43 protein-coding genes, 1 tRNA gene and 2 pseudogenes (2 of these 46 cut by a window edge) are annotated in these 57671 nt (G+C 38.7%); 21 read left to right on the top strand and 25 right to left on the bottom strand.

Annotated elements, in window-relative coordinates; all coding sequences use genetic code 11:
• The 4 genes from dnaJ to lepA form a co-directional block, all read left to right on the top strand.
• On the top strand, positions 1-541 hold the end of the coding sequence (gene dnaJ / locus PVV70_RS00420; RefSeq protein WP_273757598.1) for a molecular chaperone DnaJ. 602 nt of this gene lie to the left of the window's left edge; only the last 541 of its 1143 coding nucleotides appear in the window; the start codon falls outside the window, past its left edge; its stop codon occupies positions 539-541.
• Between the two features lie 1108 nt (positions 542-1649).
• Entirely contained in the window at positions 1650-2555 is a 906-nt protein-coding gene (gene argB, locus PVV70_RS00415) for an acetylglutamate kinase (protein WP_273757449.1), read from the top strand.
• A gap of 32 nt (positions 2556-2587) precedes the next feature.
• A complete protein-coding gene (locus PVV70_RS00410) occupies positions 2588-3502 on the top strand; it encodes a DMT family transporter (protein WP_273757448.1) in 915 nt (304 codons plus the stop codon).
• An 818-nt stretch (positions 3503-4320) separates the two neighbouring features.
• On the top strand, positions 4321-6126 hold the full coding sequence (gene lepA / locus PVV70_RS00405; protein ID WP_273757447.1) for a translation elongation factor 4: 1806 nt from the start codon (positions 4321-4323) through the stop codon (positions 6124-6126).
• Positions 6127-6279: 153 nt separating this feature from the next.
• Here the strand turns inward: lepA and PVV70_RS00400 are convergent, their stop codons facing one another.
• Together PVV70_RS00400 and dapD are read right to left on the bottom strand one after the other, a co-directional pair.
• Complete coding sequence (locus PVV70_RS00400) at positions 6280-6468, bottom strand: hypothetical protein (RefSeq protein ID WP_273757446.1); 189 nt, start codon at positions 6466-6468, stop codon at positions 6280-6282.
• Between the two features lie 237 nt (positions 6469-6705).
• Positions 6706-7554 carry a 2,3,4,5-tetrahydropyridine-2,6-dicarboxylate N-succinyltransferase gene (gene dapD / locus PVV70_RS00395; RefSeq protein WP_273757445.1) on the bottom strand — a complete coding sequence of 283 codons (849 nt, stop codon included), beginning with the start codon at positions 7552-7554 and terminating at the stop codon, positions 6706-6708.
• Positions 7555-7660: 106 nt separating this feature from the next.
• On the opposite strand from dapD, the gene PVV70_RS00390 reads away from it, so the two are divergent.
• The gene (locus PVV70_RS00390) at positions 7661-8524 is read left to right on the top strand and encodes an LOG family protein (RefSeq protein ID WP_273757444.1); all 864 of its coding nucleotides are present in this window, start codon (positions 7661-7663) and stop codon (positions 8522-8524) included.
• 32 nt (positions 8525-8556) lie between these two features.
• On the opposite strand, the gene truA is transcribed toward PVV70_RS00390, so the two are convergent.
• The 3 genes from truA to def are packed head-to-tail and all read right to left on the bottom strand — an operon-like array spanning position 8557 to position 10767.
• Positions 8557-9300, bottom strand: coding sequence for a tRNA pseudouridine(38-40) synthase TruA (gene truA, locus PVV70_RS00385; protein ID WP_273757443.1), 744 nt, complete (start codon positions 9298-9300; stop codon positions 8557-8559).
• 1 nt (position 9301) lies between these two features.
• Entirely contained in the window at positions 9302-10231 is a 930-nt protein-coding gene (fmt, locus tag PVV70_RS00380) for a methionyl-tRNA formyltransferase (protein ID WP_273757442.1), read from the bottom strand.
• Positions 10231-10767: a peptide deformylase gene (def, locus tag PVV70_RS00375; protein WP_273757441.1), complete on the bottom strand. Its 537-nt coding sequence runs from the start codon at positions 10765-10767 to the stop codon at positions 10231-10233. The genes fmt and def overlap by 1 nt, the downstream gene beginning before the upstream one ends.
• Positions 10768-10858: 91 nt before the next feature.
• Here def and PVV70_RS00370 point away from each other — a divergent pair, with 91 nt between their 5' ends.
• A complete protein-coding gene (locus PVV70_RS00370; protein WP_273717475.1) occupies positions 10859-12043 on the top strand; it encodes a DNA recombination protein RmuC in 1185 nt (394 codons plus the stop codon).
• 113 nt (positions 12044-12156) lie between these two features.
• A complete protein-coding gene (locus PVV70_RS00365; protein WP_273757440.1) occupies positions 12157-12744 on the top strand; it encodes a hypothetical protein in 588 nt (195 codons plus the stop codon).
• 465 nt (positions 12745-13209) lie between these two features.
• Here the strand turns inward: PVV70_RS00365 and PVV70_RS00360 are convergent.
• A tRNA-Ala gene (locus PVV70_RS00360) sits at positions 13210-13285 on the bottom strand.
• Between the two features lie 116 nt (positions 13286-13401).
• On the bottom strand, positions 13402-13782 hold the full coding sequence (locus PVV70_RS00355) for a TIGR02300 family protein (protein ID WP_273757439.1): 381 nt from the start codon (positions 13780-13782) through the stop codon (positions 13402-13404).
• A gap of 186 nt (positions 13783-13968) precedes the next feature.
• Between PVV70_RS00355 and aroA the strand changes: the two genes are divergently transcribed.
• From aroA to pncB, 5 genes and pseudogenes are all read left to right on the top strand, one after another.
• Positions 13969-15297 (top strand): 3-phosphoshikimate 1-carboxyvinyltransferase, encoded by a 1329-nt coding sequence (gene aroA / locus PVV70_RS00350; protein ID WP_273757438.1) that lies wholly within the window; start codon positions 13969-13971, stop codon positions 15295-15297.
• Positions 15294-15941, top strand: a complete 648-nt coding sequence (gene cmk, locus PVV70_RS00345; RefSeq protein ID WP_273757437.1) for a (d)CMP kinase — start codon at positions 15294-15296, stop codon at positions 15939-15941. The genes aroA and cmk overlap by 4 nt, the downstream gene beginning before the upstream one ends.
• Before the next feature lie 133 nt (positions 15942-16074).
• A complete protein-coding gene (gene rpsA, locus PVV70_RS00340; RefSeq protein WP_273757436.1) occupies positions 16075-17775 on the top strand; it encodes a 30S ribosomal protein S1 in 1701 nt (566 codons plus the stop codon).
• Positions 17776-18006: 231 nt separating this feature from the next.
• Positions 18007-26591: pseudogene (locus PVV70_RS00335) on the top strand (GH36-type glycosyl hydrolase domain-containing protein).
• A 116-nt stretch (positions 26592-26707) separates the two neighbouring features.
• A complete protein-coding gene (pncB, locus tag PVV70_RS00330; protein WP_273757435.1) occupies positions 26708-28012 on the top strand; it encodes a nicotinate phosphoribosyltransferase in 1305 nt (434 codons plus the stop codon).
• Between the two features lie 518 nt (positions 28013-28530).
• On the opposite strand, the gene PVV70_RS00325 is transcribed toward pncB, so the two are convergent.
• The 10 genes from PVV70_RS00325 to nth form a co-directional block, all read right to left on the bottom strand.
• Positions 28531-28917, bottom strand: a complete 387-nt coding sequence (locus tag PVV70_RS00325) for a YbaN family protein (RefSeq protein ID WP_273757434.1) — start codon at positions 28915-28917, stop codon at positions 28531-28533.
• A 422-nt stretch (positions 28918-29339) separates the two neighbouring features.
• Positions 29340-30245 carry a metal ABC transporter permease gene (locus tag PVV70_RS00320; RefSeq protein ID WP_273757433.1) on the bottom strand — a complete coding sequence of 302 codons (906 nt, stop codon included), beginning with the start codon at positions 30243-30245 and terminating at the stop codon, positions 29340-29342.
• Complete coding sequence (locus PVV70_RS00315; RefSeq protein ID WP_273757431.1) at positions 30242-31108, bottom strand: metal ABC transporter permease; 867 nt, start codon at positions 31106-31108, stop codon at positions 30242-30244. Before PVV70_RS00315 ends, PVV70_RS00320 begins: the two co-directional genes overlap by 4 nt.
• Positions 31105-31935 (bottom strand): manganese/iron ABC transporter ATP-binding protein, encoded by an 831-nt coding sequence (locus PVV70_RS00310; protein WP_273757430.1) that lies wholly within the window; start codon positions 31933-31935, stop codon positions 31105-31107. The genes PVV70_RS00315 and PVV70_RS00310 overlap by 4 nt, the downstream gene beginning before the upstream one ends.
• Positions 31932-32840: a metal ABC transporter substrate-binding protein gene (locus PVV70_RS00305; RefSeq protein ID WP_273757429.1), complete on the bottom strand. Its 909-nt coding sequence runs from the start codon at positions 32838-32840 to the stop codon at positions 31932-31934. The genes PVV70_RS00310 and PVV70_RS00305 overlap by 4 nt, the downstream gene beginning before the upstream one ends.
• A gap of 829 nt (positions 32841-33669) precedes the next feature.
• Positions 33670-36084 carry a phenylalanine--tRNA ligase subunit beta gene (pheT, locus tag PVV70_RS00300; RefSeq protein WP_273757428.1) on the bottom strand — a complete coding sequence of 805 codons (2415 nt, stop codon included), beginning with the start codon at positions 36082-36084 and terminating at the stop codon, positions 33670-33672.
• 31 nt (positions 36085-36115) lie between these two features.
• Positions 36116-37198 (bottom strand): phenylalanine--tRNA ligase subunit alpha, encoded by a 1083-nt coding sequence (gene pheS, locus PVV70_RS00295; protein WP_273757427.1) that lies wholly within the window; start codon positions 37196-37198, stop codon positions 36116-36118.
• Between the two features lie 94 nt (positions 37199-37292).
• A complete protein-coding gene (rplT, locus tag PVV70_RS00290) occupies positions 37293-37694 on the bottom strand; it encodes a 50S ribosomal protein L20 (RefSeq protein WP_005774428.1) in 402 nt (133 codons plus the stop codon).
• A gap of 33 nt (positions 37695-37727) precedes the next feature.
• Positions 37728-37931, bottom strand: coding sequence for a 50S ribosomal protein L35 (gene rpmI / locus PVV70_RS00285; protein ID WP_005774429.1), 204 nt, complete (start codon positions 37929-37931; stop codon positions 37728-37730).
• Between the two features lie 156 nt (positions 37932-38087).
• Positions 38088-38828, bottom strand: coding sequence for an endonuclease III (gene nth / locus PVV70_RS00280; protein ID WP_273757426.1), 741 nt, complete (start codon positions 38826-38828; stop codon positions 38088-38090).
• Positions 38829-38948: 120 nt separating this feature from the next.
• Between nth and PVV70_RS00275 the strand changes: the two genes are divergently transcribed.
• The 3 genes from PVV70_RS00275 (at position 38949) to ilvD (ending at position 41934) form a co-directional block, all read left to right on the top strand.
• Positions 38949-39377 carry an Hsp20 family protein gene (locus PVV70_RS00275; RefSeq protein WP_273757425.1) on the top strand — a complete coding sequence of 143 codons (429 nt, stop codon included), beginning with the start codon at positions 38949-38951 and terminating at the stop codon, positions 39375-39377.
• A gap of 29 nt (positions 39378-39406) precedes the next feature.
• Complete coding sequence (locus tag PVV70_RS00270; RefSeq protein ID WP_005774433.1) at positions 39407-39658, top strand: DUF1150 domain-containing protein; 252 nt, start codon at positions 39407-39409, stop codon at positions 39656-39658.
• 437 nt (positions 39659-40095) lie between these two features.
• The gene (gene ilvD, locus PVV70_RS00265; protein ID WP_273757424.1) at positions 40096-41934 is read left to right on the top strand and encodes a dihydroxy-acid dehydratase; all 1839 of its coding nucleotides are present in this window, start codon (positions 40096-40098) and stop codon (positions 41932-41934) included.
• Between the two features lie 340 nt (positions 41935-42274).
• On the opposite strand, the gene mutS is transcribed toward ilvD, so the two are convergent.
• The gene (mutS, locus tag PVV70_RS00260; RefSeq protein ID WP_273757423.1) at positions 42275-45019 is read right to left on the bottom strand and encodes a DNA mismatch repair protein MutS; all 2745 of its coding nucleotides are present in this window, start codon (positions 45017-45019) and stop codon (positions 42275-42277) included.
• 197 nt (positions 45020-45216) lie between these two features.
• Here mutS and PVV70_RS00255 point away from each other — a divergent pair, with 197 nt between their 5' ends.
• Positions 45217-47517 (top strand): NADP-dependent malic enzyme, encoded by a 2301-nt coding sequence (locus PVV70_RS00255; RefSeq protein WP_273757422.1) that lies wholly within the window; start codon positions 45217-45219, stop codon positions 47515-47517.
• A 68-nt stretch (positions 47518-47585) separates the two neighbouring features.
• Here PVV70_RS00255 and secB read toward each other — a convergent pair whose 3' ends face one another.
• Both secB and PVV70_RS00245 read right to left on the bottom strand, forming a co-directional pair.
• Positions 47586-48062, bottom strand: a complete 477-nt coding sequence (gene secB, locus PVV70_RS00250) for a protein-export chaperone SecB (protein ID WP_100129769.1) — start codon at positions 48060-48062, stop codon at positions 47586-47588.
• Positions 48063-48207: 145 nt separating this feature from the next.
• Positions 48208-48702 (bottom strand): FxsA family protein, encoded by a 495-nt coding sequence (locus tag PVV70_RS00245; RefSeq protein WP_273757421.1) that lies wholly within the window; start codon positions 48700-48702, stop codon positions 48208-48210.
• 168 nt (positions 48703-48870) lie between these two features.
• Between PVV70_RS00245 and PVV70_RS00240 the strand changes: the two genes are divergently transcribed.
• Together PVV70_RS00240 and PVV70_RS00235 are read left to right on the top strand one after the other, a co-directional pair.
• A complete protein-coding gene (locus tag PVV70_RS00240) occupies positions 48871-49563 on the top strand; it encodes a Tim44/TimA family putative adaptor protein (protein WP_273757420.1) in 693 nt (230 codons plus the stop codon).
• Between the two features lie 46 nt (positions 49564-49609).
• Entirely contained in the window at positions 49610-50200 is a 591-nt protein-coding gene (locus tag PVV70_RS00235) for a Smr/MutS family protein (protein ID WP_273757419.1), read from the top strand.
• 820 nt (positions 50201-51020) lie between these two features.
• Here PVV70_RS00235 and PVV70_RS00230 read toward each other — a convergent pair.
• Positions 51021-51551, bottom strand: a complete 531-nt coding sequence (locus tag PVV70_RS00230) for a GcrA family cell cycle regulator (RefSeq protein ID WP_273757418.1) — start codon at positions 51549-51551, stop codon at positions 51021-51023.
• 487 nt (positions 51552-52038) lie between these two features.
• On the opposite strand from PVV70_RS00230, the gene PVV70_RS00225 reads away from it, so the two are divergent.
• The 3 genes and pseudogenes from PVV70_RS00225 (at position 52039) to PVV70_RS00210 (ending at position 55138) form a co-directional block, all read left to right on the top strand.
• Positions 52039-53253: an aspartate aminotransferase family protein gene (locus PVV70_RS00225; protein ID WP_273757597.1), complete on the top strand. Its 1215-nt coding sequence runs from the start codon at positions 52039-52041 to the stop codon at positions 53251-53253.
• A 38-nt stretch (positions 53254-53291) separates the two neighbouring features.
• A pseudogene (locus PVV70_RS09770) lies at positions 53292-54089 on the top strand (ornithine carbamoyltransferase).
• Positions 54090-54124: 35 nt separating this feature from the next.
• On the top strand, positions 54125-55138 hold the full coding sequence (locus PVV70_RS00210) for an Hsp33 family molecular chaperone (protein WP_273757415.1): 1014 nt from the start codon (positions 54125-54127) through the stop codon (positions 55136-55138).
• A gap of 535 nt (positions 55139-55673) precedes the next feature.
• On the opposite strand, the gene PVV70_RS00205 is transcribed toward PVV70_RS00210, so the two are convergent.
• The 4 genes in view from PVV70_RS00205 to ccmB are tightly spaced (at most 46 nt apart) and all read right to left on the bottom strand, a layout consistent with a single transcriptional unit that may run on beyond the window.
• Entirely contained in the window at positions 55674-56291 is a 618-nt protein-coding gene (locus PVV70_RS00205; RefSeq protein ID WP_273757414.1) for a DsbE family thiol:disulfide interchange protein, read from the bottom strand.
• Complete coding sequence (locus PVV70_RS00200; RefSeq protein ID WP_273757413.1) at positions 56266-56517, bottom strand: hypothetical protein; 252 nt, start codon at positions 56515-56517, stop codon at positions 56266-56268. Before PVV70_RS00200 ends, PVV70_RS00205 begins: the two co-directional genes overlap by 26 nt.
• Positions 56505-57284 carry a heme ABC transporter permease gene (locus PVV70_RS00195; protein ID WP_273757412.1) on the bottom strand — a complete coding sequence of 260 codons (780 nt, stop codon included), beginning with the start codon at positions 57282-57284 and terminating at the stop codon, positions 56505-56507. Before PVV70_RS00195 ends, PVV70_RS00200 begins: the two co-directional genes overlap by 13 nt.
• Before the next feature lie 46 nt (positions 57285-57330).
• Positions 57331-57671: the 3' portion of a heme exporter protein CcmB gene (ccmB, locus tag PVV70_RS00190; RefSeq protein ID WP_273717503.1), read on the bottom strand. It continues 325 nt past the right edge of the window; only the last 341 of its 666 coding nucleotides appear in the window; its start codon lies off the right edge, out of view — the gene reads right to left on this strand; its stop codon occupies positions 57331-57333.

Raw genomic sequence — 57671 nt, 5'->3', positions numbered from 1 at the left:
TCCATGCCCCAAATGTCAGGGGACACGACGCGTAGAGAAAAAACGTTCATTAAGCGTGAATGTTCCAGCTGGTATTGAAGATGGAACACGTATTCGTCTTTCTGGTGAGGGTGATGCTGGTATTCGTGGCGGTCCCAATGGTGATCTTTATATTTTTCTTTCCGTTAAACCGCATGAATTTTTTCAGAGAGAAGGAGCAGATCTTCACTGTCGCGTTCCTATTTCGATGGTAACAGCGGCTTTAGGAGGAGAGTTTGAAGTTTCTGACCTTGATGGTGTTAAAGCACGTGTTAAGATCCCAGAAGGGACACAAAATGGACGTCAATTCCGCCTTAAAGGCAAAGGCATGCCCATGTTGCGTCGTCAGCAAGCAAGGGGTGACCTTTATATCCATATCACGATTGAGACACCGCAGAAACTTACGCAAGAACAACGTGAACTATTGCAAAAATTTGAAAAGCTTTCCAATCATGAGAATTCACCACAATCACATGGTTTTTTTTCACGGATGAAAGAATTTTTTGAAAATATTTCTGGTTAAAATAGGTGAATGTTTTCAGAGTAAATGAGAAAACATTTTAGGAAGGTTATTTTCATTAAACTTTCGATTGTCTTATCATCTTTGAGAAGCATTCTTTTGGTTTGAAAAGAAAAAAGAGAAACAATTAATTTAAGTGTAAGCTCCTGCTGCGCAGAGTTTTTTACATTTTATGGATAAGTCTTTCTTTTGAATGTCTATAACATTTTAAAAAGGGCTTATCCATAGAAGGATGCATTGAATGACTGAAATATTTCCAGTGTTAACGGCATTTATCTTTTTGTGCCATAAAAAATCATCATTTCAGGGGGTAATACAAGCTATGTAAGCCTCTTGTGCACATGAAGTGTTTTTTTAGAAGTGGGAGGTTATGAGGCTTGTTCGTAGAGTCTTATGTGAATAAATCACATGAGCGACTATCAGGTGGAACCAATCCAGTAAGAATCCAGATTTTTTTACAGGCAAAACCTCTTAAGAACCTTTTTCTTTAAAGGAAAGGTCCCAAATTTTGTGTTTATCTTTCTTGTCTGTGATTTTTTACTCAAAACTCTTTTTAAAAGCTCCATAATAAGAAATTTTAAAATGGCAAAATCTTATCAAGTAAGGCTAAAAAAGCTGTTAGGCAATCTATCTTATTTCGAATAATGTAATTTCTCATGATTGATTTTATAGGTTCTATTTTAGATAAGATATAAATAAAGCAATTGAGCGATTTCTATGTCGGTAATTTATTGATTTTATTATTATAAGAAAATTTTAATTTTATCTTATAAAATCAATGCTTGTATATACTTCTATTCATTGTTAATTACCGATAAGGGTAAACTCGTGAGTTGAATGTACAGCGTAGCTTAAAAGTTTTGCTTTTCAACTTTATACATAAGATCATAAAATAGTGGCGTTTTTTTTGCGCTTATTTTGTTTAATTTTTTGCTATTAATTTTATTTGAGGAAGTTGTTTTCTTGTTTCATCTCGTTATTACTTTTTCGTAATTTACAGGGAAATTGATGATTTTCAGGGGGAAAGATAGAATAAAGCTTTGTTTTATTGTTTTCATTTTTCCTAAATTCTACTTAAGAGAGGGTAAAAAATGATGAGGAGGCTCTATTAATGGATGATGCTAAAAACGGGGCTGTAGATGTTTTGGAAAAACAAGCAGCATTTTTATCGTCTGCTTTACCTTATATGCAAAAATACGAAAATGAAACGGTTGTAGTAAAATATGGCGGTCATGCTATGGGTGATCCTGCTTTGGGACGAGCATTTGCGCGTGATATTGCTCTATTAAAGCAATCGGGGATTAATCCTGTTGTAGTTCATGGTGGAGGGCCTCAGATTGCTGAAATTTTAATGAAAATGGGGATTGAATCACGATTTGAAAACGGTTTACGGGTAACCGATGAGCGGATCGTTGAAGTGGTTGAAATGGTTTTAGCGGGTTCCATCAATAAGGAAATTGTTGCTCTCATCAATGCTGAGGGTGAATGGGCAATAGGGCTGTGCGGTAAGGATGGCAATATGGTTTTTGCCGAAAAGGCTTATAGAACTGTCATTGATCCTGATTCGCATATTGAACGTGTTTTAGATTTGGGTTTTGTTGGTGAGCCTGTTGAAGTGGATCGTACATTGCTGGATCTTTTAGCATGTTCTGAAATGATACCAGTTCTTGCTCCTGTGGCTCCAGGTCGGGATGGTAAAACCTATAATATTAATGCTGATATTTTTGCTGGAGCTATTGCTGGTGCATTAGAGGCAAAACGTCTTTTATTCCTCACGGATGTTCCTGGTGTTTTGGATAAACAGGGCAAACTTTTAAAAGAATTGACGGTTTCTGAAGCTGAGAAACTTATCAAAAATGGAACAATTTCAGGAGGCATGATTCCAAAAGTAGAAACTTGTGTGAAAGCCCTTCAAAATGGTGTGGAAGGTGTTGTCATTTTAAATGGAAAAACCCCTCATTCTGTTTTACTAGAGCTGTTTACCGAACAGGGAGTTGGAACGCTTATTGTTTCATAAATTGTGCGGAAAATTGGAGAAGAAGGCCTTTCATGACGAATATAAAACAGTTTAAATATCCTTTATTAAGTAAACCAGAATTGGCAATATTTGCTGCAACAATATTGTGGGGGATTACATTTTTAGTCATTCACATTGCGGTACGCTATAGCGGTCCTCTGTTTTTTGTTGGATTTCGTTTTATTGTTGCATCTCTCATATGTGGAGCAATTTTTTGGCGCTCTATAAAAGGTATAACTGTTTATGAAGTTTTCGCTGGGATGGCAATTGGTTTATCCATGTTTTTTGGTTATGCTTTTCAAGCAGCTGGACTTCAAACGATTATTAGTAGTCAGTCGGCTTTTATCACAGCGCTTTATGTTCCGATGGTTCCAATCTTGCAATGGATTGTTTTTAAAAAACCTCCCCGTTTTGCCTGTTGGGTTGGTATTATTTTCGCTTTTATTGGGCTTGTCCTTGTTTCAGGACAAAAGCCGGGAAGTTTTGATTTTTCAAAAGGTGAAATTTTGACTTTGTTGGGCGCTTTAGCGATTGCTGGAGAAGTCATACTCATCGGAATTTTTGCCAACAAGGTTGATAGTCGGCGTGTGACCATTATTCAGTTATTCTTTAGTGGTTTTTTTTCATTTGCTTGTATGCCTTTGATGGGTGAAAGCATTCCTGCATTTTCGTGGGTATGGTTTAGTGTTGGTATGGGATTGGCATTAATGAGTGCTATTATTCAATTGGCTATGAATTGGGCACAAAAGTCTATTTCCCCTACGCGTGCGACACTCATTTATGCAGGTGAACCGGTATGGGCTGGTATTGTTGGGCGTTTGGCTGGAGAGCATTTATCTCCTTTAGCTTTATTAGGCGGCTTACTGATTTTGATTGGGATCATTGTGGCTGAATTACAACCTTCACAATGGCGTAAAAAAAATAAAGCAATTGAAAAAATTGATTAGCGATGCACCTTTTCTATCATGATTTTATTGCATGCGTTTTTTGCTTGCAGCGTTTTCATTTAAATTGCAAAACAATAATTAATTCATTATAAATCAATGTATTATCCAATTGATCGAAGAGAGTTGATGTTTTTATCTTTAATGGAGGAAGAAAGGAGTTGTACAAAAAATACATAAAAACTCTATACAATAGAGCTTATTTCTACAGTTTTAAACGTTAAAAAGAAGACGATCCCTTTCAACACACACTTATTTTATATAAGATTGCTAAAAAGGCAAATTATTGCATACAAATAAAAAGCATTTCTCGCAAATTTTATCGAAAGTTTAAGTGATATACGCGTTCACCCGATGTTCATGCAACATATTGATTTATAATGATAATATAACATTATTCATATTGAGTTAGAACTCTGAAGACTGTTAAAATTTTCTCATTTCAAATGTTTTTCATATTAAATTAATCCAAATCATTTGCTTACATGTCATAAACGGGAACCATGTGGTTAAAATTGCATAAAAACGGCATGCCTTCTATAAATTCTTTCAAATATTAAGGACTATCGCAACATTGGAGGTTGGCAAAGTGTGTGATGGAACACATACCGGCTTATCCAGCCGATGAGTCATCAAACAAGGTGCAAAAAGATCATTTTAGGTCCCTTTGGTATTTAATTTAGTAGATAAAAGCCTTATTTTTTAGGTTATGAGAAGTTCATGTTTTGAGAAGCTCTTTTGGTTAATATTCTTTTGAAAGGTTCTAGATAAGACATAATTGGTCTTTGCGTTTTGTATTATTCTTTGCTAAATCGCCTTATATGACAATAGATCGTAATTATATTCGTAATTTTTCCATCGTGGCGCATATTGATCACGGCAAGTCCACTTTAGCGGATCGTTTGATTCAAATAACAGGGGGGCTTGACACACGTGAGATGAAAGAACAAGTGCTTGATTCCATGGATATTGAGCGTGAACGTGGGATTACCATTAAGGCACAAACGGTACGTTTGCACTATAAAGCAAAGAATGGTGAAACCTATATTTTAAATCTTATGGATACACCAGGTCATGTGGATTTTGCTTATGAAGTTTCGCGGTCACTGGCAGCGTGTGAAGGTTCTCTGTTGGTGGTAGATGCGAGTCAAGGGGTGGAGGCACAGACATTAGCAAATGTTTATCAAGCTATTGATAATTCGCATGAATTGGTTGTTGTACTCAATAAAGTTGATCTTCCAGCAGCAGAACCTGAGCGTGTTAAAGAACAAATTGAAGATGTGATAGGTATTGATACATCTCAAGCGGTAGAAATATCAGCAAAAACAGGTTTGGGTGTTCCTGATGTTTTGGAGGCAATTGTTACACAATTACCACCTCCACGTACAGGCGATGGTGCAAATCCCTTGAAAGCAATGTTGGTTGATAGCTGGTATGATGCATATCTTGGTGTAATCGTTTTGGTACGAGTCATTGATGGAGTGTTAAAAAAAGGCCAAACCATTCGTATGATGGGGACAGGGGCAAAATATCCTGTTGAGCGCGTTGGGGTTTTTACACCTAAAATGGTGCAGATTGATGAATTAGGCCCAGGCGAGATTGGCTTTATCACTGCTTCTATCAAAGAGGTAGCCGATACACGGGTTGGCGATACGATTACTGAAGAGCGTCGTCCCTGTGAAAATGCTTTGCCAGGTTTTAAGCCTGCGCAACCCGTTGTCTTTTGTGGACTTTTTCCAATTGATGCTGCCGATTTTGATGATTTGCGTGCAGCCATGGGAAAATTACGCTTAAATGATGCGAGTTTTTCTTTTGAAATGGAAACATCTGCAGCTTTGGGGTTTGGTTTTCGGTGTGGTTTTTTGGGACTTCTTCATCTTGAAATTATTCAAGAGCGATTAGAGCGTGAGTTTAATTTGGATTTAATCGCGACGGCACCTTCAGTTGTTTATCGCATGAATATGAATGATGGTTCTGTTAAAGAGTTGCACAATCCAGCGGATATGCCTGATGTGGTTAAAATTTCTTCTATCGAAGAACCGTGGATCCGAGCGACAATCATGACTCCTGATAGTTATCTTGGGTCAATTTTAGAGCTGTGCCAAGAGCGGCGTGGAATACAGGTTGGTTTATCCTATGTTGGAACGCGTGCTATGGTGACGTATGATTTACCACTCAATGAAGTGGTTTTTGATTTTTATGATCGCCTAAAATCAATCTCAAAGGGGTATGCTTCTTTTGATTATCAGATGACGGATTATGCAGAGGGGGATTTAGTTAAAATGTCTATCTTGGTGAATGGAGAGTCTATAGATGCATTGTCGATGCTTGTGCACCGCACGATTGCAGAAAAGCGCGGGCGTTCCATGTGTGAAAAACTGAAAGATCTTATTCCCCAGCATATGTTTCAGATTCCAATTCAAGCAGCTATTGGTGGTAAAGTTATAGCGCGCGAAACGATTCGTGCTTTGCGTAAAGATGTAACAGCGAAATGTTACGGAGGCGATGTAACGCGTAAGCGCAAACTTTTGGAAAAGCAAAAAGAAGGTAAAAAGCGGATGCGCCAATTTGGAAAGGTAGAAATTCCTCAGTCGGCCTTTATTCAAGCGCTTAAAATGAATAAATGATGAAAAAAGAAACATTTTCTCTCATTGATCGCGCTCTTGCTTTTGTCGATGAGTTCAGTTTTTTAAGAACACTTTTAAATGGAGATTGTAAAGTGTTTCACACTTTTGTGTCTTGCGTGATAGTGTCATGTTTCTCACGTAAAACAGAATATTTTAAACAAAATACATTTGTGTTGCACGTTTACGTTCTTGTTTTAAAGAATCATCTCTCACTGTATCAAACTCCGTTTTATAATGGGGACCGTGAAAGGTATAATGCAAAATCGATTGTGAATGATATAAAACCCACCATTTGGCATCACTTTCTTTCCGCCTCATAAAGACACAAGGTTCACCCATCATACTTTTTTCCAGTGCAAAATGTTATGATAATCCTTGGCACTTGAGAGAATTCATTAAAGGCATTTTTGCTTTTTTCTTAAAGTATTTTTTCCCCTACACTAACGGCATTTGTAACGTGCAAGGAAATGAGAATGACTAGATTCATCATGAAAGGATTTAAAATAAGAGAATCCTTGTATTTTATAGTGTTATTCAAGTTGAAAAACAATGAATGATCATTATAAATTAACAGTGTGTCTAATCACGTAAAAGCTCATTAATGGATGTTTTCTCTCGTGTTTTTTGATCAACCCGTTTTACGATAACAGCACAATAAAGATTTGGGCCTGCTTCACCATTTGGGAGTGGTTTTCCAGGGAGAGATCCTGGAACAACAACCGAATAGGCTGGTACTTCACCGATAAAAATTTCCCCTGTTGTACGATCAATAATCTTTGTAGACTTCCCAATAAAGACTCCCATTCCTAAAACAGTCCCTTCACGAATAATACAGCCTTCAACAATTTCAGAGCGTGCACCAATAAAGCAATGATCTTCAATGATTGTTGGATTTGCTTGCAGAGGTTCCAAAACACCTCCAATCCCAACACCACCAGAAAGATGAACATGTTTACCAATTTGTGCACAAGAACCAACGGTTGTCCATGTATCAATCATTGTTCCTTCATCAATAAAGGCACCAAGATTAACAAAGGATGGCATGAGTATGACGTTTGGTGCAACATAGGCAGAATGGCGTACAATCGCTCCAGGAACAGAACGAAACCCCGCTTTTTGAAAATCATCTTCTTTCCAACCAGAAAATTTTGAGGGAACTTTATCCCACCAATGTGTTCCATTGATTCCACCAGCAATAATTTGCATGGTATTGAGGCGAAAAGAGAGCAGAACAGCTTTTTTCAACCATTGATGAACATGCCATTGTCCATTTTTTTGCCGTTCTGCAACACGGATTTCACCTTTATCAAGAAGGTTCAATGTGTGTTCGACACTCTCACGAATTTCACCTTTTGTGGTAGTATTAATAGAATCGCGATCATCAAATGCTTTTTCGATAATGATTTCAAGTTGTGTGAGATGGGTCATGACGAAAGTTCCGTTAAACAAGTTGAAAGCTTCAAGATTTATTCTCTATGACCTACGCGAAGAAATGTTTTCAGTCAATAAAACGATGAGAAAGTAGGACAGGTGCATGAAAAAGGGCTGTAAAGAAAAAAGAAAAGAAGAACGAGAAAATTGGACTCCCCTTCTTCATACGAAGGAAGCTCTACAACAGATCCATAAAGTCTCTAATTCAGCGCAAATGTGTTCTCCGACTTATCGTTTAGCCTATATCGATCAAGATTTTATGATGCGTCCAGAGCTGCGTTCACAACGTATTGGTCTTGAATTTTTAAAGCCGGAAATAACACTTAAAGAATATAATATTCAATCAACAGTTGTTTTGTTCGGTGGTGCACGTATTCCTGAACCTGGGCAAGCAGCGTGGGCTGCAAAAAATGAAACACAAAAGAAAAATTTGTGCGCTATGTCACATTATTACGATGAAGCAAGAGAATTTGCACGTTTGTGTTCCCTCTATTCGGCAAAAACAGAATACCGTGAATTTGTGGTTGTCACAGGAGGCGGACCAGGGATTATGGAAGCAGGAAATCGTGGTGCTTGTGATGTTGGTGCGCCAACGGTTGGCTTGAATATTATTTTACCGCATGAGCAAGAGCCTAATTCATATATTTCTCCGCATTTGTGTTTCAATTTTCACTATTTGGGGATGCGAAAAATGCATTTTTTAGTACGGGCAAAAGCATTAGCTATTTTTCCTGGAGGATTTGGGACTTTGGATGAGTTGTTTGAGACGTTAACTTTAATACAAACAGGACGTATGAAACAGGTACCAATTTTATTGTTTGGCAAAGAATTTTGGAGCAATGCGATCAATCTTGAATATTTGGCTTCGCAAGGTACAATCGCTCCTACGGATGTTAATTTGGTGAAATTTGTCAATACAGCAGCAGAAGCTTTCAAAGAAATTCGTTCTTTTTATAAATTGCCTTAATTTCTTTTGAAAAAGCCATTTTTGTGAGACAGTTAATATTCTACTTTGGTTAAATAAAGTCCTGAAGGGGGAGCAACAACACCACAACGTTTACGATCTTTAGCATGAAGAGCTGCTTCAAGATCTTGAGCTGTCCAACGTCCAATCCCCACTTCCATGAGGCTTCCTGCAAATGAACGAATTTGATGATGAAGAAAAGAGCGGGCTTGCGCATAAAGGAAGATTTTTTCACCTTCTCTTTGCACATCGAGGCGTTCAAGGGTTCGAATAGGGCTTTTGGCTTGGCAATGTGCTGAACGGAAAGTTGTAAAATCATGTTGTCCTACAAGCTTTTGAGCGGCTTCATGCATCGCTTCAGCATCAAGAGGCTTTGGCAACCACCACACACGTTTGGCATTTAAGGCTGGTGGAGAGCGACGATTGAGAATTTTAAAAAGATAATGGCGTTTGATAGCAGAAAATCGTGCATCAAAGTCATCAGGGACATTTTCTACGTTTAAAATTGAAATGGCTTCTCTCTGTTGACGCAAAAGAGCATTGAGCGCATCCCGTACAGTATATGAAGGCCAGTTTTTTATGAAATCAACATGCGCAACTTGTCCTGTCGCATGCACCCCTGCATCTGTTCGTCCTGCTGTTGTTATGGTTAATTGTTCTCCACTAAAGCGAAAAATCGCTTGTTCAAGAGCTCCTTGTATCGTGTGAAGCTTTGTTTGACGCTGCCAGCCAGCATAATTTGATCCATCATATTCAAGAGTAAGTTTAAAACGGGGCATATTAAAAAACAGCAGAAATATGAGCGCCTCGTAAAAAAGTTGCGCTCTCAAGGACTTTACCACCAGATCTTTGTAGATGGGTTATTTCAAGGCGCCCTTGTCCACAATGGACAATCAAAGAATTTGGTTCTATCCGCCCAATTTCAAGAGAAGGACCTTTTATTAAACAACTTCCAAGAATTTTTACGCGTTCTTCTCGTCCACCGATATTCATATTGCACCAGCAGCCAGGAGAGGGAGAGAGCGCACGAATATGCCTATGAATAACTTCTGCAGGTTTTGTCCAATCAATACGGGTTTCTTCTTTTTTAATTTTGGCAGCATAGGTTATGCCTTCCTCTGATTGGGGAGTCAGTTTGAGTTGTCCTTTTTCCAGAGTTGATAGAGCTTCTATCATAAGTTCTGCACCGATATATGAAAGCTTATTTGAAAGTTCATCTGTGGTGGTGGTATCAGTGATGGGAATAGAGCGTGAGAGGGCAATAGGCCCTGTATCAAGCCCTTCATCCATTTTCATGATCATTATCCCCGTTTCCTTATCTCCAGCCATAATCGCACGCTGGAGAGGTGCAGCACCACGCCACCGTGGTAAAAGCGAAGCATGGGCATTAAAACATCCAAAACGCGGTGTTTCAAGAATAGCTTTCGGTAAGAGGAGTCCATAGGCAACCACAACAGCAGCATCAACACAAAATGCTGCAAATTGGGCTTGCTGTTCGGCTGTTTTGAGTGTTTGAGGCGTAAAGATAGGAATAGATTTTTCTTCTGCTGCATTTTGCACGGGTGAGGGGATGAGTTTAAGACCACGACGCCCTGCTGGGCGAGGAGGTTGACTATAAACAGCAACAACATCATGCCCCGCATCCAATAAAGCATGCAAAATGGGAACAGAAAAATTCGGTGTTCCCATAAAACTCAACCGTAATGCCATTACAAAATTGCTTCCTGAGTATTTTTTTCTTTTGCGCGTTTTTTAAATTTTCGTATCACCATATCGCGTTTGATTTTTGAGATATAATCAATAAAAAGACGCCCATCTAAATGATCCATTTCATGCTGTAAGCAAGTTGCCAAGAGGTCATCTGCTTCAATTTCTGTCTGTTTTCCTTCACGGTTTTGATAGCGAATACGCAGGCGTTTAGGGCGTTCAACTTCCGCAAAATAGTCAGGAATAGAAAGACAACCTTCTTTATAAATATTGCGCTCATCTGAAAGCCATAAAATCTCAGGGTTGATAATAACAAAGGGCTTTTTCTGCTTATCTTCAGAATTTCCAGAGACATCTATAACCAACATGCGTAGTGGTATGCCAATTTGAATAGCAGCAAGACCAATACCTTTAGCATTATACATAGTTTCGAGCATATCATCCGCGAGCTTCTGGAGAGCTGTATCGACTTGGTCGATGGGTTTGGATACTTCCCGTAAAATCGGATCTGGTAAAGTCACTAAAGATTTTATTGGCATGCGGAATAGATTAATCAATGCTTTGTTATGGGTCAATATTGAATAACAAATTCTTGCGCTTTTTTATGATGAGGGCGTTATATTACTTCTCATGTTTGATTCGTTTTTTTCTTTTATACTTGCTGATGAGTCGTTTACGAAACTGAGCGCCCTGCTTTTATTGATACTCCTTTGCTTAGCATTTTTTATGTTGATTTATTCTCATCGAAAAAAGGCATTTTTGGAAAGTGAAGTTGCCAAGCGTGCGCGTGAGGCACAAGAGCAGATGGCTACATTGCTCAAAACACAAGCTGAAATGCAAGGGCGAATGCAAACGATGGCTGAAATTTTCGGTCAAAGACAGGCTGAATTGAATAAGTCACTCAGTGAGCAACTCAATGGCATGACAGCCAATATAGGTCAAACACTTCAGGTACAGACAAAATCAACTTATGAGAATTTAAATCGTTTGCAAGAGCGTTTAGCGGTCATTGATGCAGCGCAAAATAATATTCAGTCACTTACGGGACAAGTTGTTCAACTGCAATCCATTTTAAGCAATAAGCAGACGCGTGGTACTTTTGGTCAAGGGCGGATGGAAGCAATTATTGCTGATGCTCTACCACTAAATTCTTATGCTTTTCAAGCTGTTCTTTCAAATGGAAAGCGGCCAGATTGTCTCATTCACATGCCAAATAAAGCGCCTTCTCTTGTTGTGGATGCTAAATTTCCTCTGGAAGCTTGGAATACCATGCGTAAAGCAACAACAGCTCAAGAACGTCAAGAGGCAGAACGCCAATTTCGCACGGATATGGAAGTCCATATCCGTGATATTGCGCAAAAATATTTAATTCCTGGAGAAACCCATGACACCGCTTTTCTCTTTGTACCATCGGAATCGATTTTTGCGACAATTTATGAGGATTTTGAGCCATTGGTACAAAAAGCCAATAGAGCCCATGTGATTATTGTTTCACCGTCTTTGTTGATGCTCTCTGTCCAAGTTGTACAAACCATTATGAAAGATGCGCGGATGCGTGAACAAGCGCATTTAATTCAATCAGAAGTAGCAAAATTGATGGAAGATTTTGGACGAATGGATAGCCGTGTTCGCGCACTACAGAAGCACTTTCACAAAGCAGGAGAAGATATAGAGGGAATTTTAATATCGTCCTCTAAAATTATGAAACGGGCAAATCGCATTGAAACTGTCGAATTAAAAGAAAATTATTCTGAACCAGCAAAAATGACAACATCAACTCAGTCGCAAATATTGCGTTTGGTTGATGAAGAATAAAGTAAATCAAGCTTCTCAACGATCACAAGTTAGGATCATGTTCTTTATTGATTGGTAATAATTTTTTAGTATCTCTATCTTGTTTTATTTCTTAAATGAGAGGAATAGGGAATATGCGACACCTTTTGTTTTTAGGGGCACTGGTGTTTCTGCTAGGGGGGTGTGCAACAACTACTCCCCTCCACACAAACAATGCTTGTGCTATTCTAGCACAAAAAAATGGTTTTTTTGACAATTGGGGTAGGGCATCTCAAAGAGCAGAAAGGCGCTATGGAATTCCTATGCCTATTATTCTTGCGACCATTAATATGGAATCGGGCTTTCGTCGTAATGCACGTCCTCCACGCAAAAAACTACTTGGTTTTATTCCATGGAAGCGTCGATCGACAGCTTATGGTTATTCTCAAGCGCTTGACAGTACATGGGCAATGTATCTGCGCTCTACAGGAAAGTCTTTTGCATGGCGTACTAATTTTGCAGATGCTGCTGATTTTGTTGCTTGGTATCATCGTCAAAGTGTTCAACGCAATGGAGTGAGGTTTGATGATGCCTATAGCCTTTATCTAAATTATCATATGGGGCATGGCGCTTATGCGCGGAGTGGTGGAAATGTTAATGCTGCGCTTTCACAGGCAGCACAGCGCATGGCAAGAATATCGAGGCTCTATGAACAGCAATTAAGGAGATGTGGATGGCATTAGGGAAGATTTTTGAAAATCCCAATTAAGGAATTGATGGGATAAAATTAATTTGAGAGCAAAATTTCTTATAGGGTGATAAGGTTGTATCGTTTGTCCAATTGTCGAAATGAAATAAGTTGTTATTTTTTTAATAAACTAAAATGACAGAACACTTTTGCAGTATACAATACATTTGAAGATACTCTCGATATTTTTGTTCCCCTTTGTTCGAAAAATTTACAATGAACACAATCCTCCATTTGGCACTCGCTTTTGACTCTGGGCGAAATACTAGAGAGCGCTGAAGAAAAATTCTAAAATATAATATCGCTTTTTATTGTCATGAAAGTAAAATTTACAATCCAACGAACAATTAAAAGGGCATTATAAGAGCGTTAAAACACAGGCTATACAACACCACAGGAAAGGTTACAAAGCACATAAACTTCCCAAATTGATTCTTCTTGATAGAAGAGTTGGTTCTTTTGGTGGAGCTAAGCGGGATCGAACCGCTGACCTCTTGCATGCCATGCAAGCGCTCTCCCAGCTGAGCTATAGCCCCTAAAAACAAATTTTTCCCCAAAAGACAGCCTATAATTTCAATTTTTTTAAAACGATAAAAATTGAAGATCAAGAAGAATTTGCATTTAACAGAAAAGATATTTTCTTTTACTTCTTTTAAGCATCGTCATCATTAGAAACGCCGCCTCCGAGAATATCGGTAACGTCATCATCCTCATCGTCCTCATCGTGAGATAAAAATGTATCATCGTCATCACCAAGATCCACATCACTATCTTCTAAATCAGGAAGATCGTCATCTTTAGAACCGTCATCATCCTCTTCAAGAAGCATAAAAGCAGACTTTTCAAGTGCTGTATCAAGCTCTTCAGTATCTACTTCTTCTTCATTGTTTGCTTCAGCTGCCGCAACCTCAAAATAAGAACGCGGATAAGAGATTCCTGTATAAGGTGACACAATAGGGTCGCGATTTAGATCGTAAAATTTTTTTCCTGTTTCTGGATCAACACGTTTCGTTCCAAGTTCCTGTTTTGCCATAAACCGTGCCTCTTTGATTAATTCTATTCCATTAAAAGATAAATTTTATGGTGCTTAATCGAAAAATAATGCCTTTGTCAAAGATAAATACACTGTTCCACGCAGATTTTTTCATGACGCCCTTTAAAGCATGTGCTAAAGGATGCATAATTTCATAAAGGTTAGATAGAATTAAATAGAATTTCCATGCAAAAAGCAATCCCTATAACGGCCTATAAATCGAGTAGTCTCTCTGGAAAAATTCGAATACCAGGAGATAAATCAATCTCTCACCGCTCTCTTATACTGGGAGGGTTAGCAAATGGTGAAACATATATCCACGGATTACTTGAAAGCGCTGATGTACTCAATACAGCTGCTGCTATGAAGGCTATGGGCGCCTGTATGATTAAGAAAGACGACTTCTGGATCATACGAGGAACAGGGAATGGTTGTCTCTTAGCCGCACAAAAACCTTTAGACTTTGGAAACTCTGGAACAGGTGCTCGCTTGATTATGGGAATGGTTGGTCCCTATCATATGAAAACAACTTTTACGGGTGATGCTTCTCTCTCTAAACGTCCCATGCGACGTATCCTCGATCCACTGCGTCTTATGGGGGTGGAAATTGAAGCAACAGATGGCGATCACCTTCCTTTAACGCTTTATGGTCCCAAAATGGCTAATCCGATTCGCTATCGTGTTCCAATAGCTTCCTCTCAAGTTAAATCAGCGGTTCTCCTCGCTGGACTGAATACCGCTGGCATTACAACGGTTATTGAACCAGTTCTCACACGTGATCATACGGAAAAAATGTTAAAAGCATTCGGTGCTAAACTTGAAATAGAAAGAGATAAAGAAGGTGCGCGTTTGATTCATCTTAATGGTTTTCCTCATCTTACTGGACAAACGATTCATATTCCCGGAGATCCTTCTTCTGCTGCTTTTCCAATTGTTGCAGCCCTTGTTGTAGAAGATTCTGATATCACCATTGAAAATGTTTTGATAAACAATTCTCGAATAGGACTTATCGAAACATTGTGGGAAATGGGCGCTCAAATTGAATTTTTGAATCAACGCCAAACAGGTGGAGAGGATGTTGCCGATCTACGGATAAAATCATCGATCCTCAAAGGTGTTACTGTGCCGAAGGAACGTGCTCCATCGATGATTGATGAATATCCTGCTTTGGCGGTTGCAGCAGCCTTTGCTGAAGGCAAAACAGTGATGCTAGGAATTGAAGAATTGCGTGTTAAAGAATCAGATCGGCTGTCTGCTGTTGCACAAGGATTAAAAATTAATTGCGTAGACTGTGAAGAAGGTCAAGATTTTCTCGTTGTTTATGGGAAAGGTTCTGCTAAAGGTTTGGGGGGTGGACATGTTACCACACATCTTGATCATCGAATTGCTATGTGTTTTCTCATTTTTGGGCTTGTATCAGAAAAGCCTGTTACCATTGATGATAAACGCATGATTGCTACGAGCTTTCCAGAATTTATTCCTTTTATAAAACAGCTTGGGGGAAAAATCGCTTGAAGCCTTTTGTTATTGCCATTGATGGACCTGCTGCCTCAGGTAAAGGGACCTTAGCTCGCAAAATTGCTGCACATTATCATCTTCATCATTTGGATACAGGGCTTACTTATCGTGGTGTTGCTCATGCGCTTTTACAACAAAAATTGGCTCTTAATGATGAAAAAAATGCTATCATTTATGCTAAAGAACTTGATTTTAATAGTTTAAATCCTGCTTTTCTTTCTTCTCATGAACTTGGTGAAGCGGCTTCAAAGATAGCGATTAATCCTGCTGTACGTAAAATTCTTATCGAAAAACAACGTAATTTTGCCAAAACTTTACCTGGAAGTGTGCTTGATGGGCGAGATATTGGCACGATCGTTTGTCCTGATGCTGATATCAAGTTTTATGTTCTAGCCAATGTTCAGATACGTGCCAAACGTCGTTACCAAGAAATTTTAGAAAAGGGGGGGCAAGCAAATTACCATGAAATACTTAGCGATCTTGAACAGCGAGACAGTCGCGATATAACACGCAAACAAAGCCCCCTAAAACCGGCAAAAAACGCCCACTTGCTTGATACGTCAGAATTGAGTATAGAAGCAACATTTGCAATTGCATGTGCTTTTATTGATCCAATCATAAAAATGCATATAATTGGATAAGTTCATTAAGGCAGCTCCCAGCTTGGCGCTAATTTTTCCTCCTTTATTTAAGGAAAAAGGCTAAGGAGTTGCCCATGTTAACACTAACCTAGCGCTCATACCTTACAAGATAAGGTATATATTAGGAGTTCTTATGTCACAATACAATCCCACAACAGCGGATTTTGAAGCCCTTTTAACAGAATCTTTTCAAACCAATGATCTTAATGAAGGATCTGTTGTTAAAGGTCGTGTTATTGCAATCGAAAAAGACATGGCCATTATTGATGCTGGACTTAAAGTCGAAGGACGTATTCCTCTCAAAGAATTTGGAGCTAAAGCAAAAGATGGTTCTTTGCAAGTTGGCGATGAAGTTGAGGTTTATATTGAACGCATTGAAAATGCGATGGGCGAAGCTGTTTTATCGCGTGAAAAAGCACGTCGCGAAGAAAGTTGGGTCCGTTTAGAGGAAAAATTCAATGCTGGTACACGCGTTGAGGGCGTTATCTTTAGCCAAGTAAAAGGTGGTTTCACAGTTGATCTTGATGGAGCGGTTGCTTTCTTGCCGCGCAGCCAAGTTGATATTCGTCCCATTCGCGATGTTTCACCTCTCATGCATAATGCACAATCTTTTGAAATTTTGAAGATGGATCGTCGTCGTGGCAATATTGTGGTCTCACGTCGTACTGTCTTAGAAGAAAGCCGCGCTGAGCAACGTTCAGAAATCGTACAAAATCTTGAAGAAAACCAAATTGTTGAAGGTGTGGTGAAAAATATCACAGATTATGGTGCCTTTGTTGACCTTGGTGGGATTGATGGTCTCTTACACGTTACAGATATGGCATGGCGGCGTGTTAATCACCCATCTGAAGTGCTCACAATTGGTCAAACGATCAAAGTTCAGATTATTCGCATTAATCAAGATACGCACCGTATTTCTCTTGGAATGAAACAGCTTGAAAGTGATCCTTGGGAAAGTATCAGTGTCCGCTATCCGATTGGTAAGAAAATTACGGGTGCTGTGACCAATATTACGGATTATGGTGGTTTTGTTGAAATTGAACCAGGGATTGAAGGATTGATCCATGTTTCTGAAATGAGCTGGACAAAGAAAAATGTTCACCCTGGAAAAATTCTGTCTACATCACAAGAAGTAGAAGTGGTTGTTCTTGAAATTGATCCTTCTAAACGGCGTATTTCTCTTGGCTTAAAGCAAACATTTGAAAATCCATGGGAAGCTTTTGCCAATAAATTTCCTGTCAATTCACAAATTGAGGGAGAGGTTAAAAATAAAACAGAGTTTGGTCTGTTTATTGGGCTTGAAGGCGATGTTGACGGTATGGTTCATCTCTCTGATCTCGATTGGAACCGTCCTGGTGAACAAGTTATTGATACTTACAATAAAGGTGATATCGTTAAAGCTGTGGTCCTTGATGTTGACATTGAAAAAGAGCGTATTTCTCTTGGAATTAAGCAGCTTTCCAGTGATAAGGTTGGAGAAGCAGCTGCTTCTGGTGAATTGCGAAAAGGGGCTGTTGTAACCTGTGAAGTGATTGCTGTTAAAGACAATGATATTGATGTGAAATTGATTGACCACAACCTTGAGACAACCATTCGGCGTGCTGATCTTGCACGTGATCGTGATGAACAACGTCCTGAGCGTTTTGCAATTGGGCAAAAGGTTGATGCGCGCATCACAGCCTTTGATAAAAAAACACGTAAAATTTCAGTATCGATCAAAGCATTAGAAATTGCAGAGGAAAAAGAAGCTGTTGCCCAATATGGTTCTACAGATTCAGGCGCTTCTCTTGGTGATATTCTCGGTGCGGCTTTGAAAAAACAAGAACAAGATTAATCATTAATCATTAACATTGATGGTATTATTAAGGTCACTCCTAAAATGAGTGACCTTTTTATTTTCTAAAGAAATTATTTCCTTAATTTTTAATTATTGCATTAAAAATTATTATAACTGCTTGCAAATAAAAACAAAAAGTTTGTTTTTTGTCTATCAACGGTTCACTATTCAGATAAAATGCTTACAATTTAAATAAAAAGCGATGTAATTGAATAATAATGGGACATTATGGCGTGCACAATACCTTTCATAAAGTACTTTTTTCTCAAAAGAAGAGAAAAGACCATTTTATTAATAGTGATTTCCCTCTTCGAGCAATTTATAAAGTACAAGAAGATCTTTATGACCTAGGGCGTGATATAGCTTCCGGCAAAGAAATTTTACTCCCTGAATATGAAGGAGTAGAAGATTTTCGCAAGAGATTGAATGAAAATGCTAAACTTATCCTTCATGCCTTTCATACCAGTGATTTTGCAGCCAAAAATGATGAAACTATCGCACCGTCTGCGCAATGGCTCATTGATAATCATTACACCATTGATAAAACCATACAACAACTACGCCGTAACTTTTCTAAGTCCTTCATAAAGCAACTTCCTCTTTCTACACAAAAAGCAAGAATACCACGCATTTTTGCTTTAACTTGGCTTTATATTGCGCATACCGATAGCAGCTTTTCACAAGAAACACTCACGGCTATGATCAATGGGTTTCAAGAAGTTTGTGCGCTCACAATTGGTGAATTATGGGCTCTTCCTTCAGTTATGCAAATGCTACTCATTGAAAATGTTCGTCGTCTTTCAGTGCGTATCAAAAAAGCGCGCCAGATGCGCCATCTTGCCAGTCAAGTAGCTGATAAAATTTCTCTTTTAGAAAATAAAACAAATCTAAACTCTCTTTTTACGCAGTACAAATTATTTACTGCTGACCCAACTTTTTCAGCGCATTTATTCTATCGCCTGCGCAGTGCATCTATCGATTCAACCGTAGCGTTAACTTGGCTTGAAAAGCAATTAGAAAGTCAAGGCAGTAGCTTAGAAAGTGCAACAGCCGATGAGCATACCAGACAGGCGGCAGATGGTGTGACCATGGGCAATATTATTTGTGCTCTTAAAGTGATAGATGATGTTGATTGGACCGTATGGTTTGAAACAGTGAGTTGTGTCGATGCTATTTTGCGTAAAAAGAGTGATTTTTCTGAAATTGATCCCCATTCACGCGGTATTTATCGACAAGTCATTGAAAAAATTTCACGCTTTTCGTCTCTTAGCGAGCTGGAAGTTGCACACAAATCTGTAGAAATGGCAAATCCCACTATTGAAGATATGCCTCATTATTCCTCTGTTGGGTGGTATCTTGTCGGTGATGGTCGTGGTATATTTGAAAAGGCTTGTGGATATACGCCGCCTCTTCTCATAAAATGGGCACGCGCTTTTTATTGCTTAAAACTGAGAGTCATTGCCATTCCTGTCTCTTTTCTGACGCTTGCTCTTTTGCTTGCAGTCTATACCTTTTTCCAAATATCTGGCATGACACTCTGGATGTCCCTTTGCTTTACTGTATTGGCGCTTTTTCCTGCTATGGATGCGGCTTTTTCCTTCTTTAATATAGTTGTTTCTTGGTTTGTTCCATCAAGACAGCTCATTGGTTATGAATATAAAGAAGGTATTCCAAAACATGCACGGACAATGGTTGTTGTACCTACTTTGATAACATCACGCGATGATATTGATGCGCAAGTGCACAATCTTGAAGTACACTATCTTTCCAATCCTAAAGGTGCGGTCCATTTTGCACTCATTACAGATTGGGTAGATGCTCCCTTAAGAGAAACGCAAGACGATCTTGATTTGCTTCGCTATGCGCAAAATGGTATTGATAAACTCAATAGTCGTTATCATCGTGATGAACTTCCTGTTTTTTTCCTTTTACATCGCCGACGCCTTTATAATAGCGGTGAAAAATGTTGGATGGGATGGGAACGAAAGCGGGGAAAACTTCATGAACTCAATCGGCTTTTAAGGGGCGATGAAAATACGAGTTTTTACTCTCCTGATCCAAATCTTCCTATGGATTGCCGTTTTGTTATGACACTGGATTGTGATACACGTCTTACCCCTGAAAGTGTCACAAAACTTGTTGGAAAGCTTAATCATCCACTCAATCATCCCATTTTTGATCCGCAAAGTGGAAAAGTTGTCAAAGGCTATAGCGTTTTGCAGCCACGCATTATGCCGTCTCTGACAACAGGAAAAAAAACATCAATTTTCCAACGGGTTTTTTCGACCAACCGTGGTATTGATCCTTATGTTTTTGCTGTTTCTGATACTTATCAAGATCTTTTAGGAGAAGGTACTTTTATCGGTAAAGGTCTTTATCATATTGATGCATTTGAACAAGCACTTGACGGCAAAGTTAAAGAAAATACTGTTCTTAGTCATGATCTCTTAGAAGGAGGATATGCCCGTACTGCTCTGGTTAGTAGCATCACAGTCATTGAGGACTATCCAACGGCTTATAATATTGATGTTATGCGTTATCATCGCTGGATTCGTGGTGATTGGCAACTTTTGCCCTATCTTTTTTGTTCCCGTCAAATAAGCTCCGTGATGCGTTGGAAAATGCAGGATAATTTGCGTCGTTCTCTTACACCATTAATGTGGTTATTTGCAGCGTTTGCAGGATGGGCTCTTTTGTCATTGAAGAGTGCAATCATCTGGCAGATATTTTTGCTGTTTAGCGCCTTCATTGCCCCCATTTTATGTGTATTAAAAACGTTTTTTTCATCCAATATAGATCATTCTTTGCGCGGACATTTTCGATTAATTTGGAATAAAACCGCTCTTACAAGCGCTGATATCTTTCTTAAGACGACTTTTCTTGCTCATTCGGCCTATTTTATGACTGATGCGATTATTCGTACACTCTATCGTATGACGATTTCAAGACAGCATCTTCTTGAATGGAAAACCTCTGCCACAACAAAATCAATGCCTAATAGTTTGCTTTTCTATGTTTTTACAATGGCACCAGCATCACTTATTGGTGCTCTTGCCCTAACACTCGCTCTTTTTTTTGATAGTTTTGCAAGCTTTATTGCTTTGCCTTTTGGGATAGTATGGTTTTTTTCACCTTTCATTGCTTGGGTTGCGAGTCGACCTTCAACATTTCAAGATAGCCTTGAACTTTCTTCAAAAGATGAAAAAATCCTCCGCTCTATTGCACGGCGGACATGGCTTTATTATTCAACCTTTGTCAATGAGCAAAACAATTATTTGCCTCCCGATAATTTTCAAGAAGACCCTGAACCGCTTGTTGCTCAACGTACATCCCCTACAAATATCGGGGTTTATCTCCTTTCTGTTATTGCGGCACGTGATTTTGGCTGGATTGGTTTTGAAGAAACAATTACCCGTATTGAATGTACATTACGCTCTCTTGCAAAAATGGAAAAGTTCCATGGTCACCTCTATAATTGGTATGCAACGGATACACTCAGACCTCTTTTACCCACTTATGTCTCAACCGTTGATTCAGGAAATCTTGCTGGTCATTTGGTAACACTCTCTTCTGCCTTAAGGGAATGGGCTGAAAAACCGCATCTTCTTTTTCAAAGTGATCGAGAAGGTTTATCGGATGTTCTTATTATTCTTGAAGAAACGGTTAAAGAAATTTCAGACCATCAACTCAGTTTACGTGCTTTACGCCAAAGAGTTGAAGAAAATATTGTTCGTTTTCATCACTCTGTCCGTACTTTTGTAGAACAAGAAAATACGATACCTTTTCACATCAAGGATCTTTCATGTGCAGCCCACGATATTGTAGACTTAGTTAATGAACTCGACCAGAAAATTCAAACAATAGAATCGGCTCGTGCGCTTTGTTGGGCTAAATGCCTTATCGAAACTTGCGACGCTTATCATCATGATGCAACGGCTCATTATGATCCTGAAAAATTATGCAAAAAACTAAACAGATTGGCTATAGCGGCAAGGCAAATAGCCTTTGATATGAAATTTGGCTTTTTAGAACAACCTAAACGGCATCTCTTATCCATTGGATATCGTGTTCAAGAAAACAAACTCGATGAAAACTGTTATGATCTACTCGCTTCAGAGGCACGTCTTGCAAGTTTTTTTGCTATCGCAAAAGGGGATATAAAGCCTAAACATTGGTTTCATCTTGGTCGACTCCTCGTCCCCATAGGGTGGAAAGGTGCTCTTTTATCATGGTCTGGTTCTATGTTCGAATATCTTATGCCATCTCTTGTGATGCATGAACCTTTAGGCTCTCTCTTGGATCAAACCAATCGGTTGATTATTCGTTGTCAAATACAATATGCTCACACACGGGAATTGCCATGGGGTATTTCAGAGGCTGCATTTAATGCTCGTGATCATTTAATGAATTACCAATATGCTCATTTTGGTGTTCCAAGCCTCGGACTCCAACGTGGTCTTTCACGCAATGCTGTCATTGCTCCTTATGCTAGCTTTCTTGCAGCACAATATGCTCCTGCTTGCGCTGTTGCCAACTTAAAACGACTCCGTGATCTTGGAGCTTTAGGAACATATGGTTATTATGATTCTGTTGATTTTACCTCTTCACGTGTAAAAACAGGGGAAAAGTACGCTATTGTACGCAATTATTATGCGCACCATCATGGTATGTCTATCCTTGCTCTTAACAATGTTATTTTTCAAGGGCGAATGCGTGATCGTTTTCACCGTGATCCCGTTATTGAAGCAACGCAATTGCTTTTACAAGAGCGCGCTGCCCATCTTATTCCTGTGATTCACACCAAAGCTATTAATCGTATGCGCAATAAGTCTGAAGCATTGGATGCCGCTCCTTTACGCATTATTACAAATCCGCTGCTTAAACCACGGGAAACTTTGCTTTTGTCTCACGGCTTTTATTCTATCATGTTGACAGCGAATGGTTCTGGCTATAGCCGTTGGTACGATTATGCGATTACGCGCTTTATTCCTGATGCGACAGAAGATCAACAAGGGATTTTATTCTTTCTACGCAATACACATAGTGGACGGTGGTGGTCTGTAACCAGCGAACCAACACGCGTTATTGAAGAAGAAGCTGTCAGCATTTTTACGGATGAAAAGGCTGAATATACGAAAATGGTTGATGGTATCAAATCAACCCTTGAATGTCTTATTATCTCTGAAGGGTGCGGCGAAGGTAGACGTATTCAACTGATGAATACAACAAACAAAGACTGTCTTATCGAAGTTACTTCGTATGGTGAACTAGCGCTTGCAACAATGGATATGGATTGTGCTCATCCTGTTTTTTCACGAATGTTTATAGAGACAGAAATTGCTGAGGAAGGCAAAACAATTTTTGCCAAAAGGCGCAAACGCTCACCTAATGATCCTGAAATTTATATTGTTCATTTTGTTTCCAGTACAACAGATACTCTTAGAGAAACAGAAGCTGAAACGGATCGCTCACTGTTTATTGGTCGGGGGCGATCCATTCATCGTCCCGCTGCATTTGATCGAAATGCTCATTTTAGTAATAGTCAAGGTTGTGTTCTTGATCCTATTATGTCACTGCGATGCCGTATAAAAATTCCAGCCCATGGAAAAGCAGAACTTATTTTTTGGACTTTTGTTGCTCATACACAAGAAGCGCTGCATCATCATATGAAACATTATCGACAACCTGATATGTTTCAAAAAGAACTTTCAATGGCATGGACACGCTCACAAGTTGCACTGTACCAGAGCGGAACCTCACTTAAAGAAGCGATTGTCTATCAAAAATATGCAACGCCACTTATCTATCTTGATCGGACATGGCGTCTTCCTTCTGAAATATTAGCAAAAACGCTTGGAAAACAGTCTGATCTTTGGCCCATGTCCATTTCAGGAGACAATCCACTTTGTCTTCTTAGATTAAATAACGAGGGAAATATAACTGTGCTTCGTGAGCTCCTTAAAGCACATGAATATTGGCGTATGCGCGGACTCATTGTTGATTTAGTCATTCTCAATGAACAAGCGTTTTCCTATATACAAAATACACAACGCGCTCTTGAATGGGTATGCGAATCTTATCAACATCACACGCAAGAAACAGATGCACGCCAACATATTTTTACGCTTCGGCGTGATCAAATGAGTGAGCAAAGTTTTAAAACGCTTCTTGCATCCGCACGCATGATTCTTGATGCCGAAAATGGCTCTTTATCTGAACAGCTGAAACGAATTAATGGGAGTGATTTGGATTTAGCAACTCGTAAGAGTCATCAAGAGTTTCATTATAAATTAAATTTCCAAAAAAATAGCGAAGAAAGATATGGAACAAAACAAACCGAACAAAGCCTCTTTTCTTCCATTGGTCTTATCAGTCAACAAAAATCTTTTCCTATCCTCGTTGACGGAAAAGACCTACAATATTGGAATGGTTATGGTGGATTTAATCATCATAACTATTATGTGATCCGTCTTCGAGGACATACCACCACACCCCATCCGTGGATTAACGTCATTGCTAACAAAAGCTTTGGCTTTCATGTGTCTGCTGAAGGGGCAGTTTTTACTTGGGCTCACAATAGCCGCGATTATCAATTGACCCCTTGGAGCAATGATCCTGTTTCCAATCGCCCAGGAGAAGCTCTTTATCTTGTAGACCGCCTGTCTTTAAAACGTTTCTCACCCGTTTCTGCTGTAGAATGTGATGAAAATGTTGTTTATGAGGTTTGTCATGGTTTTGGATTCTCAACTTTTAAATCGACACATTCAGAAATCGCATTAGAACTGACTCATACACTCGACCTAGAGAAACCTGTTCGCTTTTCACGTCTTATCCTCAGGAATGAAGGGGAAAAGCCACGCAGTTTACGCCTTTATAATTATGTTGAATGGGTTTTAGGCAAGACCCAAACAAAATATACCCCCTTCATTGTTCCCTCTTACGAGGATAAATGGGGAACACATTTTATTCAAAATCCCTATCACATTGAAAAATCTCAACAAGTTACATTTTTATCAGCATCCGAAACGCCAACCAGCACCACAACCAATCGCAGCGAATTTATCGGTGCAACGGGAACTGTAACACATCCAAATGTGATCCGTAAAGCTAGTACACTTTCGAATACCATTGAAGCAGGATGTGATCCTTGTTCAGCATTTGCTTATGATATTGACCTTCTTCCAGGACAAACAAAAGAAATCATTTTCTATCTTGGCAGCGCTGAAAATAGACAAGAAGCTGAAAAATTACTCGATCAAGTACGTTCAACTGATTTTGAAACTTTGCTTACACAACAAAAACAATATTGGAGTGATTTTGTTTCCCCACTCCAAGTAAAAACACCTGATCCCTCTTTTGATCTTATGGTCAACCATTGGCTTCCCTATCAAATCTATTCATGCCGTATCATGGCGCGCGCTGCCTTTTATCAAGCAAGTGGTGCATTTGGCTTTCGTGATCAGTTGCAAGATAGTTTGTCTTTATTGTTGCTAGAACCACAATTAGCCCATAAACAATTGTTAAATGCTGCAGCGCATCAATTTCTTGAAGGAGATGTGCAACATTGGTGGTTGCCTGATACAAATGCTGGTGTTCGCACACGCATTTCTGATGATATTGTTTGGCTTGCCTATGCAACGGCTCTTTATGTCAATACCACTGGCGATGATGCCTTTCTTGATACGCTCATTCCTTTTATTGAAGGTGATGTTCTCAAAAGTGGGCAACAGGATGCTTATTTTCAACCCGCCCAATCCTCAAAGGTTGCAACAGTTTATGAACATTGTGCTTTAGCTTTAGACCTTGCCATTAAACACTGTGGACCTCACGGCCTTCCTCTTATTTTAGGTGGCGATTGGAATGATGGCATGAATTTAGTAGGTGCGCAAGGAAAAGGCGAAAGCACTTGGTTAGGGTGGTTTCTTGGGTGCACACTACAAGCATTTATTCCTTTAGCTCAAAAACGGCGTGATAACAGCCGTGTTGAAACATGGAGTGCATATTTTGAACGGTTAAAAACATCCCTAGAAAAAAATGCTTGGGATGGTGCTTGGTATCGACGTGGCTATTTTGATGATGGAACACCTTTTGGCTCTAAAATCAATGATGAATGCCAAATTGATACCATTGCCCAATCTTGGGCTGTCATTTCTCAAATGGCACCGCTTGAGCGTCAAAAACAAGCTATGGCCTCAATGCTTGAACATCTCTATGATGAAAAAGGGAAACTTCTCCGTCTTTTCTGGCCTCCTTTTGATAAAACAACGCTCGAACCTGGTTATATAAAAGGTTATCCTCCAGGTATTCGAGAAAATGGTGGACAATACACCCATGGTGCTATTTGGAGCATTTTAGCGCTTGCTGAAATGAATGAAAGCGATAAAGCCTATCACTTATTTTCCACAATTAATCCTATTAATCATGGACAAGCCCCTGAAACTTATCGTGTTGAACCTTATGTGATGACCGCAGATATTTATGCCGTTGAATCACGGAGCGGACAAGGTGGCTGGACATGGTATACAGGTTCAGCAGGCTGGTTTTATCGCGCTGCAACACAAGCTATTCTTGGAATACAGCGTCAGGGAGATTTGTTGTTTTTAAAACCGCATTTACCTTCTATTTGGCCAAAGTATGAAGTAAAAATGAAATTTTATGAGGCTGTTTATACCATTAAAGTCAAATGGGGATCTGAAAATATACTTCACGTTAATGGCAAAAAATATACCGAAGTTCATACAGGGATAAAGTTACAAAAAACGGGAAAACATGAAATCATACGCATACTTAAATCCTCAAAACAGAAAAGCTAAAGGGCTTTTTTATTCTTGCCCAAAATCTTAGAGTTGTTATAGTTTTTCTCATTCCTATATGGATCTTGTTGGAGCACAATAATTTTAAATTCTATGAAACCGAAAGAAAGAGGATTATGAATCATCCGGATATTGCCAAACGTGTTTACGATCATACTTGGAAGCTTGATCCTATTATTCGTTCACTTCTTGATACGGATTTTTATAAACTTCTTATGGTACAGATGATTTGGGGGCTTTATCCCACTGTTAATGTTACTTTTTCCCTCATAAATCGTTCTAAAACAATACATCTTGTCGATGATATTGATGAGGGTGAGTTGCGTGCCCAACTTGATCACGCTCTTAGTTTGCGCTTTACAAAAAAAGAAATGATCTGGCTTGCTGGTAATACATTTTATGGACGTAAACAAATTTTTGAACCGGATTTTCTTCAGTGGCTTGAGAATTTTCAACTCCCAGAATATGAATTAACCCGCAAAGATAGCCAATATATTCTGAATTTTTATGGTTCATGGGCTCATAGCTCCATGTGGGAAATCCCAGTCCTTGCTATCGTCAGTGAATTACGCTCACGTGCTGCTATGAAAAAACTGGATCGCTTTGCTCTTGATGTACTTTATGCACGAGCTAAAGCAAAAATGTGGAGTAAAGTTGAACGCCTTAAAAAATTGCCTGATATTAAAATATCCGACTTTGGGACACGGCGTCGCCATTCTTTTTTATGGCAGCGCTGGTGTGTTGAAGCATTAAAAGAAGGCATTGGTCATTCCTTTACGGGAACTTCTAATGTTCTTCTTGCCATGGATACAGATTTAGAAGCTCTTGGAACCAATGCGCATGAATTGCCTATGGTTATTGCTGCTCTCAGCAACAACGATGATGAATTACGTAGAGCGCCGTATCAAGTTTTGCAAGATTGGAACCGTTATTATGGTGGAAATCTTCTCATTGTTTTACCTGATACCTTTGGTACAGAAGCATTTTTATGCGATGCCCCAGATTGGGTAGCAGATTGGACGGGTTTTAGACCGGATAGTGCACCCCCTATTGAAGGTGGAGAACGTATTATTCAATGGTGGAAAGAAAAAGGGAAAGATCCACGCGAAAAACTCTTAATTTTTTCTGATGCACTTGATGTCGATACAATTGAAAAAACCTATCATCATTTTCATGGAAAAGTGCGCATGAGTTTTGGATGGGGGACTGATCTTACCAATGACTTTACAGGCTGTGCTCCGCAAGAAATCGCAACCCTTGATGCTCTTTCCCTTGTTTGTAAGGTGACCCATGCCAATGGTCGACCAGCCGTAAAACTTTCAGATAATCCTGAAAAAATGATCGGTGATTCAAAGGAAATACAACGTTATCTCAATTTTTTTAGCAATAAAAAGCGCTTTGCTAGACCTATAAAGATGTAGTTTTGGGCTCTTTAAACGAATAGAATATATTGTTTAAAAATTTAACCTTTATCCTCCTCTAAGGACGAGCATTCTTAACCCTTGTAGGTCATAGTAAATCGTTCCAGCTTCTTGTTGAGTGGACCCCACTTGGTTTCTCATATATGCGGTTTACTGACATAAGGTGCGATAAGCAAAACTTAAAAATATACATGATGCATTTAAAAAACTTAATGTACCAAGAGTTTAGCGAAACTTACATACTCTACAAAAATAAAGCCTTTTAATGAATGTAATTTATCATCGTTTACAAAGCAACTTTTTGTGAGCTTTAAGGGGATTGTACATAATTTTCTTTGCTCATAAAAATTATTTCACAAACATATCATTAATCAAATTTCTTTTAAAAATCTTGTTATTTCACATGTATTTTGAACATGGAGAGGTTATATCTAAAACTTGCAGGAAAAGTCTCTCTTATTGTTCTAACAAATAAGTCAAAGCTAAAAAGAACATCTCTCATAAAGTCTTTTCTATCATTATGAAGATGGACGTGTCACAATATAAATAGCAATCAACGATAATATAACGGCAACGAGTAAAGAAATCCATAAAGGAGGGTGTACCATTACGAAAAAGGATAATCCTCCTCCTGCCATACTCATCACGGCAAAAATTTTAACAAATGGAGAAATAGCTCTTCTTTCTTCCCATCGTTTAAGAGGGGGACCAAAAATACGATGATTATTCAACCAGTGATGAAAACGTGGAGAAGAACGCGTAAAACACCATGAGGCAACCAACAAAAAAGGCAGCGTTGGCATAATAGGTAATACCACACCGATAATACCTAATATAACCATTACCCAACCTGCTATATAATAGCAGAGGCGTAAAGGGTGTGATATCTTGAAATATTTCTTCATTCTCTCGTATTATTTTCCTCCACGTAAAACTTTACACAAAAAATAGTATTTGTTTCACTATTCATATATTTGAATGGATAATTTCTCTCCACCATTTCCCCTCTCTCCAGCATTTCTATATGTAAGTGTCTTTGACTTTCATAAGTTCCTTCAAGATACTAAATAGCTTTGCAATATGATAATTATTTTAAACGGTTTCAAGAAATAAGAAGAGATTTTAGAAAAGTAAAAAAATAAAAAGGCTGCAGAATAAATCAATGCAGCCTCTTAATTAAGAATGCAGCGTTGGGGGGGGGAGAATACGTACTGCATTCATTTGCTAGACATTAGGAGGAAAAATAACCTAGCGACTCAACCTCTAATTAAAATAAGCATGAGAAACAATATATAAAAATGCATGGCTGATATGCATGTTATCACCGTCAAGTTTCTTGAACTGTGTTTTGACGAAAGAAAATCATCATGAAAATGGCAATGAAAATCAACGTTAAGATCAACACAATTGTAGAAGCAGAATCAGATCCGATAAATAAGCTGAGGTAAATCCCTAAAAAACCAGAAAAAGCTGCAACAAGTATCGCGATCATTAGCATAAAAGAAAACCGTTTTGTGACAAGATAAGCAATTGCTCCTGGTGCTATCAGTAAAGAAATAACAAGCACAATTCCAACAGCTTTCAAAGCCGCAACAATTGTAAGAGAAATCATTGTAAGAAGGGTATAGTGGAGCAGTGATATTCGCAACCCCATTGCACGACCTTGTACCGAATCAAAAATATACAGCATAAAATCGCGCCATTTTGCGCCTAAAATAAAAGTAACAATGGCAGAAATGATCGCTGTTTGCGTAATATCAAGCCAATTAACGCCCAACAGGTTACCAAATAGAATATGATTTAAATCTAGGCTACTATAGATAGATGTTGCCAAAACAAGCCCTAAACCAAACATCGATGAAAAAACAACACCCATCACTGTATCCTGTTTGATACGACTATTGCTTCCCAAAAAACCTGTTGTAAGTGCACAAATCATACCCGCAACAAAAGCACCGCAAGTAATCAAAGTCATTGTAATATTCTCTGGACGCATATGCTGGAACCAAGCAAATGGCAAAGAAGCTAAAAACGCTATCACCCACGGTGTTGTCATATAACCAACAACAACACCTGGAAAAACGGCATGGGAAATGGCATCGCCTAACAAGGCCCATCCTTTCAAAATAAGAAAACAAGAAAGCATCGCCATTGGAATAGAAAGGATCATAACAATAAGCATGCCTTTCAACATAAAAGAAAATTGAAAAGGAAGTAGTAATTGATCAATCATGATAACATCACACCTTTTTTTGCCGCATTTATCCGTAAACGCGCAGCAATATATCCGTGTTTAGGAGCAAAAATAAAAGCTAATATAAATAAGAATGCTTGAAAAAGCACGACAACACCACCCGTTTGTGCATTCAAAAAATAGCTCACATAAACACCTAATACGCTTGTAAATGTCCCAATTATAACTGCAATAACCAAGATATTTACAAAACGATCACTCAAAAGATAAGCTGTTGCTCCAGGCGTCACAACCAAACAAATAACCAAAAATGCTCCAACCGTTTGCATAGCAGCAACAGTACAAGCAGCAAGCAGTGTAAAAAAGAGAATCTTTAAAAACTTTACGTTCAATCCAATGGCACGTGCGTGTGTTTCATCAAATAAAGAAACAAGGAGATCTTTCCATTTCAAAAGCAATATGGACAAAGAGAAAACACCAATAAAAGCCAATTGTATAATATCTGATGAACTTACGGCTAAAATATTTCCTAAAACAATCGTATCAATATTAACAGCCATTGGTTTTAATGATTTGAGAAATAATCCAAAAGCAAAAAAGGAAGAAAAAATGAGACCAATAATGGTATCTTCTTTCAGCTTTGTCCGCTGATTAAAAAACAGCATAGCTGCTGCAGCAAGACCACCAGAAAAAAAAGCGCCAAGTGAAAAAGGTAACCCTAAAAGGTAAGCCCCTGCGACACCAGGAACAATCGAATGAGATAGCGCATCACCAATTAATGACCAACCTTTTAACATCAAAAAAGCCGAAAGGAAGGCACAAACACACCCCACTAATCCAGAAACCCACATTGCATTTACCATATATTGATAGCTCAGTGGCTCAAGCAAAAAAGAAATCATGCAACGTGTTCCACTTTTTCAATATTTTCACAAACTGCGGATTGTTTTCTTCCCATGAAAACATTATTTTTTTTAGTATCTTGAAGATCGAAAATATGGTGGTGCAAAGATCCTCCAAAAGTTTTCTCCAGATTTTCCTTTGTGAAGATTTTTTCTGTTAACCCAGAAGCTAAAACAGTTCCTTTTATTAAAACCGTATGGTCACAAAATTCCGGAACAGAGCCTAAATTATGCGTAGAGACCAAGATTACGGCTCCTTCTTTACGGAGATCTTGTAACAAAGCAATGATTTTATCTTCCGTGGTAACATCAACACCTGTAAACGGTTCATCTAATAAAATAGCTTTTGCTTTCTGTGCCAAAGCACGCGCTAAAAAAACACGCTTTTTCTGTCCACCAGAAAGTTCTCCAATCTGGCGCTTAGCAAAAGGCAACATATCTACGCGTTCCAAGGCAACGCGAACAGCTTCATAATCTCGTGCGCTGGCATAGCGAAAGAAATTCATATGACCATAGCGCCCCATCAAGACAACATCTTCAACCAGAACAGGAAAATTCCAATCCACATCTTCACTTTGAGGAACATAAGCAATAAGGTTTTTTTTCAAAGCTACATCAACGGGCAAATCAAACATGCGAATTTTTCCCTTTGATGGGCGTACAAACCCCATAATTGCTTTAAATAATGTTGATTTACCGGATCCATTAACGCCAACCAATGCTGTAATAGAACCCTTTGGACTTTCAAAGTTTACTTCGCGTAAAGCTGTATGCCCATTACGATAAGTTACCGTTACTCCTTGGGCAAATATTCCACATTCCGTCATTGGCTTTTTACTCCCTCTAATAAGGCTTTGCTAATACGTCCACTTGTGACACGTAATAAGTCAATATAAGTGGGGACCTCACCATTTTTCTCACTCAGAGAATCAACATAGAGAACACCACCGTATTTAGCTCCTGTTTCTCTTGCCACTTGTTTTGCAGGTGCTGGAGAAATCGTGCTCTCAGAAAAAACGGCATGAATATTGTATTTTCGAACCATATCAATAACATGCTTAACTTGCTGCGGTGTTCCTTGCTGATCCGCATTAATAGGCCATAAATAAAGTTCTTTTAGATCAAAATCACGTGCTAAATAGCTAAATGCACCTTCACTCGTTACAAGCCAACGTTTATCTTGAGGAACTCCTGCCAATTCAGCTCTAATTGGATCAATGGTGGCGCGAATCTTCTGCTTATAAATTTCAGCATTTTCTTTATAAATAGCAGCATGTTCAGGATCATATTTTACAAAGGCATCGCGAATATTATCAACATAAATCAAAGCAGAGGTCGGTGACATCCATGCATGAGGATTCGGCTTACCACTAAAGGGACCCTCACCAATTGTAATGGGTACAACGCCTTTTGAAACAACGACACTTGGAACATCCTTGATATTTTGAAAAAACTTTTCAAACCAAAGTTCTAACTCTAACCCATTCCATAGGATAAGATTTGCACCTTGCGCACGCATGAGATCACGAGGGGTGGGTTGATATTCATGAATTTCAGCACCTGGTTTCGTGATTGATTCAACATTAGCTGCATCACCCGCTACATTTCGCGCCATATCGGCAATAATGGTGAATGTCGTAACAGCTTTAAATTTACCAGCACATACCGCTAAATTGGGAGTAAGAAAAATAAAACTTCCCAAAATTAGAGTAAAAATTTTTTTTATATTCATTAAATTTCTCTTTATTTTATTGCGAATGATTTGCATTATCATTTAGCAATAACAGTTATCTTTTACATTTGCAATGAAGGATTTTTACAAAAATTAACTTTTCAAGTCCTTTAAAAATAATTTTTTATCGTCTTGAAAATTCATCTTGAAGAAAGCGAATGGTTTTAAAGAAAAATTGCTTTGTTGTTTTGCGAAGCATTCAATAAAAAGCTGAGATATCCTTCTCATTCGTTGCTGGTAAGCTTGTGTTTTATGGCACTTTTTATCTCATAAAACCTCTGACTTTTCTGTTACTGCTGAATCAACAGCTCATTTCAATGATGACACATCTCTCATAAAAAAACAGAACGCTCAAAACAGAGACTTATTATGTTATTCATGCGACTTTTTTTAACAAAACACCTTATATTTATTTCATGGGCTTGAGCTGAAAGATACAGACCCCAAAGGGGCTGAGCTTCATCATTGATTTTACAAAATGCGGTATCATTATTTTATTTTTTAAATCCCATTGTTGCACGATTAATTCCTCATATTGTAACAGGCTTTGGTATTTGAGAGCCTGTGTAAGAAGCATTTTTATTTCTTTTTTATGGTTTCTAAACAACCACTCCACTTTAAGGTATTGAGAATAAAAGATTTTGATTCATTCAAAGAGGGGTTGAAATGATAAGTCCTATAATATTACAGACTTTATAAAAATTATCATTATAAATCAATGTATTGTAATAAAGTTCTCTTTAAAAAGAATTCGATAGATCTTAAACCCTTAAAAAATAAAGGAGCACTCAAAAGTGCTCCTATCTTTATAAAAGTCTTTTAAAAATACTCAATGACGAAGATAAGCGCCTGTCATTTTAGTGACATTTTCTATTACTTTTGCAGCAATTTCTTCTAGGTCTTTATCTGTCAAAGTACGTTCAATCGGTTGAATAACAATCTCAATGGCAACAGATTTTTTATCTGCACCAAGGCTTTGCTCTTCAAAAAGATCAAAAACTTGGACGGAATGAATAAGTTTTTTATCAGCTCCTTGAGCAGCACGGACAATAAGAGAAGAAGCAACTTTTTTGTCAACAATAAATGCAAAATCACGCCGCACCATTTGAAACGGCGATAATTTCAAAGGAGGACGGCTTTTCGTTGTTTTTTTCTTTGGTTCTGGAATTTGATCTAGAAAAATTTCAAAGCCGCATAAAGGACCACTGATATCTAATTTTTCTAAGGTCGCTGGATGAAGCACACCAAAAAAACCAAGAATAATTTTTGAACCAAGTTTTATGACACCTGAACGACCTGGATGATACCAATCAGGGGCTCCAACTTCAATCTGTACTTTCCCAACATCTATATCGCATGCTTCTAAAGCGGCTAAAGCATCTGCTTTGGCGTCAAAAACATCAACGGCTGTTGCATTTCCATTCCAAAAACGCCCAGCACCTTCAAATTTCTCTGTGCCACGACGAATTCCACTTACAACACGTCGTTGTTTATCAGGGGTATCACCTTCATAAATGCTGGAAACTTCAAACAAAGCAAGATCAGAAAAACCACGATCAGCATTTCTCTGCGTTGCCATAAGCAAACCAGGTAAAAGAGAAGGACGCATCACTGACATATCAGCGGCAATAGGATTAACCAATTTAAGCTCTGCTTGACCTCCCCCAAAAGCAAGAGCCTGATTTTCAGAGATAAAAGACCACGTTATCGCTTCTTTCATACCGCGATGTGCCAAAGCCAAACGGGTAGCGCGTGAACGAATTTGCACGCATGTTAAAACTTGATCTTTTCCTTCTGCGAAAGTTTCCAAAGGAATAGGTTTAATTTTATCTAACCCATAAATCCTCATGACTTCTTCCACCAAATCGGCTTTACCCATAATATCAGGGCGCCAAGATGGCACTTTTACTGTAACGACATCTCCTTTTCCTTCAACACAAAATCCAAGTTTCGTTAAAATAGAGATGACTTTTGCAGGCTCTATTTCCAAATGTGTCAAACGTTTAATCTCAGAAAAAGGAAAAGCGATCTGTTTGGTTTTTTGTTGCTGATAGCCAACAATTTTTGCCTTGGATACTTCACCGCCACAAAGACGTAAGACCAATTCTGTTGCAATCTCAAGCCCTGTTTCCATAAAAGCCGGGTCAACACCCCGTTCAAACCGATAACGTGCATCACTGATAAGAGCTAATGCTCGCCCTGTTTGTGCGATGCTTTGCGCATTCCAAAGCGCCGATTCAATAATAACGCGCCGTGTTGTTTCATCACAACGCGTTCTTTCTCCACCCATGATACCGGCAATCGAAACAACACCTTCTTCATCTGCAATGACACAATCCTGAACGCTCAAATAATAGATTTTTCCATTAAGTGCTTGAAGTTTCTCTCCTTCACGCGCACAACGTACATACAAATTCCCTTTAATCTTATCAGCATCAAAAACATGAAGCGGACGACCAAGGTCAAAACTAATGTAATTAGTCATATCAACCAGCGCATTAATCGGTCTTAAACCAATTGCACTTAAACGCTGTTGCATCCACTGTGGTGATGGGCCATTTTGAACATTACGCACTTCACGCCAAGCAAAGCCTAAACATAACGATGAATTTTGCGAAAAATCGAATGAAACGTCGAGAGGTGTGTCAAAGGAAACTTCAAATTTTGGTAAAGACAATTCTTTTAATTGCCCGATTCCAGCGGCAGCAAGATCACGTGCAATACCACGAACACCTGTGCAATCAGAGCGATTGGGAGTCAAACCAATATCAATGATTGGATCATCGAGACCAGCATAAGCTGCAAATACTCCCCCAATAGGTGCATCTTCTGGAAGTTCGATAATCCCATCATGCTCATTTGATAATTCAAGCTCTGCTTGTGAACACATCATCCCAAAACTCTCAACGCCGCGGATTTTTCCTACAGATAATGTCACATCAAGTCCTGGAACATAAGTGCCTGGTTGTGCAAGGACACCAACAAGTCCAGCACGTGCATTTGGCGCGCCACAGACAACTTGAACAGGCGTACCAGTTCCCGTATCGACTGAAAGAATTTGGAGTTTATCTGCATCAGGATGTTTTACTGCCGTTAAAACTTTCGCAATAACAAATTCTTTTAAAGAAGAGCGATCATCAACGTGATCAACCTCAAGACCGATAGCTGTTAGTTTCTCACAAATTTCATCCAAAGATGCATCTGTCTCTAAGTGATCTTTTAACCACGACAAAGTAAATTTCATTTTAAAACCTCACATGAAAGCGATGATAAGATCACACATTTCTATTAGGAAAAAAAGCAGGCATATCAAAGCAACGAAAGCCATAATGGTCTAACCAACGCAGGTCAGCATCAAAAAAAGCCCGTAAATCAGGCATACCGTATTTCAACATGGCAATACGATCAATGCCCATTCCCCATGCAAAGCCTTGATATTCATCGGGATCCAAACCAACATTTTTCAACACATGAGGATGCACCATTCCGCATCCTAAAATTTCCAACCAATCCTGTCCTTCGCCAAACTTTACTTCTGAACCAGAACGATCACATTGAATATCCACTTCCATAGATGGTTCGGTAAAGGGGAAAAAAGAGGGACGAAAACGCATTTTTACTGAAGCAACTTCAAAAAATTCTTTACAAAAGGTTTCATGCAGCCACATCATATGAGCAATGGTCGAGGTTTTATCAATGACAAGGCCTTCGACCTGATGAAACATGGGTGAATGTGTTGCATCCGAATCCATGCGGTAAGTTTTCCCAGGAATAATGATCCGTATCGGTGCTTTTTGTTTTTCCAGTGTGCGAATTTGTACAGGCGAGGTATGGGTCCGCAATAATTTGCGTTCTCCCATTTTATCAACATCAAAAAAGAAGGTATCATGCATTTCACGTGCTGGATGCCCTTCAGGAAAATTCAATGCCGTAAAATTATAATAATCTGTTTCAATATCTGGCCCTTCAGCAAGAGAAAAATCCAATTTCGTATAAATGGCGATAATTTCTTCAATCACTTGCGAAATAGGATGAATACGCCCCCGTTCCATAGGCGAAGAGCGAACAGGCAATGTAATATCAACCGTTTCACGAGAAAGACGAGCATCCATTGCTTGTCTTTTTAGAAGATCACGCTTTTGCGCCCATAATTCTAAAATACGATTTTTTAACCCATTAAGAACGGGTCCAACTTTTTGGCGCTCGCTTGCCTCCATTTTTCCTAATGCTTTTAGTTTTTCAGAGATGCTGCCCTTTTTACCCAATGCTGCAATACGCACTGTTTCAAGTGCCTGTTCATCACCTGCAGCTTCTAAAGCTAAACAAATTTCTTGTTCCAGACGCTCAATATCGTTCATATTTTTGCCTATTTTTTTAATAAAAAAAACCCGCACTCGCAATAGCCAGCACGGGACCTCGAATAAATAAATGCTTTAAGAGAACACCACTGGCTTACTTGACAGCGCTTTCAAAAGCGTTAGGTGTTGTGTCTTTTAAATATTCTAAAGCTTTTTTTGCCGAAGCGACTAAAGCAGAAAATGCTTCCGCCTCATAGATTGCTATATCTGAAAGAACTTTACGATCAACTTCAATACCGGCTTTTGATAAGCCATCAATAAAGCGTCCATAAGTTAAACCTTCTGCACGAACAGCCGCATTAATTCTCTGAATCCACAAAGCACGGAAAGTACGCTTTCTATTTTTGCGATCACGATAAGCATATTGTTTTGAACGATCAACGGCTGCTTTAGCAGCACGAATGGTATTTTTACGTCGACCGTAAAAGCCTTCAGCTTGTTTAAGAACTTTTTTGTGCTTAGCGTGTGCTGTCACACCTCTTTTCACACGTGCCATGTTATAATCTCCTCAAAATCAAAAGCGCAAGGTTTAATGACCATTCGGCAAATAATGCTGAATAACTTTTTTAGCATCTTGTTCACACAAAACCATTGTTCCACGTGCATCGCGAATAAATTTATTCGAACGCTTAATCATGCCGTGGCGCTTACCGGCGGCTGCTACTTTAATTTTGCCTGACGCAGTGATTTTAAACCGCTTTTTAGCGGATGATTTGGTCTTCATCTTGGGCATTTTGCTACTCCATACATTAATGAATTCAATCGAATATTCCATCCATTCAAGTGGACCAACACTTGAATAAGCATTAAAACAGCCACGGCATGCCCTGCCGGGCGGTTCTCTAAGGACGTTTTCATAAGCTAGTATACACAAAATAGCAAGAGCATATTACAAAAAAATCGGTGCTCCATTGCCTTGAATTTCAACCAAAGGTGCTGGAATAGCATTTGTTTTACTTGCAGCTTTACATAAATCGGCAATAATGCATTGCCTACATTGTGCTTTACGTGCTTTGCAGATGTAACGCCCATGCAAAATCAGCCAGTGATGCGCATAACGAAGATAATGAATCGGTATAATTTTTAATAATTTTTTTTCAACGATTTCTGGTGTTTTGCCAGGTGCCAAACCAAGACGATTGCTTAAGCGAAAAATATGTGTATCGACCGCCAAGGTAGGCTGACCAAAAGCAACATTCAAAACGACATTAGCTGTTTTGCGCCCCACGCCTGGAAGAGCCATAAGTGCTTCACGCGTATCAGGGACTTGGCCACCATATTGCTCCATTAAACAGTTGCAAAGTGCATAAACATTACGTGCTTTTGCACGCCAAAGACCAATTGAACGGATATGATGTGCTATTTCTCCTTCTCCTAATGCAACCATTTTTTCCGGTTGATCAGCAAGGCGAAAGAGTTCTTTTGTCGCTTTATTAACGCTTACATCTGTCGCTTGAGCTGAAAGAACAACGGCAATCAATAGTGTAAAAGTGTTTATATAGTTAAGATCACTCTTAGGTGTCGGGCGTTGCACAGAAAAACGGCGAAATATTTCTGCAATTTCATCTTCATTGTATAATACACCAGATAAATTTCGCACTTTTGATAATTTTATGTTACTTTGAGCCATGGAACTCTCTTAATCTTCTCTCTTGAAGTTATCATTCACGCTCGCCATATGAGAAGAATGCAGCGAACACTTTGTATAGGGTTTGGTCAAGTAAAGCCGCTTTAAAGAGGATACTCATGAATGACACATGTGACACCTTTCTCCAATCCTTTTCTTTTAGGATTTGAAACCGTAGAAAAAATATTACAACGTATCGGTAAAGCTGATGAGGCTTACCCAGCCTATAATATTGAACGTTTACATAAAAACGACGATGCAAATCATATCCGGATAACTTTAGCTGTTGCTGGATTTAAGATTAATCATCTTAATATTTTGCTCGATGATAATCAATTGGTTATTCATGGTAAACAAACAGACAATCAAAATCATCAATATTTATATCGCGGTATAGCCGCACGACAATTCCAGCGGACCTTTGTGCTTGCGGAAGGGATGAATGTCACAAATGCCGAGTTGAAAAATGGTCTTTTATCAATTAATCTGTATCAACCAAAATTAAAAAAAGAAATAAAACAGATTCCAATTAAAGTCAGTCGTGATGAGTGATAAAAGTTAAGGCGTAAAGGAACAGTGAAATGGGAGAACATAAACAAAGCTTATCGTTTCAGAACACGTCCTACTCTGATGCGGGACAGATTGCTTATTTAAAAAAGGTTTGTACAGATGATTTGGCTAAAAACTTTCCAGATCTTCCACCTATGACCCCAGGCATTACCATATGGGCGCTCTTTGGTGAAACAGGTTATCCGATCATTTTATCCGATGAGCGCTCTATTGCTCTTGCTGGAGCCAATGAGCACGAACTCCAAATTGTCACTCTACATTAGGTTGAGCTTTACGAGAAAAAACTTAAGCTCTTTAATAAATTCTATTTGTTTTTTTTCAATTAAAGGGCAGAGGGCTGTATTTCTCTTTGTATAGTCTTTACCAATTGGTTGTCGTCTTGTTCCAGAAATTACGCAAACAGATAGATGCAATATACGCACTAAATCTAGCATATAAAAGTCTGGAAGAGTTTGTGCTGCGCTGAACCGTTTTGATACTTGTTTCAAACATGCAGTTACGCTGGGATTAGATGTTGATTAACAAGTCATAGAAAAATAAAAGCTTTGTGTCTTTATGAGGAAGTTTATGCAGGGCTTTTAATTTTGTGCTTCAAATGCCTCAGTACAAGGTATTTTTCTCTTTTGAATATTAAAGCTCTTGTTTTTATAGTGAAGTTACAGCACAACAAGCAAAATGAAATTATTTGAGGGGAAAAATAATGCCTTCTTATCGTTCAAGAATATCGACACACGGGCGTAATATGGCGGGAGCTCGCGGTCTTTGGCGTGCAACAGGGATGAAAGATGCGGATTTTGGTAAACCCATTATTGCGATTGCGAATTCTTTTACACAATTTGTACCAGGGCACGTCCACTTAAAAGATCTTGGACAATTGGTTGCACAACAGATAGCCATTGTCGGTGGTGTAGCAAAAGAGTTTAACACCATTGCTGTCGATGATGGAATTGCCATGGGGCATGATGGAATGCTTTACTCTTTGCCCTCACGTGAAATTATTGCTGATTCTGTAGAGTATATGGTCAACGCCCATTGTGCGGATGCTCTTGTCTGTATTTCTAATTGTGACAAAATTACACCTGGAATGTTAATGGCTGCTTTACGGTTGAATATTCCAACAATCTTTGTTTCAGGGGGGCCTATGGAAGCCGGTAAGATTAAATGGAAAGATCAAGATTTAAGGGTTGATTTGGTTGATGCCATGGTCGCCGCCGCTTCAGAACAAAATTCAGAAGAAGAAGTTTCTGAAATGGAACGTGCTGCTTGCCCTACATGTGGTTCTTGTTCAGGAATGTTTACGGCCAACTCCATGAATTGCTTAACGGAAGCCTTGGGGCTTTCACTTCCTGGAAATGGATCAGTGCTCGCAACGCATGCAGATCGACGGATGCTTTTTGAAGAAGCTGGAAGGCAGATTGTTGCATTGGCCAAGCGTTATTATGAAAAAGATGATGAAACAGTTTTGCCACGCTCTATTGCCTCACGCAGGGCTTTTGAAAATGCCATGACCGTTGATATTGCCATGGGTGGGTCAACCAATACGGTACTGCATCTTTTAGCAGCGGCGCAGGAAGGTGAGGTGGATTTTACCATGACGGATATTGATCACCTTTCACGACGTGTTCCAGTTTTATGCAAGGTTGCTCCTGCTGTTGCGAATGTTCATATGGAAGATGTGCATCGCGCGGGTGGTATTATGGGGCTTTTAGGCGAATTGGATGCGGCAGGACTCATTGATACATCAACTTATACGGTTCACGCAAAAACCATGAAAGAAGCTCTTGATCGTTGGGATGTGAAACAAACCAATGAACCAACAGTTTGTACATTTTATCGTGCTGCTCCAGGGGGTATTCCGACACAGATAGCTTTTAGCCAATCTTGTCGCTATGAGACTCTTGATCGTGATCGTGAAAAAGGTGTGATTCGCGATAGGGAACATGCCTATTCACAAGATGGAGGATTGGCAGTTCTTTATGGAAATCTTGCTAAAGATGGCTGTATTGTAAAAACAGCAGGTGTGGATCAATCAATTTTGACCTTTAAAGGTCCGGCAAGAATTTTTGAAAGCCAAGATTCAGCTGTTTCAGCAATCTTAAATGATAAAATTAAATCAGGTGAAATTGTTTTAATCCGTTATGAAGGACCACGTGGGGGGCCTGGAATGCAAGAAATGCTTTATCCAACGAGTTATCTTAAGTCTAAAGGATTGGGTAAGGTTTGTGCACTTGTTACGGATGGACGTTTTTCAGGGGGGAGCTCAGGGCTCTCGATAGGACATGTTTCACCAGAAGCGGCTGAAGGAGGAGAAATTGCGTTGGTGGAAGAAGGGGATATCATAGAAATTGACATTCCAAACCGGAGTATTCATATGTTGGTTGATGACGTTGAGATAAAGCAGCGTCGTGCTAACATGGAAGCAAAAGGAAAAGATGCTTGGCAACCGGTTGAGAAGCGTCAGCGCAAAGTTTCAAAGGCTCTCAAAGCCTATGCTGCAATGACAACATCTGCTGCGAAGGGTGCAGTTCGTAGCATATGATTACGTAAAAGGTCCGGTTTTGGAAAATGAACGGTGTGATAAGAGATTGAGTAAGTATTTTTTAATATTCCAAGCTGATTATTGCACCTTACTCTGGAAAAATATTTTAAACTAGGGTGCAAGGTTTTGCGAGAGAAGTAAAAATACAGAGCTATGATTGTTAGACGTTAGGCATTTTTTACAAGAAAATAAACAATTGGTTTGAGGAAATGTCTATACACATGCTTTCTTTATATCCGTCTCATGCTTTTTAAGAAATTTTGCATGAAAGCGATGATAACAGTGCGCAAAATTTAATATGCGTGAGAACCATCAAGAAAAAATACTGTGTTTTATTGGCCTATAAAGGATTATTTTTTTCCAGTTGTTTGAGGTGATAAATTGCTTCTAAAGCTTGTTTAGGGGAGAGCTCATCGGGATGAATATTTTTTAAAGCTTCGTGAAGTACATCATGTTTGTTTTTCTCTTCGCTGAGGGGAGAGGTTGCCTTAAGAGAAAAGAGCGGTAAATCATCAATGAGTTTATGTCCTTTTCCAGCCATTTCACCTTGTTCTAATTGATGGAGGACATCTGTAGCTCGCGTAATAACAGCTGGAGGAAGCCCAGCAAGCTTTGCAACTTGTACACCATAGGATCGGTCAGCGGCTCCTGGTGTGACTTCATGGAGAAAAACCACATCACCATCCCAATTTTTAACTTTCATGGTTACATTATGCAGTCTGTCAAGTTTTTCGGTCAGGGCTGTCATTTCATGAAAATGGGTAGCGAGAATAGCACGACAATGGTTAACTTCATGAAGATATTCAACGGCAGCCCAAGCAATCGAAAGTCCATCAAAGGTTGATGTTCCACGTCCTATTTCATCAAGAATGACAAGGGAATGGTGGCTAGCATGATTGAGAATCGTTGCTGTTTCAACCATTTCCATCATAAAGGTTGAGCGCCCCCGTGCAAGATCATCGGAAGCACCAACACGACTAAATAGTCGATCAACGACGCCGATATGTGCTGAAGCCGCTGGAACAAAGGATCCCATTTGTGCCATAATCGCAATGAGCGCATTTTGCCGCAAAAAAGTTGATTTTCCTCCCATATTAGGTCCTGTCAAAAGCCAGATTGCTGCATATTGCTGATTTTCTTGCACAGAGAGATCACAATGGTTGGCAACAAAGGGTTCGGCTGCTTGCTTTCGGAGTGCTTGTTCAACAACTGGATGGCGTCCTGCGGTGATATGAAAGGTTAGTGAATGATCAATTTTAGGGCGGCAATATCCTTGTTCTTCAGCAAGATGTGCTAAAGCGACAGAAACATCTAAAATAGCAAGGGCTTCAGCAGCTTTACGAATAAAATCAACGTGTTCAATAATTTCCTGAACAAGCGTATCAAAGATTTCCAGTTCAAGTGTCAAGGCGTGGTTTGCAGCATGGGCAATACGGCTTTCAAGATCAGCAAGTTCTGTTGTCGTAAAACGCATAGCATTTGCCATTGTTTGTCGATGAATAAAACGTGCTTTCGCTTGTGGATTATTTGTAAGGGCAGATGCTTGTATACTGGTGACTTCAATGAAATAGCCTAAAATATTATTATGCTTTATTTTAAGCGTCTTAATATCTGTTTCTTGGGCATATTGTGCTTGAAGTTCAGCAATGACACGGCGCGATTCATCCCGTAAGGCACGCATTTCATCGAGCTCTTGATGATAATTGGAACGAATAAAACCACCATCGCGTTTAAGCAATGGGAGATTATCAGCCAATGCTTGGTCTAAATGGCAATGTAAAGCAACGGGTAGATTTGAAAACACCTTTTGTATATCACTTATTTCTTGAGGCAGGAGCTCATTATTAAGAAGCTGATGAATTTCACGAATGATTTCAAAGCCGCGTTGAATCGTTGCCATATCACGGGGACCTCCTCTTCCAAGAGCCAAACGTGAAACAGCGCGGGGCATATCTGGTCCCCCTTTTAAAGTGAGCTTTATCGCTTCTGCAAGAGAAGTATTACGGAGAAAAAAATCGATAGAATCCAAACGCGTATCAATAGCTGAAGGGGTAGTAAGAGGAGCAATAAGGCGATCAATGAGAAGGCGAGATCCTCCTCCTGTTACAGTGCGATCAATAGCTTTTAATAAGCTTCCATCCCGTTGACCTGATGTTGTTCGAATAAGCTCAAGGCTTAGTCTGGTTGCAGCATCAATAAAGAGGGTAGCGCTTTCATTTTGGCGCTCAGGTTGCATGAGGGGAGGACGATGCGTGATTTGTGTTTTTTCGATATAACGAATAGCAGCCACGATTGCAGAGAGTTCACAGCGTGAATAATCGGCAACACCTTCAAGCGTTGAAAGTTTAAAATAAGTGCAAATATCGCGTTCAGCAGTGAGGGTATCAAAAAGACAAGCCGGTTGAGGTGAAACGATACGATCAAGAACATTAAAAAGTGATTTGTGCGATTGATCATGAAAAAAGGAATCAGCAACAATGATTTCTTGTGGATCTACACGCATAATATCGGCTAAAAGTTTTTCTTGGCGGCTTTCTGTTACACGAAATATGCCTGTTGAGATATCAATCCAAGAAAGGGCAAATTCTTCTCCATCAACGGTTTTTATACGAGAAAGTGACATCAAATAATTTGCGCGTGTTGGATCAAGGAGTTTTTCTTCTGTTATCGTTCCAGGCGTTACAAGGCGAACAACATCACGCCGAACAACAGATTTTGAGCCGCGTTTTTTTGCCTCAGCAGGATCTTCTGTTTGTTCACAAACAGCAACGCGATAACCACAAGCAATTAGTTTTTGCAAATAATCGTCTGCAGCATGAACTGGAACACCACACATAGGAATATCTTGCCCTAAATGTTTCCCGCGTGCTGTGAGTGTGATCCCTAAAGCCTGAGCAGCTTCAATTGCATCATTAAAAAATAATTCATAAAAATCCCCCATTCGGTAAAAAAGAAGGGAATCATGATGGACGGCTTTGATTTCTATATATTGCTCCATCATAGGTGTAAGACGTTCTTGAGAGGAAGCAGAGAGGGAAGCAGGCTGTGGAATTAAATTATTTTTATGGTCGTTTTTTTTATCCATTTTTATGTGGCCTGTTCCCTTTCAGTGAAGCTTTTACTCTTTTTTGTTTACTTCGATATTTATTTATCTCTAAATTGAAACACATCATCAGATTTGCTAAGGCTAAAGAATAGCGATTTCTAACATATGAATCAAATCGAATGATTATACGCATTATCAAGCAAAATTTACACTGTTTTTGGAGAAAATAAAGTGAGATGAAAAAGAGCGAGCAGGATCAGAAAATGTCTCAAACGGTTTACAGTGCGAGCGAACGAGAAGCTCTTGATTTTCATAGTCGTGGTCGACCAGGAAAGCTTGAGATTGTTCCAACAAAGTCTATGGCAACACAGCATGATTTAGCCCTTGCTTATTCACCAGGTGTTGCAGTTCCAGTTAAGGCAATTGCTCAAAATCCAGCGCTCGCTTATGATTATACAGCAAAAGGCAATCTTGTTGCTGTTATTTCAAATGGTACAGCTATCTTAGGATTAGGAAATTTAGGTGCCCTTGCCTCTAAGCCGGTCATGGAAGGCAAAGCAGTGCTGTTTAAGCGTTTTGCGGATATTGATTCCATTGATTTAGAAATTGATATCAAAGATACGGAAAGTTTTATCAATTTGGTGCGTCATTTAGAACCCTCTTTTGGTGGAATTAATCTTGAAGACATTAAAGCGCCTGAGTGCTTTATGATTGAAAGTCGCCTGCGTGAAGTGATGAATATTCCTGTTTTTCACGATGATCAACATGGTACAGCAATCATTGTGGCTGCTGGTGTTCTCAATGCTTTGGCTTTAACAGGACGCGATATGCAAAATACGCGGTTAGTCTGTAATGGTGCTGGTTCTGCTGGGATTGCTTGTATTGAGCTGATTAAAGCGATGGGCTTTCGTTCTGAAAATATCATATTATGTGATACAAAGGGTGTGGTCTATGAAGGGCGCAAAGAGGGAATGAATCAGTGGAAATCGGCGCATGCTGTTCGAACGGATAAACGTACACTTATGGAAGCAATGGAAGGGGCAGATATATTTTTCGGGGTTTCTGCTAAAGGTGCACTGACCGCTGAAATGGTAAAATCTATGGCGCCAAAGCCAATTATTTTTGCCATGGCCAATCCCGATCCAGAAATTACGCCGGAAGAGGTTTTGCAAGTGCGTCAGGATGCCATTGTCGCAACAGGGCGTTCCGATTATCCAAATCAGATTAATAATGTTCTCTGTTTCCCTTATATATTTCGTGGTGCACTTGATGTACGTGCAACGGTTATTAATGAAGACATGAAAATTGCTGCGGCGAGGGCCCTTGCCGATTTAGCACATGAGGAAGTTCCTGACAGCGTTGCAGAAGCCTATCGCGGAAAGCGATTAAAATTTGGTCCTAATTATATCATCCCTGTTCCTTTTGATCCGCGTTTATTCACGGTTGTTTCAAGTGCGGTAGCAAAAGCAGCAATGGAAAGCGGTGTTGCGCAAAAGAATATAGATGATTTAGAGGCCTATGAGCGTGATTTGAATGCGAGACGTAATCCTACTTCTTCAGTGATGCGTGGAGTATATAACCATGTTCGTCAAGCACCAAAACAAATTGTCTTTGCAGAAGGTGAAGAAGAACAAGTCATGCGGGCTGCTGTTTCCTATGTTCATCAAAAATTAGGACAAGCAATTTTGGTTGGTCGTGAAGAGCAAGTGAAAGAAACAGCTATTATCGCTGGAATTGATCTGGAGCGTGAAGGCATTTCAGTGATGAATGCTAAGCTTTCCTGTCGTACAGATGCTTATGCGAATTATCTTTATAAAAAGATGCAGCGTCAAGGCTGGCTGTTGCGCGATTGTCATCGCCGTATCAATAATGATCGAAATTATTTTGCTGCGTGTATGGTGGCACTAGGAGATGCGGATGCAATGGTTACAGGGGTGACACGCAATTATGAAACAGCGCTGGTTGATATACGTCGGGCAATTGATGACAAACCAAAAGAACAATTAATTGGTATTTCAATGGCTATTTGCCGTGGACGAACTGTGTTTATTGCAGATACTGCGGTTTATGAAAATCCTAATGCTAAAGAATTAGCGGATATAGCGGAACAAACCGCTTCGTTTGTACGTGGATTTGGGTATCAGCCAAGGGTTGCGTTTTTAGCGTTTTCCACGTTTGGTTATATGAAAGGGAAGGTTACACAACAAATTCAGGACGCGATTAATATTTTGCATGAACGCAAAGTTGATTTTGAGTTTGATGGAGAAATGAGTGCTGATGTAGCGCTTAATTCTAAATTGATGCAGCAATATCCATTTATGGGATTAACAGAGCCCGCTAATATTTTGGTTATGCCTGGCTATCATGCATCTTCTATTGCAAGCAAAATGTTACAAGAACTTGGAGAAGCAACCATCATCGGTCCTATTTTAATTGGATTGGAAAAATCTGTTCAAATTGTACCGTTTAGTGGAAGCGATACAGATGTTGTCAATATCGCAATGCTTGCAGCTTATCATGCGGCAAAAGTCGTCTAAAGGAAAAAAAGCCCTTTAATATACCAGTAATATATTAAAGGGCTTTATGATAGCAAAAGAACAAATTTTTAAGAAGGTTGTATTTGATTGTCTTTTTGTTCTTCAGCGAGACGCTTTTGGAAGAGGGCTGCAAAATCAATAGGATCAATCCACAAAGGTGGAAAACCACCATTTTGAGTAGCATCAGATATAATTTGGCGAGCAAATGGAAATAAAAGACGGGGACATTCAATAAAGACTAGAGGCATAACATGTTCTTGTGGAATGTTTTTAAGGTGGAAAACACCTCCGTAAATCAGTTCTACATGAAATAAGGTTTCAGTATTATCATTGGCTTTGACGGAAAGAGACAAGACAACATCATAATTATCATCACCAATTGGATTAGCATTGACATTAATATTTATATCAATTTGTGGTGATTTTTCACGCGCACGCAAAGAATGAGGAGCGCCTGGGTTCTCGAATGATAAATCTTTTAAATATTGCGTTAATACAGCAAAAACCGGCTCTCCACCACTGTTGTTCATTTCACCTTCGGCCATACGACGAACCTCTCTCATTTTATAATATGTATATTTATTTTAGATCTAAAGATCGAATTGGTTATCACGCCTTGCAAAAGGTTGCAAGGAATGCGCTCTTTATCTTGATTATTTTTTTTCGTTCGTTACAGATTTTTTAAGACTTTCACTGATTATCATCATTTTTGCGCCAGGGAGATTCTGTCGTATCATGAATTTTGTAATCTTCAGCGTTAAGATCAATTATTTTTTCAGAATTATTTTTTCTTTTTGTATTGGGATTCATTGTGTTTTTTAATGATGAAAAGAAATGCCAAGCAACAGAGCGAATTGGTTTAATAAGAAGCAATATTCCCAAGAGATCACTTACAAAACCTGGGAGAATAAGCAAAATCGCACTAAACATGATGAAAGCATCATTAATAATATTGTTTTCTAATGTGCGTCCTTGGATAAGTTCACTTTGTATGTTTTTTAAAAGGCTAATCCCTTGAATTCGCAATAAAACAACCCCAACTATGGTTGTGAGAATAACCAAACTCAAAGTTGCCAAAATGCCAATTTCTTGACCAACAAAGATAAAACCAGCGATCTCAATTAAAAGAATGCAGAGAAGAATAACGAAAAAAAAACGAGGATTTATAGAATAAAGTTTTATCACATGAAAATTTCCTTCTGGATGAGGTGGGAAGAAATTCTTAAGAGCACTCCTTAATAAAATCTATAAAAATATTTGAATGGGAGGATTCCCTATTTTACATATTTATTGATAAATGATATTGACTGCAATGTTTATTACAGACTTAAAACTTGGAGATTGACAGCGCCCATGGAATTTGACGTTATACTTGTCATCGCTCTTGTTATTATGGTTGTTATTTTTGTGCAACTCCGTAGTGTATTAGGGAAGCGAATTGGGTTTGAAAAGCCTCCTTTTGATCCTTATTCGCGTCGCTCTAAAAAACAAACTGAGGCAGAAACGACGGATAATATTGTTTCGTTCCCTCATCAAAAAAATTTACAAAAAGGTGATTTTAGTGAAATTGATGAGATTGCACCAGAGGGGAGTATTTTGAATGAAAATTTGCGTGCACTGCGTAGAATTGATCCTCATTTTTCTCCTCAATCTTTTATAAAAGGTGCACAAATTGCTTATGAAATGATTGTAACAGCTTTTGCTAAAGGTGATCGCGGTCAACTTAAAAGCTTGCTTTGTCAGGATGTTTTTGAGAGCTTTTGTACTGCTATTGAGCAGAGAGAAATAAACAAAGAAAGAATAGAATTTACTTTTGTTGGAATTAATAAAATTGAGTTTGTTGCGGCGGCCATAAAAGAAAAGAATGAACTTTTAACGATACGTATTATCAGTGAGATGATTTCTGTTACTTATAATGAACAGGGTGAGCGTATAGACGGTGATCCCGATGCTATTGTAGAAATTAGAGATATTTGGACTTTTGTTCGCAATAGCCTATCGCCGGATCCAAACTGGAAGCTTTTTGCTACAGAAGATGAAAATTAAAGTATTTTTTCTTCCATAATTACTCAATAATTTATGAGAAATTAAAATGTCCTCAAGTAAATGGAGACAAAAAAGAGATTTATTAACTTCACAAGATCGCCTTTTATGGGAGAGGGTTTGTCGTACGACAACACCGATTCATGATAAGAGGCTCTCTTCTATTTCAGAAGATATTGCAAATATTACTGATAAAAAACATTGCATAACTCAAATCTCTTTAGGGGTTCAGGAAGATCAACAACGCTCAACAATTATTAAAAGAGAAAAGAGAGTCGTTACACAAGCACATAAGATGCATTTCTTTGATCGTGTTGCACATCGTAAAATTTCCCAAGGTCGTTATCCTCTTGAGGCGCGTCTTGATCTTCACGGTTATATGCAGGAAGAAGCTTATTTTTTCTTAAAAAATTTTTTACAATCCTCTCAACAAAGTGGATTGCGTTACGTCCTTGTGATTACGGGAAAAGGCCGATCTGTTGGGAGTGATGGAGCTTTGTATAGATTTGTTCCGTATTGGTTATCAACACCAGCTTTTCGATATTATGTTCATGCGTTTGAACAAGCCGCGCGTCAGCATGGTGGTGAGGGTGCGCTTTATGTTTGGTTGCGCCGTTTTGTGTCGGGAAAAGGAATGTGATGCTATTGTAGTCGTTTCAGGTTCAATATTGACTTCAAAAGGTCTCATATATTATAGATCATAGAAGAATCATGATAACACATTGATTTATAATTATAATTTTATTATTTTGGTTTATTGCGTAAGAGTTTTGAATACAATATTTCCTTATTTTCCTTTTCTTATGAAGATGTTATTTTACGCTCTACGCATTGCTTAATGCTCTTGTTTATCGTGTGTCTTTTTAGGGGATACACCCCTCACGCAAAACAGAACGCCATGGAATTTCCATATTCATGCACTTAATTTTAAAAAATATCTCTTAAGACTTTCAAGCTTATTTCATGGCAGGGCGCGTGAAATAGTTATCTCGATGAAGTTTATAAAGTTCACTGTATACGATCATCTTTATCTTAGTAAAGGGGCAAGCAGGTATCATTACACACTTTGTCTAATCCTCAGTGTTGCAACATTTCTTTAAGCCTTTAGAATTTGAGAGGATTTATTAGGCGGCAGCCTTTCTTTAAGTGTTTTTACTCCACACAACTCTCCTCTTACTTATGATGGGCAAACCAAAAGATTTTGATCGATTCAATATAAGAAGGCTTAAAGTAAGAGAAATATTCATAGATTTCACTCAGGTTGCCAAACGATAAATTATTTTTATAAGACAGGGCGTTGTGCAATAGCGCTAAAAGATACAACTTCGTTGAATATTTTCATAAAGAAAGGTTTTTATTCATTAAAAACCTCATCAAATCTCTTTCTCATAATAATTTTATCATCGAGATTTAATTATGAGGCACAGAAGGTACAGAATATGAAATTATATCGGCGGATATTATACCCTTATTCGTCGTCTTTCAGATATTGGTTGGAATGCTAACTTAGCATGAAAGGCACAATAGGGACTATTTTCATCAGAATCAGCACCACAAAAATGAAAATCAGCTGATAATGGATCGCCAACCGGCCATCTACATGTATTTTCACTCAATTGTAGCAAATTAAGTTGACGTGATATAGGTACCACAACATTAGATTTCGTGGACATATCAACTTCTTTAACATCTTCTGCTACAAACTCTGTCTTTAAAGTTGTTTCTTCAACGTTGCCAGATGATGTGTTTATTGGCGATACTGTGGATGTGTTGCGACGCGTCCGTGGAGATGATGGACTACTTGCGGGAGTTTTTTGCGCACGTACATTTCCTTGTGCTGTCTTGCCACGTCCTGGCAACTTCAATCGATGTACTTTGCCGATGACTGCATTTCTACTGACCCCACCTAATTGAGCAGCAATTTGACTTGCACTTAATCCTTCACTCCAAAGCTTTTTAAGAAGCTCAACGCGTTCACATGTCCAACCCATATCAGCACTCCATTCCGATTACGTCACTGAGATGCTTCCCCTTTGCATCTTCAAATGTTTCAATAATGTCTTCAATGCGCTGAATGAAAGAATTTTACACTCTAAGTGAGCATAAGAAAATCATCCAACCTGTGGAACTTACAAATCAAAACACATCATTTTGCTTAACTATAGTGCAAATTACAATATGCACTCACTCTATGACAAGAGTCTTTGCCTCTCAAAGAGTTTATTTAGAATGTTTTCCCCAACTTGCAAATCAATCATAGGTTAAACATCCACTTTCGTTTAAGGCTTTTCCCCAAAATGCTTATCTGTAGAACCTTCATTGACTTTTTTTCAATTGGTGTAATGATCTATTCCATAGGTGTAATCATTAATCGAGTGAAATGTTTAAAGCACCGGAATGAGATACGTCATGTTGTTCTATTTGTAGTGTTGCTTTGTATATATATATTGAAAATGTTAAAATATAAAGGGAATTATGATGGATGCCATCTCTATACAACCACTTTATGAATGTTTTGCACGACGAAACTTGCATTTTGAACAGGGGCGTGGGGTATGGCTTATTTCCGATAAAGGAGAACATTATCTTGATTTCACATCTGGCATTGCTGTTAATGCATTAGGGTATGCCCACCCTAAATTGGTTAATACGCTCAAAAGACAAGCTGAAAAACTTTGGCATGTTTCCAATCTTTTTCAGTCTCCTGAACAAACAGCTCTTGCCACGCGGCTTTGTGCAAATAGTTTTGCGGATAAGGTTTTTTTCTGCAATTCAGGCACTGAAGCATTGGAATGCGCCTTCAAAACGGCACGTCATTATTATTATGCTTCGGGTCATCCAGCGCGCACTGAAATAATTACTTTTGAAGGGGCATTTCATGGACGGACACTTGCAGCACTTGCTGCAACTGGACATGAAAAATATCTTGAAGGCTTTGGACCTAAAGCGGGTGGATTTATTCAAATCCCTTTTTGTGATGAAATTGCTTTGCGTAACGCTATTCATAAAAATACTGCCGCTATCCTCATTGAACCTATACAAGGAGAAGGAGGAATACGAACGGTTTCTCATGAATATTTAAGATTTTTGCGTAAAATATGCGATGATAATGGTCTGTTATTGATTTTTGATGAAGTCCAAACGGGCATGGGACGAACAGGAAAGCTTTTTGCTTATGAATGGAGTGATGTCACGCCTGATATTCTTACCCTCGCAAAAGGATTAGGAGGGGGATTTCCCTTAGGCGCTTGCCTTGCAACGGATAAAGTTGCAAAAAGTATGACACCTGGAACCCATGGTTCAACCTTTGGAGGAAATCTTCTTGGAATGGCTGTAGGAAATAGTGTTCTTGATGTTCTATTAGAGCCAAATTTTCTTAACCATGTGCAAAACATGGGGGATAGGCTGAAAAGTGGACTTTTGCATATTCTCAATATCTATCCTGATATTATCTGCGCAGTTCAGGGGATGGGCCTTATGGTGGGTATTCAGTGTGTTGTTCCTGCAAATCTTGTCGTTAATGCTTTGGAAAATGAATATCTCTTAAGTGTTGCAGCCAACAACAACGTTGTGCGCTTATTGCCTCCTCTTATCATTAGGGAAGAAGAAATAGATGAAAGTTTGCATCGTATTGAAAAAGCAATAGCGTATCTTTCACAAGTAAATAAAGAAAAACAAATAGTGCACACCTAATAAAAGCTCTTTGTCATTTCACGGATTTATCCATTTTAATGCCAGCAATAACACGTACATTGCTCGATTATGCAAAAATCCTTAAAGCATCTTTTAAAAAGCAGTGAAAGGTTCAAAATCTTTTATGGGGAAACACGCGTGATGATTTTTGAAAAATCATCCACACGAACCAATATTTCATTCGATATCAGTGTGCACCAGCTTTGGCGGAGATACAATCTAGGCTCATAGGGTCAGAGATGCAGTGTGGTCATAGTAAAATCATAGCCGATACAGTATGCATTTTATCGCGTTTTGTGGATATCGTAATATTGCGAATAACAAAACATAAACATATGTTTGAATTGGCACAATATGCACCAATCCCTGTTATTAATGCCCTTATAGATGATACACATCCTTACAAAATTCTAGCAGATATATAAACCTATGAGGAACATCGAGAGCCAATGATTGACAAAATATTTGCACGGATGGGAATAAAGTGCTCCATTCATTGATTAAAGCTGTGGCTCTTTTTTATTTTCATTTGCGTATGGCCATTTCAAAGGGCAGTAAATCGCAAGAACAATTTATACATCGGGCACATGAATGGGGACACATCTTATCCATAATTCGCAAAAAAAAACGGCTCAAGATACCGATTTGTATTATAACCGATAGAGTCTCCATGAGGCAAGAATTTTGTGCGCGCAGTCATTCTATTTTCAGTCTTATCAAGTGCAGGAAGCTCTCATGAAATGAGCAAAACTTAATGTTTTTTTATACATTGTCTTCCTGCTCAAAAAGCAATTCTTTCTTGGTGTTTACAAGATGCGTTTTTCTCTCCACAATAGCCTCTCTACAATAAATTATAATAAAAGGTAAAATCATGCGTGAACAAGCTAAAGATGAAGCCTCTCTCTACAACATCTCCTTGCATGAAGATGATTGTGTGATTCCTTTTCAAGTTGAAGAGCTTGATATCCGTGGGCGTGCTGTAAAAATTGGGGAAACTTTAAATTCTATTCTTAACAGACATCAATATCCTGAACCGGTTTCTTATCTTCTGGCAGAAGCTTTACTTTTAACTGTTCTACTTGGAACTTCTCTCAAGTTTACGGGAAAATTTATTTTACAAACCCATTCGGATGGACCAGTTAATATGCTGGTGTGCGATTTTTCTCCTCCTTCCAGTTTACGAGGATACGCTCGTTTTGATAAAGAACAGCTTAAACAAGCCATAGATAATAATCAAATTTCTTCAGAAACGCTTTTAGGAAAGGGCACTTTAGCTTTCACGATTGATCAAGGTTCTCACATGCAACCCTATCAAGGGATAGTTGCATTAGATGGATCAAATTTACAAGAAGCTGCTCGTACTTATTTTGGTCAATCAGAGCAAATTCCTACTGATATCCGTTTGGCTGTTGCTATATTAATCAATCGTGATCAACAAGGAAAACCGAAGAAAAGCTGGCGAGCTGGAGGGGTTTTGACTCAATTTTTGCCTCAAGCATCGTCCCATCATCAAATAGATGACCTTCATCAAAAGCGAGAAGAAACAAAAACTCAAACCCAATTAGATAACCAATGGCAAGAAGCTAAAATACTCATAGCAACGATTGAAAGTTCAGAATTAACAGATCCCCAAGTCGGGAGTAAACAGCTCTTATTCCGTCTTTTTCATGAACAAGGTGTGAGAGTTTTTAATCCTTTTTCCCTTGTCGATCAATGTTCTTGTTCGCGTGAAAAAATCAAAGGAATCTTAGAAGGCTTTCCGATTGATGAACGCAATAAAATGGTTAAAAATGAACATATTTCAGTGACATGTGAATTTTGCTCGAAAACGTATCGTTTTACACCGCAAGAATTTTGCGAAGAAAACATAGAATCAACTTCATAAACATGATGATTGCAACAAAAGGCCATTTTATTCGCGCTATAAAAACTTAAAACATAAGCTCATATGAACCTCTTGAATATTTTTTCCTTAGCATTTTTCGGTGTATTCTAATGATCTTTCTTTTGAAATCATGATTCACTCGATATGCTTTTTAAAAAAGAGTGCCCTGTAAAAGCTACTTTCTTCTCTCGAAAGGGCTTCTTTTTGACTATAGTCATATTTTCTTACTCGAATTCATCTTACTTAAGAGTCAAAAAAAGATCATTGGTTATAACCATAAGAGAAATTATCGAGAGAATAAGAACCTATAAATAAAATGGCGTGCATAGAACGATAAAACTTTGTCTTCTTACAAACCTGCATTCTTGTATTTTTCAATTTAAAACATTGTTTATTATACTTATATTAAAAAAATGCACAAAAAGGCATTTTTAGTCTTTTCTTAGCTGTTTTTCTTGATTCAACATAAAAAGATTTGAAAAAATCTCGTAGTATTCGGTGTTTTCATTTAATAGAGAAAAATGGTAAATTATAATTATAAATCAATATGTTGATATTTCATTTTTTCTTCTGTCATGATTGCTTGTTCAATTTTGGGGAGGATTTTTTTTTGATAAATTTGCCATGTTAAGGGACCAACATGTTTGACAATAATGATGCTCTCTTTATTTAAGAGAAAGGTTTCTGGTGGTCCATATACCCCCCAGTCAATGGCTGTATATCCTAAAACATCAAAGCCAATCAATTTAAAAGGATTACCAAAGCGATTTAAAAAGCGCAGGGCGTTTGCTTTGTTATCCTTATAATTAATACCAATTAGATCAAAACGTTTATCTTGTGCAATCTTCATAAGAAGAGGATGCTCTTGGCGACAGGGTAAACACCAAGAGCCCCAAAAATTGACCAATGTGACACGTCCTTTAAACTGTTTTGAATGAAGATAATTTTCCTGATCAAGAAGAGGAAGGTGTGTCTCGGGGGCTGTTTTCCCAGCCAATGCATTTGGGAGAAGAGAAGGATTTTGCGGGTGTTTTTTATCCATAAAGTTGAAAAAAAACACCATAAGAAGGAGAAAAAGCACAAATGGTCCAAAAAGAACAAACAAAACAGGCAAAGATATATTTTTTTTAAGTTTTGGAGGGATATTTTTCATTGTATTTTTCTTTTTGTGACAGCTCTTTTTTGTTTAGCTGTTGGAGAATTTTTTTTTGGTATAGGGCTTTGCAAAGAATATAGCCAATAAGACATAAGAGGGAGATTGCAGAAAGCGTATAGCTTAAAACAACAATTTGCTTGTGTTTAAGGGTGCCAAGGAAAAAATCAATTTTCAAAGATAAGTTTCCTAACAGTCCACTGTGGATGCCATTTAGGTCAAGCATGATGAGGAGTCCTGGTGTTGTGCACGACGGGATTTTTTAATCTGAAGTATTTGGATATGACGACGATTGATTTCATTTCGCATAGCCATCAAATAGAGCGTAATAAACATAAAGATGAAACAAAATAACATAGTTATAAGAGGCAATAACATAGTATTGTCGATTGTTGGTCCTCCAGCACGTAACAGAGAGGCTGGTTGATGCAATGTATTCCACCAATTAACGGAGAATTTAATAATAGGGATATTAACAGATCCAACAAGGGTAAGAATTGCAGTAGCGCGAGCGGCTTTTACTTGGTTGTCAAAAGCACGTCCAAGCAGGATAATGGCAAGATAGATAAAAAGCAGAATTAAAACCGATGTTAACCGTGCATCCCATACCCACCATGTTCCCCATGTAGGGCGCCCCCAAAGAGCTCCTGTCATGAGAGCTAAGGCGGTAAAAATTGCTCCAATGGGCGCACCACATTTGAGAGCTACATCAGCAAGATGATATTTCCAAATCAAATTTCCTAATGCCGCTACACTCATCGTTACATAACAGAATGTAGACAACCACGCGAAAGGTACATGAAGGTACATAATCTTAACAGTCATACCCTGTTGATAGTCATCAGGGGAATGCACCACGAGAATGAGTCCTAAGATAAGAAAACACAATGTTATGCCGGCTAACCAAGGTATAATGATTTTGCTTATTTTCATGAAACGGGCAAAACTTGCAGGGAGTGACCTCATTTTATATGTGTGAGATAGTTCATTCATGAAATTCATAATAGGCAGAGTTTTGCTATGCGGCAATCATCTTTTATTATTCTGATAAAAGCTTGAGCGTTAGTGCGGCAACAAAAGAGCTAAAGAGACTCAAAAAAAGTGAAAAAGCGCTAAGAAGAGCTAGGGAAGTGAGAAAAGAGGCATTTGGATTTGTTGGAGCCGTAGCCGCTGAAACGCCAAAAATCATAATTGGAATGATCCACGGTAAGATAATGATGAAAATAAGAAGAGTGCTATGCAACAATGAGCTTGCAAGTGCTGCTCCTATGGCGCCAATAAAAATAATAGCAGGTGTTCCGCATAAAAGAGTAAGTATTGTTGTAAAAGTTATCGTTACATCTAAGTGGAGCATGAGGGACAAAATAGGCGTAGCAAAAA

Source organism: Bartonella sp. AU55XJBT (genome assembly GCF_028618525.1).
This window is presented reverse-complemented; position numbering and strand designations above follow the sequence as displayed.

Coding starts and splice junctions, on each gene's coding strand:
- argB (WP_273757449.1), top strand. CDS start 1,650: ATGGATGATGCTAAAAACGGGGCTGTAGATGTTTTGGAAAAACAAGCA.
- PVV70_RS00410 (WP_273757448.1), top strand. CDS start 2,588: ATGACGAATATAAAACAGTTTAAATATCCTTTATTAAGTAAACCAGAA.
- lepA (WP_273757447.1), top strand. CDS start 4,321: ATGACAATAGATCGTAATTATATTCGTAATTTTTCCATCGTGGCGCAT.
- PVV70_RS00400 (WP_273757446.1), bottom strand. CDS start 6,468: ATGATGGGTGAACCTTGTGTCTTTATGAGGCGGAAAGAAAGTGATGCC.
- dapD (WP_273757445.1), bottom strand. CDS start 7,554: ATGACCCATCTCACACAACTTGAAATCATTATCGAAAAAGCATTTGAT.
- PVV70_RS00390 (WP_273757444.1), top strand. CDS start 7,661: ATGAAAAAGGGCTGTAAAGAAAAAAGAAAAGAAGAACGAGAAAATTGG.
- truA (WP_273757443.1), bottom strand. CDS start 9,300: ATGCCCCGTTTTAAACTTACTCTTGAATATGATGGATCAAATTATGCT.
- fmt (WP_273757442.1), bottom strand. CDS start 10,231: ATGGCATTACGGTTGAGTTTTATGGGAACACCGAATTTTTCTGTTCCC.
- def (WP_273757441.1), bottom strand. CDS start 10,767: ATGCCAATAAAATCTTTAGTGACTTTACCAGATCCGATTTTACGGGAA.
- PVV70_RS00370 (WP_273717475.1), top strand. CDS start 10,859: ATGTTTGATTCGTTTTTTTCTTTTATACTTGCTGATGAGTCGTTTACG.
- PVV70_RS00365 (WP_273757440.1), top strand. CDS start 12,157: ATGCGACACCTTTTGTTTTTAGGGGCACTGGTGTTTCTGCTAGGGGGG.
- PVV70_RS00355 (WP_273757439.1), bottom strand. CDS start 13,782: ATGGCAAAACAGGAACTTGGAACGAAACGTGTTGATCCAGAAACAGGA.
- aroA (WP_273757438.1), top strand. CDS start 13,969: ATGCAAAAAGCAATCCCTATAACGGCCTATAAATCGAGTAGTCTCTCT.
- rpsA (WP_273757436.1), top strand. CDS start 16,075: ATGTCACAATACAATCCCACAACAGCGGATTTTGAAGCCCTTTTAACA.
- pncB (WP_273757435.1), top strand. CDS start 26,708: ATGAATCATCCGGATATTGCCAAACGTGTTTACGATCATACTTGGAAG.
- PVV70_RS00325 (WP_273757434.1), bottom strand. CDS start 28,917: ATGAAGAAATATTTCAAGATATCACACCCTTTACGCCTCTGCTATTAT.
- PVV70_RS00320 (WP_273757433.1), bottom strand. CDS start 30,245: ATGATTGATCAATTACTACTTCCTTTTCAATTTTCTTTTATGTTGAAA.
- PVV70_RS00315 (WP_273757431.1), bottom strand. CDS start 31,108: ATGATTTCTTTTTTGCTTGAGCCACTGAGCTATCAATATATGGTAAAT.
- PVV70_RS00310 (WP_273757430.1), bottom strand. CDS start 31,935: ATGACGGAATGTGGAATATTTGCCCAAGGAGTAACGGTAACTTATCGT.
- PVV70_RS00305 (WP_273757429.1), bottom strand. CDS start 32,840: ATGAATATAAAAAAAATTTTTACTCTAATTTTGGGAAGTTTTATTTTT.
- pheT (WP_273757428.1), bottom strand. CDS start 36,084: ATGAAATTTACTTTGTCGTGGTTAAAAGATCACTTAGAGACAGATGCA.
- pheS (WP_273757427.1), bottom strand. CDS start 37,198: ATGAACGATATTGAGCGTCTGGAACAAGAAATTTGTTTAGCTTTAGAA.
- rplT (WP_005774428.1), bottom strand. CDS start 37,694: ATGGCACGTGTGAAAAGAGGTGTGACAGCACACGCTAAGCACAAAAAA.
- rpmI (WP_005774429.1), bottom strand. CDS start 37,931: ATGCCCAAGATGAAGACCAAATCATCCGCTAAAAAGCGGTTTAAAATC.
- nth (WP_273757426.1), bottom strand. CDS start 38,828: ATGGCTCAAAGTAACATAAAATTATCAAAAGTGCGAAATTTATCTGGT.
- PVV70_RS00275 (WP_273757425.1), top strand. CDS start 38,949: ATGACACATGTGACACCTTTCTCCAATCCTTTTCTTTTAGGATTTGAA.
- PVV70_RS00270 (WP_005774433.1), top strand. CDS start 39,407: ATGGGAGAACATAAACAAAGCTTATCGTTTCAGAACACGTCCTACTCT.
- ilvD (WP_273757424.1), top strand. CDS start 40,096: ATGCCTTCTTATCGTTCAAGAATATCGACACACGGGCGTAATATGGCG.
- mutS (WP_273757423.1), bottom strand. CDS start 45,019: ATGGATAAAAAAAACGACCATAAAAATAATTTAATTCCACAGCCTGCT.
- PVV70_RS00255 (WP_273757422.1), top strand. CDS start 45,217: ATGAAAAAGAGCGAGCAGGATCAGAAAATGTCTCAAACGGTTTACAGT.
- secB (WP_100129769.1), bottom strand. CDS start 48,062: ATGGCCGAAGGTGAAATGAACAACAGTGGTGGAGAGCCGGTTTTTGCT.
- PVV70_RS00240 (WP_273757420.1), top strand. CDS start 48,871: ATGGAATTTGACGTTATACTTGTCATCGCTCTTGTTATTATGGTTGTT.
- PVV70_RS00235 (WP_273757419.1), top strand. CDS start 49,610: ATGTCCTCAAGTAAATGGAGACAAAAAAGAGATTTATTAACTTCACAA.
- PVV70_RS00230 (WP_273757418.1), bottom strand. CDS start 51,551: ATGGGTTGGACATGTGAACGCGTTGAGCTTCTTAAAAAGCTTTGGAGT.
- PVV70_RS00225 (WP_273757597.1), top strand. CDS start 52,039: ATGGATGCCATCTCTATACAACCACTTTATGAATGTTTTGCACGACGA.
- PVV70_RS00210 (WP_273757415.1), top strand. CDS start 54,125: ATGCGTGAACAAGCTAAAGATGAAGCCTCTCTCTACAACATCTCCTTG.
- PVV70_RS00205 (WP_273757414.1), bottom strand. CDS start 56,291: ATGAAAAATATCCCTCCAAAACTTAAAAAAAATATATCTTTGCCTGTT.
- PVV70_RS00200 (WP_273757413.1), bottom strand. CDS start 56,517: ATGCTTGACCTAAATGGCATCCACAGTGGACTGTTAGGAAACTTATCT.
- PVV70_RS00195 (WP_273757412.1), bottom strand. CDS start 57,284: ATGAATGAACTATCTCACACATATAAAATGAGGTCACTCCCTGCAAGT.